The 57,671-nt window shown below is 45.2% G+C and carries 52 protein-coding genes and 1 riboswitch (2 of these 53 cut by a window edge); of the genes, 8 read left to right on the top strand and 44 right to left on the bottom strand.

The window, feature by feature from the left end:
• Together MHB71_RS07435 and MHB71_RS07430 are read left to right on the top strand one after the other, a co-directional pair.
• Nucleotides 1–14, top strand: partial view of a M20 family metallopeptidase gene (locus MHB71_RS07435; RefSeq protein ID WP_340029192.1) — the 3' end only. Its footprint begins 1,162 nt before the window's first position; 14 of the gene's 1,176 nt are visible here — the last part of the coding sequence; its start codon lies off the left edge, out of view; its stop codon occupies nucleotides 12–14.
• Between the two features lie 267 nt (nucleotides 15–281).
• Nucleotides 282–2,048, top strand: a complete 1,767-nt coding sequence (locus MHB71_RS07430; RefSeq protein ID WP_340029191.1) for an alpha-glycosidase — start codon at nucleotides 282–284, stop codon at nucleotides 2,046–2,048.
• 142 nt (nucleotides 2,049–2,190) lie between these two features.
• On the opposite strand, the gene glgA is transcribed toward MHB71_RS07430, so the two are convergent.
• The gene (gene glgA / locus MHB71_RS07425) at nucleotides 2,191–3,633 is read right to left on the bottom strand and encodes a glycogen synthase GlgA (protein WP_340029190.1); all 1,443 of its coding nucleotides are present in this window, start codon (nucleotides 3,631–3,633) and stop codon (nucleotides 2,191–2,193) included.
• The gene (gene glgB / locus MHB71_RS07420; protein WP_100527401.1) at nucleotides 3,630–5,636 is read right to left on the bottom strand and encodes a 1,4-alpha-glucan branching protein GlgB; all 2,007 of its coding nucleotides are present in this window, start codon (nucleotides 5,634–5,636) and stop codon (nucleotides 3,630–3,632) included. Before glgB ends, glgA begins: the two co-directional genes overlap by 4 nt.
• A 193-nt stretch (nucleotides 5,637–5,829) precedes the next feature.
• On the opposite strand from glgB, the gene MHB71_RS07415 reads away from it, so the two are divergent.
• Entirely contained in the window at nucleotides 5,830–7,056 is a 1,227-nt protein-coding gene (locus MHB71_RS07415) for a glucose-1-phosphate adenylyltransferase (RefSeq protein WP_100527400.1), read from the top strand.
• 115 nt (nucleotides 7,057–7,171) lie between these two features.
• Here MHB71_RS07415 and MHB71_RS07410 read toward each other — a convergent pair whose 3' ends face one another.
• From MHB71_RS07410 to MHB71_RS07390, 5 genes are all read right to left on the bottom strand, one after another.
• Nucleotides 7,172–8,680: a HAMP domain-containing sensor histidine kinase gene (locus MHB71_RS07410; protein WP_340029189.1), complete on the bottom strand. Its 1,509-nt coding sequence runs from the start codon at nucleotides 8,678–8,680 to the stop codon at nucleotides 7,172–7,174.
• The gene (locus MHB71_RS07405; protein ID WP_017688086.1) at nucleotides 8,677–9,375 is read right to left on the bottom strand and encodes a response regulator transcription factor; all 699 of its coding nucleotides are present in this window, start codon (nucleotides 9,373–9,375) and stop codon (nucleotides 8,677–8,679) included. Before MHB71_RS07405 ends, MHB71_RS07410 begins: the two co-directional genes overlap by 4 nt.
• Nucleotides 9,368–10,687, bottom strand: coding sequence for a hypothetical protein (locus MHB71_RS07400; protein WP_143781232.1), 1,320 nt, complete (start codon nucleotides 10,685–10,687; stop codon nucleotides 9,368–9,370). Before MHB71_RS07400 ends, MHB71_RS07405 begins: the two co-directional genes overlap by 8 nt.
• Before the next feature lie 22 nt (nucleotides 10,688–10,709).
• Nucleotides 10,710–11,435, bottom strand: a complete 726-nt coding sequence (locus MHB71_RS07395) for an ATP-binding cassette domain-containing protein (RefSeq protein ID WP_036613671.1) — start codon at nucleotides 11,433–11,435, stop codon at nucleotides 10,710–10,712.
• An 83-nt stretch (nucleotides 11,436–11,518) separates the two neighbouring features.
• A complete protein-coding gene (locus tag MHB71_RS07390; protein WP_340029188.1) occupies nucleotides 11,519–12,709 on the bottom strand; it encodes an MFS transporter in 1,191 nt (396 codons plus the stop codon).
• A 380-nt stretch (nucleotides 12,710–13,089) separates the two neighbouring features.
• On the opposite strand from MHB71_RS07390, the gene MHB71_RS07385 reads away from it, so the two are divergent.
• Both MHB71_RS07385 and MHB71_RS07380 read left to right on the top strand, forming a co-directional pair.
• Nucleotides 13,090–14,010, top strand: coding sequence for a helix-turn-helix domain-containing protein (locus tag MHB71_RS07385; protein ID WP_340029187.1), 921 nt, complete (start codon nucleotides 13,090–13,092; stop codon nucleotides 14,008–14,010).
• Nucleotides 14,011–14,059: 49 nt separating this feature from the next.
• Complete coding sequence (locus MHB71_RS07380) at nucleotides 14,060–14,824, top strand: HAD family hydrolase (RefSeq protein WP_036613669.1); 765 nt, start codon at nucleotides 14,060–14,062, stop codon at nucleotides 14,822–14,824.
• 35 nt (nucleotides 14,825–14,859) lie between these two features.
• On the opposite strand, the gene MHB71_RS07375 is transcribed toward MHB71_RS07380, so the two are convergent.
• The 9 genes from MHB71_RS07375 to pdhA all read right to left on the bottom strand — a co-directional run bounded on the left by MHB71_RS07375 (nucleotide 14,860) and on the right by pdhA (nucleotide 26,997).
• Nucleotides 14,860–17,199 (bottom strand): DNA topoisomerase 3, encoded by a 2,340-nt coding sequence (locus tag MHB71_RS07375; RefSeq protein ID WP_340029186.1) that lies wholly within the window; start codon nucleotides 17,197–17,199, stop codon nucleotides 14,860–14,862.
• A gap of 125 nt (nucleotides 17,200–17,324) precedes the next feature.
• Nucleotides 17,325–17,816: a Fur family transcriptional regulator gene (locus MHB71_RS07370; RefSeq protein ID WP_036613667.1), complete on the bottom strand. Its 492-nt coding sequence runs from the start codon at nucleotides 17,814–17,816 to the stop codon at nucleotides 17,325–17,327.
• A gap of 230 nt (nucleotides 17,817–18,046) precedes the next feature.
• Nucleotides 18,047–19,534 carry a glutamate synthase subunit beta gene (locus MHB71_RS07365; RefSeq protein ID WP_036673826.1) on the bottom strand — a complete coding sequence of 496 codons (1,488 nt, stop codon included), beginning with the start codon at nucleotides 19,532–19,534 and terminating at the stop codon, nucleotides 18,047–18,049.
• A gap of 617 nt (nucleotides 19,535–20,151) precedes the next feature.
• Nucleotides 20,152–20,640 carry a dihydrofolate reductase gene (locus MHB71_RS07360; RefSeq protein ID WP_076250241.1) on the bottom strand — a complete coding sequence of 163 codons (489 nt, stop codon included), beginning with the start codon at nucleotides 20,638–20,640 and terminating at the stop codon, nucleotides 20,152–20,154.
• A 50-nt stretch (nucleotides 20,641–20,690) separates the two neighbouring features.
• Nucleotides 20,691–21,485, bottom strand: coding sequence for a thymidylate synthase (gene thyA / locus MHB71_RS07355; protein WP_036613661.1), 795 nt, complete (start codon nucleotides 21,483–21,485; stop codon nucleotides 20,691–20,693).
• Between the two features lie 447 nt (nucleotides 21,486–21,932).
• On the bottom strand, nucleotides 21,933–23,348 hold the full coding sequence (gene lpdA, locus MHB71_RS07350) for a dihydrolipoyl dehydrogenase (protein ID WP_036613658.1): 1,416 nt from the start codon (nucleotides 23,346–23,348) through the stop codon (nucleotides 21,933–21,935).
• Between the two features lie 3 nt (nucleotides 23,349–23,351).
• On the bottom strand, nucleotides 23,352–24,674 hold the full coding sequence (locus MHB71_RS07345) for a dihydrolipoamide acetyltransferase family protein (protein ID WP_091029377.1): 1,323 nt from the start codon (nucleotides 24,672–24,674) through the stop codon (nucleotides 23,352–23,354).
• 176 nt (nucleotides 24,675–24,850) lie between these two features.
• On the bottom strand, nucleotides 24,851–25,828 hold the full coding sequence (locus MHB71_RS07340; RefSeq protein ID WP_076210115.1) for an alpha-ketoacid dehydrogenase subunit beta: 978 nt from the start codon (nucleotides 25,826–25,828) through the stop codon (nucleotides 24,851–24,853).
• Nucleotides 25,829–25,929: 101 nt separating this feature from the next.
• The gene (gene pdhA, locus MHB71_RS07335) at nucleotides 25,930–26,997 is read right to left on the bottom strand and encodes a pyruvate dehydrogenase (acetyl-transferring) E1 component subunit alpha (RefSeq protein ID WP_017688072.1); all 1,068 of its coding nucleotides are present in this window, start codon (nucleotides 26,995–26,997) and stop codon (nucleotides 25,930–25,932) included.
• A gap of 256 nt (nucleotides 26,998–27,253) precedes the next feature.
• On the opposite strand from pdhA, the gene MHB71_RS07330 reads away from it, so the two are divergent.
• A complete protein-coding gene (locus MHB71_RS07330; RefSeq protein ID WP_074095466.1) occupies nucleotides 27,254–27,988 on the top strand; it encodes an alpha/beta hydrolase-fold protein in 735 nt (244 codons plus the stop codon).
• 165 nt (nucleotides 27,989–28,153) lie between these two features.
• Here the strand turns inward: MHB71_RS07330 and MHB71_RS07325 are convergent, their stop codons facing one another.
• Together MHB71_RS07325 and MHB71_RS07320 are read right to left on the bottom strand one after the other, a co-directional pair.
• Complete coding sequence (locus tag MHB71_RS07325; RefSeq protein WP_339193715.1) at nucleotides 28,154–28,624, bottom strand: low molecular weight protein-tyrosine-phosphatase; 471 nt, start codon at nucleotides 28,622–28,624, stop codon at nucleotides 28,154–28,156.
• Nucleotide 28,625: 1 nt separating this feature from the next.
• Nucleotides 28,626–29,327, bottom strand: a complete 702-nt coding sequence (locus MHB71_RS07320; RefSeq protein ID WP_036613646.1) for a trimeric intracellular cation channel family protein — start codon at nucleotides 29,325–29,327, stop codon at nucleotides 28,626–28,628.
• A gap of 182 nt (nucleotides 29,328–29,509) precedes the next feature.
• Here MHB71_RS07320 and MHB71_RS07315 point away from each other — a divergent pair, with 182 nt between their 5' ends.
• Both MHB71_RS07315 and MHB71_RS07310 read left to right on the top strand, forming a co-directional pair.
• Nucleotides 29,510–30,151: a thiamine diphosphokinase gene (locus MHB71_RS07315; RefSeq protein WP_340029185.1), complete on the top strand. Its 642-nt coding sequence runs from the start codon at nucleotides 29,510–29,512 to the stop codon at nucleotides 30,149–30,151.
• A gap of 296 nt (nucleotides 30,152–30,447) precedes the next feature.
• Nucleotides 30,448–30,948, top strand: a complete 501-nt coding sequence (locus MHB71_RS07310) for a C40 family peptidase (protein WP_076250238.1) — start codon at nucleotides 30,448–30,450, stop codon at nucleotides 30,946–30,948.
• A 109-nt stretch (nucleotides 30,949–31,057) separates the two neighbouring features.
• On the opposite strand, the gene MHB71_RS07305 is transcribed toward MHB71_RS07310, so the two are convergent.
• The 26 genes from MHB71_RS07305 to metH all read right to left on the bottom strand — a co-directional run.
• Nucleotides 31,058–31,762, bottom strand: a complete 705-nt coding sequence (locus MHB71_RS07305) for a response regulator transcription factor (RefSeq protein WP_340029184.1) — start codon at nucleotides 31,760–31,762, stop codon at nucleotides 31,058–31,060.
• A 119-nt stretch (nucleotides 31,763–31,881) separates the two neighbouring features.
• Nucleotides 31,882–32,931, bottom strand: a complete 1,050-nt coding sequence (locus MHB71_RS07300; protein WP_340029183.1) for a ThiF family adenylyltransferase — start codon at nucleotides 32,929–32,931, stop codon at nucleotides 31,882–31,884.
• Nucleotides 32,928–33,695 carry a thiazole synthase gene (locus MHB71_RS07295; protein ID WP_340030135.1) on the bottom strand — a complete coding sequence of 256 codons (768 nt, stop codon included), beginning with the start codon at nucleotides 33,693–33,695 and terminating at the stop codon, nucleotides 32,928–32,930. The genes MHB71_RS07300 and MHB71_RS07295 overlap by 4 nt, the downstream gene beginning before the upstream one ends.
• Before the next feature lie 2 nt (nucleotides 33,696–33,697).
• Nucleotides 33,698–33,901, bottom strand: a complete 204-nt coding sequence (thiS, locus tag MHB71_RS07290) for a sulfur carrier protein ThiS (protein ID WP_036613636.1) — start codon at nucleotides 33,899–33,901, stop codon at nucleotides 33,698–33,700.
• Nucleotides 33,898–35,070 (bottom strand): glycine oxidase ThiO, encoded by a 1,173-nt coding sequence (gene thiO / locus MHB71_RS07285; protein ID WP_340029182.1) that lies wholly within the window; start codon nucleotides 35,068–35,070, stop codon nucleotides 33,898–33,900. Before thiO ends, thiS begins: the two co-directional genes overlap by 4 nt.
• 17 nt (nucleotides 35,071–35,087) lie before the next feature.
• Nucleotides 35,088–35,753 carry a thiamine phosphate synthase gene (locus MHB71_RS07280; RefSeq protein ID WP_340029181.1) on the bottom strand — a complete coding sequence of 222 codons (666 nt, stop codon included), beginning with the start codon at nucleotides 35,751–35,753 and terminating at the stop codon, nucleotides 35,088–35,090.
• Nucleotides 35,754–35,979: 226 nt separating this feature from the next.
• A riboswitch (TPP riboswitch) is annotated at nucleotides 35,980–36,089 on the bottom strand.
• A gap of 75 nt (nucleotides 36,090–36,164) precedes the next feature.
• Nucleotides 36,165–37,715, bottom strand: a complete 1,551-nt coding sequence (locus tag MHB71_RS07275) for an ABC-F family ATP-binding cassette domain-containing protein (RefSeq protein ID WP_036613631.1) — start codon at nucleotides 37,713–37,715, stop codon at nucleotides 36,165–36,167.
• Between the two features lie 138 nt (nucleotides 37,716–37,853).
• On the bottom strand, nucleotides 37,854–38,837 hold the full coding sequence (locus tag MHB71_RS07270; RefSeq protein ID WP_340017684.1) for a hypothetical protein: 984 nt from the start codon (nucleotides 38,835–38,837) through the stop codon (nucleotides 37,854–37,856).
• Complete coding sequence (locus tag MHB71_RS07265; RefSeq protein WP_340029180.1) at nucleotides 38,824–39,375, bottom strand: hypothetical protein; 552 nt, start codon at nucleotides 39,373–39,375, stop codon at nucleotides 38,824–38,826. Before MHB71_RS07265 ends, MHB71_RS07270 begins: the two co-directional genes overlap by 14 nt.
• Nucleotides 39,372–39,770: a hypothetical protein gene (locus tag MHB71_RS07260; RefSeq protein ID WP_340029179.1), complete on the bottom strand. Its 399-nt coding sequence runs from the start codon at nucleotides 39,768–39,770 to the stop codon at nucleotides 39,372–39,374. Before MHB71_RS07260 ends, MHB71_RS07265 begins: the two co-directional genes overlap by 4 nt.
• 16 nt (nucleotides 39,771–39,786) lie before the next feature.
• Nucleotides 39,787–40,272 (bottom strand): hypothetical protein, encoded by a 486-nt coding sequence (locus MHB71_RS07255; RefSeq protein WP_062834890.1) that lies wholly within the window; start codon nucleotides 40,270–40,272, stop codon nucleotides 39,787–39,789.
• Between the two features lie 62 nt (nucleotides 40,273–40,334).
• Nucleotides 40,335–42,401 (bottom strand): hypothetical protein, encoded by a 2,067-nt coding sequence (locus MHB71_RS07250; protein WP_340029178.1) that lies wholly within the window; start codon nucleotides 42,399–42,401, stop codon nucleotides 40,335–40,337.
• Nucleotides 42,391–44,217: an ATPase, T2SS/T4P/T4SS family gene (locus tag MHB71_RS07245; protein ID WP_340029177.1), complete on the bottom strand. Its 1,827-nt coding sequence runs from the start codon at nucleotides 44,215–44,217 to the stop codon at nucleotides 42,391–42,393. Before MHB71_RS07245 ends, MHB71_RS07250 begins: the two co-directional genes overlap by 11 nt.
• Before the next feature lie 7 nt (nucleotides 44,218–44,224).
• Entirely contained in the window at nucleotides 44,225–45,055 is an 831-nt protein-coding gene (locus tag MHB71_RS07240; protein ID WP_340029176.1) for a hypothetical protein, read from the bottom strand.
• A complete protein-coding gene (locus MHB71_RS07235; protein ID WP_017688052.1) occupies nucleotides 45,052–45,765 on the bottom strand; it encodes a hypothetical protein in 714 nt (237 codons plus the stop codon). Before MHB71_RS07235 ends, MHB71_RS07240 begins: the two co-directional genes overlap by 4 nt.
• 75 nt (nucleotides 45,766–45,840) lie before the next feature.
• On the bottom strand, nucleotides 45,841–46,860 hold the full coding sequence (locus tag MHB71_RS07230; protein ID WP_340029175.1) for an SAF domain-containing protein: 1,020 nt from the start codon (nucleotides 46,858–46,860) through the stop codon (nucleotides 45,841–45,843).
• Nucleotides 46,861–46,884: 24 nt separating this feature from the next.
• Nucleotides 46,885–48,363 carry a serine/threonine protein kinase gene (locus MHB71_RS07225; protein WP_036673853.1) on the bottom strand — a complete coding sequence of 493 codons (1,479 nt, stop codon included), beginning with the start codon at nucleotides 48,361–48,363 and terminating at the stop codon, nucleotides 46,885–46,887.
• Nucleotides 48,364–48,589: 226 nt separating this feature from the next.
• Entirely contained in the window at nucleotides 48,590–49,639 is a 1,050-nt protein-coding gene (locus MHB71_RS07220; RefSeq protein ID WP_036673854.1) for an SAM-dependent methyltransferase, read from the bottom strand.
• A 6-nt stretch (nucleotides 49,640–49,645) separates the two neighbouring features.
• The gene (locus MHB71_RS07215) at nucleotides 49,646–50,419 is read right to left on the bottom strand and encodes an ATP-binding cassette domain-containing protein (protein WP_036674009.1); all 774 of its coding nucleotides are present in this window, start codon (nucleotides 50,417–50,419) and stop codon (nucleotides 49,646–49,648) included.
• A 2-nt stretch (nucleotides 50,420–50,421) separates the two neighbouring features.
• Nucleotides 50,422–50,739, bottom strand: coding sequence for a thioredoxin family protein (locus MHB71_RS07210; RefSeq protein ID WP_340029174.1), 318 nt, complete (start codon nucleotides 50,737–50,739; stop codon nucleotides 50,422–50,424).
• Complete coding sequence (locus MHB71_RS07205; RefSeq protein WP_017688046.1) at nucleotides 50,739–51,077, bottom strand: cyclic-phosphate processing receiver domain-containing protein; 339 nt, start codon at nucleotides 51,075–51,077, stop codon at nucleotides 50,739–50,741. Before MHB71_RS07205 ends, MHB71_RS07210 begins: the two co-directional genes overlap by 1 nt.
• Before the next feature lie 19 nt (nucleotides 51,078–51,096).
• Complete coding sequence (locus MHB71_RS07200) at nucleotides 51,097–51,945, bottom strand: deoxyribonuclease IV (RefSeq protein ID WP_340030134.1); 849 nt, start codon at nucleotides 51,943–51,945, stop codon at nucleotides 51,097–51,099.
• Nucleotides 51,935–52,756 (bottom strand): DNA-formamidopyrimidine glycosylase family protein, encoded by an 822-nt coding sequence (locus MHB71_RS07195; protein ID WP_100527375.1) that lies wholly within the window; start codon nucleotides 52,754–52,756, stop codon nucleotides 51,935–51,937. The genes MHB71_RS07200 and MHB71_RS07195 overlap by 11 nt, the downstream gene beginning before the upstream one ends.
• Nucleotides 52,757–52,762: 6 nt before the next feature.
• Nucleotides 52,763–53,572 carry a TIGR01457 family HAD-type hydrolase gene (locus MHB71_RS07190; protein ID WP_047843396.1) on the bottom strand — a complete coding sequence of 270 codons (810 nt, stop codon included), beginning with the start codon at nucleotides 53,570–53,572 and terminating at the stop codon, nucleotides 52,763–52,765.
• Between the two features lie 356 nt (nucleotides 53,573–53,928).
• A complete protein-coding gene (rnz, locus tag MHB71_RS07185; RefSeq protein ID WP_340029173.1) occupies nucleotides 53,929–54,867 on the bottom strand; it encodes a ribonuclease Z in 939 nt (312 codons plus the stop codon).
• A 77-nt stretch (nucleotides 54,868–54,944) separates the two neighbouring features.
• Nucleotides 54,945–57,671 carry the 3' portion of a methionine synthase gene (metH, locus tag MHB71_RS07180; protein WP_253509140.1) on the bottom strand. It continues 714 nt past the right edge of the window, so 2,727 of the gene's 3,441 nt are visible here — the last part of the coding sequence; its start codon lies off the right edge, out of view — the gene reads right to left on this strand; its stop codon occupies nucleotides 54,945–54,947.

Genomic DNA, 57,671 nt, shown 5'->3' with positions numbered 1-57,671 from the left:
AAGCTATTCGCTAAAATTCACTTTCAACATGTTATATAGGGGTGCCCTGAACAATCTTGAATTCCAAGCTGTTCAGGGCACCCTTTTTTCTAAATTAGCTGTAAGTATATTCAGCACAAAGCTGGAAATGCTGTGAAAGAAACCTTTGAAAACGATGAAAATAATACATTTTATTACAGTAAATGCGATTCATTTGCTGGCTAACTTGGTTAATTATAACTATAAGCGCGTGTTCTAAAGACTGGTTTTCATAACTTATCCTATATTCAGGAGGTGCTGTCATGCTGCTCGAAGCCATGTATCATGTTCCTCGTGACAAGTGGGCTTATGCCTATAATTCGTCTACCATACATCTGCGCGTACGAACCAAACGTAATGATGTGCAATACGTGACTGCACTGACCGGAGATAAGTACGATTGGAATGGAACATACAAGGAAATTCAATTGGAGAAGGCTGCTTCGGATAACATGTTTGATTATTGGGAGGCGGCCGTCAAGCCACAATTCAAACGTCTCACTTATATATTTCGGATAACTGCCGGTTCAGAAGATGTTTTTCTTGCGGATAACGGAATTCATTATGAGACCCCCTATCCAACTGGAGGATATTATGAGTTCTCGTATATACATGAAATTGATGTGTTTAAGGTGCCCGAGTGGGCCAAAGAAGCCGTCTTTTATCAGATCATGACGGAACGGTTTGCTAATGGAGACCCCAAGCTGAATCCAATAGAAACGCATGACTGGGGTGGCAAACCTGAGTTAGACAATTATTTTGGTGGAGATCTGCAAGGTGTGCTGGATCATCTGTATGACTTAACTGAACTTGGCGTGAACGCCATTTACTTTACCCCGTTATTCCAGGCCAATTCCTACCACAAATACGACACAATTGATTATAAAAAAGTCGACCCCCATTTCGGTGATAATGCCCTGCTTAAACAATTGACAGAAGAATGTCATCGCCTGGGTATACGTGTCATGCTTGACGCGGTGTTTAACCATTGCAGCGAAGACTTCCCTCCTTTTCAAGACGTTCTCCAGAATGGGAAAAACTCTAAGTATGCCGATTGGTTCCACATCAATGAATATCCGGTTCAGATCAAGGATGGTATACCAACCTACGATACATTTGGTTTCTATGGCAACATGCCCAAGTTCAATACAGCCAACCCTGAGGTTAAGGCATATCTACTGGATGTAGCTGAGTACTGGATCAAGGAAATTAAGCTGGATGGGTGGCGTCTGGATGTAGCAAATGAGGTGGACAACCACTTCTGGCGTGATTTTCGCAAGGTCGTTAAGGCAGCGAACCCTGAAGCCTATATTGTTGGTGAAGTATGGAGCGACTCCTTGACCTGGCTTATGGGAGATCAATTCGATTCCGTCATGAATTATCCATTTGCCGACAAAGTGCTTCAGTTCTTCTGTGGTTCAATGGATGGTTATAACTTTGCCAACGAGATGGGTTCACTGATTATGCGCTATCCGCAACAAACCAACGAAGTGATCTTTAATATGCTGTGCAGCCACGATACCCCACGACTGCTCACCCGGTTAGGAGAAGACAAACGACGATTAAAATTGTCGGTAGTATTTCTTTTCACCTATATCGGTACACCTTGTATCTTCTACGGCGACGAAGTTGGGATTAGTGGTGATGCTGACCCGGATTGTCGAAAATGTATGGAATGGGACCCGGCCAAGCAAGACAGAGAATTGTATGATTTCTATCGTCTGATGATTGATTTACGCAAAAGTAATGAAGCCCTGCGCAAAGGACGCTTCCGATTCCTCAAGGCTGATCACAATGATCCCTGTATCGTCTACGAGCGTGTGGATGACAACCTTCACTTTACCGTATGGATGAACAATACACCTCAAGATCGAACGCTTTCTCATCCCATGGAAACAAAAGACTGGAAAGATGCATTAACTGAAGAGCCTGTGTTTCCAGCCGATGGAATGATGAACATTAAGCTTGACCCCTATGGGTATCGCATTTTGTACAGACAGCTTGATCCGGCAACTATCCAACACAACTGAGGTTTAAATTCTAAACAGTCATATAAAAGAAAAGAAAAACACTTCCACCGTCTCAGATGATACTTCATTCTGAACTTTGGAAGTGTTTTTTTGGATGAGAAAAAGCCACAGCATCATATGCTGTGACTCATTCAAGACTACATCAATTTACAGGGTCAAGTGTGATCCGACGATAAATATCCATATATTCTTCAGCTGAGACATTCCAGCTGTATTCTCCGCCCATTGCATTTTTCACAATTTTCTTCCAGTGTTCTGGCTGTTTGTAGATCTCCTCAGCACGCCGAATGGTACTCATCATGTCATGTGCGTTAAAGCTTGTGAATGAGAAACCATTCCCTTCTCCAGTAAACTCATTGTATGCCTGCACAGTGTCGTTCAGACCGCCTGTTTCCCTTACGAGAGGCACACTACCGTACCGCAGAGCCAGTAACTGACTAATACCACACGGTTCGAATCTGGACGGCATCAGGAAGATATCACTGCCTGCATAAAACCGACGGGATAATCCGTCGTTGAACTTGATCTGTGCAGACATTTTAAGTGGATAACGATTCGCGGCTTCACGGAACCAATGTTCATAGGACTGCTCCCCTGTTCCAAGTACAGCGAATTGAATATCATCATAATACAACAATTCATCCAGGATACGGCAGACCAAGTCAAGTCCTTTGGAATCCACAAGCCTTGTGACCATGACCATAAGAGGTACATCAGGACGAACAGGAAGTCCAAGTTCCTTTTGCAGCTCAATTTTGTTTTCCGTTTTCTTGGACAGACTTGTTCTGTATTTCACCGGGATCTTGGTGTCTGTAGCCGGGTTGTAGCTCTTGGTATCAATGCCATTTACAATCCCGCTGAATCGATCTCCAAGTGAACTAAGCAGTCCGTCCAGACCGTATCCGTAATAAGATGTTTTCACTTCCTGTGCGTAAGTTGGACTAACGGTTGTTACATGGTCAGCGTAGACAATTCCAGCCTTCAGGAAGTTGACATTACCGTAATACTCGGCTCCATCCACGGTGAAATATCGATCGTCCAGCTCAAGGATATCACTGAATAACTGATGCGGGAATACCCCTTGATACAACAAGTTATGTATGGTGAATACCGTACGAATATCACTGTAGAATGGATCGTGTCTGTAGTGTGCTTCAAGCACCAAAGGAATCATTCCTGCATGCCAGTCATGACTGTGCAACACGTCAGGCTTGAACTCAATCTGTGGCAACACTTCGAGAACTGCACGGTTGAAGAAGGCGAAACGCTCGCCATCATCCATATAACCGTACACTCCATCACGCCCAAAATAATACTCATTATCCACAAAATAAACTGGAATTCCATCATGAACCAGCATTTCTATTCCACAATAGGGTCTGCGCCAGCCAAGAGGCACATCCGTTGTAATTACGGGCTGTAACGCGTCTTTATACTCATCGGGAATCCCCTTGTACTTAGGCATAATCACCCGCACATCTGCCCCGCTCTTCTTCAATGCAAACGGGAGAGCACCGATTACGTCAGCAAGGCCTCCTGTTTTGATAAATGGATGTACTTCAGCAGCAGCAAATAGAATATTCATGCCTTTGTCCTCCTCTTCGGTTTGAGCGTGTTGCTTTCATTTTTATTCTTCGTTTTTGAACTGACGGAAGTTATACTCGCAGGTGATTCATCCGTTTTCCGACGTGTGTTCTTTTTTAGAATCACGATGCTAAGCGGAGGTAATACCAATTCGAGACTATGCGGATGCCCATGAAAAGGAATCTTTTCGGTAGGCAGTTGCATATCATTAGTAATGCCTGAACCGCCGTAAACGGAATGGTCACTGTTCAGAACTTCGGTATACATACCGGGACGCATGACACCAATCCGGTAACGCTCCCGCTTGACCGGCTGAAAGTTAATGAGCACAAGGAGTGTATCCGCAGGTTTTTTTCCTTTGCGTACGTATGAAATGACACTCTGGTCCTGATCATCCGGAGTGATCCATTCATAACCGTCCAAGGAATGATCAAGCTCCCACAAAGCTTTTTCGCTCAAGTACAGGTTAGACAGCTCACGCTCAAACTTATGCAAATTGCGGTGACTGTCATAATCCAGCAAGAACCAATCCAGTTGATCCTCATCTTTCCATTCGATGAACTGGCCAAAGTCTCCACCCATAAACAACAGCTTTTTCCCTGGGAAAGTCATAAAATAGCCCAGAAAAGCACGCATGCCGGCAAATTTCTGCTCATAGGTTCCTGGCATCTTGTCGAGGAGTGACTTTTTGCCATGAACAACCTCGTCATGTGACAGAGGTAGCACATAATTTTCAGCAAAGGAGTATACGACCGGGAAAGTCAGCAAATGATGTTTGGAAGGACGCTCATGAAAATCAGATTCCATGTAATCAAGCGTATCGTTCATCCAGCCCATGTTCCATTTGTAGTTGAAACCCAGACCACCTTCATCTACAGGTAAAGTCACCATTGGCCATGCACTGGATTCTTCAGCCATCATCAATGCATAAGGGAAATATTTGAACACTGTCTCATTCAGCTGCTGCAAAAAGGCCACAGCTTCCTTGTTCTCAAGACCACCTTCATCATTGGTACGATATTGTCCTGGCTGCTTCTCAAAATCAAGCCGAAGCATACTCGTAACCGCATCAACACGGAGTCCGTCAAAATGATACATCTCCATCCAATATAAAGCATTGGAGATCAGAAATGAACGAATCTCAGGTTTCGAATAGTCAAAGCTAAGTGTGCCCCAGCCTGGCTTCTCTGCTAACATCGGATCTGCATACTCATACAAAGGCGTACCATCAAACATACGCAACCCATGAGCGTCTTTGGCAAAATGTGCAGGTACCCAATCCAGCAATACGCCAATCCCTGCCTGATGTAGTGTATCCACTAGATACATCAGATCTTTTGGATGCCCATAACGACTGGTTGGCGCATAAAACCCTGTGTTTTGGTAGCCCCACGAAAGGTCATATGGATGCTCACTGAGGGGCATCATTTCAACATGTGTATATTTCATTTCTAATAAGTAAGGAACAAGCAAATCAGCCATCTCGCGATAACTATAGAGGCTTCCGTCTTCTTTGCGCTTCCAGGTTCCCATGTGCATTTCGTAAATATGTAGAGGTTTGTTATACATGGCACGTTGTTTGCGTCTCCAGGCTCCATCATTCCATTTATACCCTTCGATTGAACTGGTGACAGAGGCTGTCTGAGGTCGAACCTCTGCTTGAAACGCATATGGGTCCGCTTTGAGCAATTCTGTTCCATCTTCCGTTAATATACGGAACTTGTATAAAGTTCCTTCGCTAATTTCCGGAAAAAAACGACTCCAAAATCCTGATTCGGGTATCTTATATAAAGGTTCCTTTTCGCCTTTCCATTCATTGCGGTCCAGAGCCAGTCCTACTTCTACGGCATTTGGTGCCCACACGGTAAAGCGATACCCCCGAAGGCCATCGCAAGTCTCAGGCTGCGCGCCCAACATTCGATAACTGTGATGAAGGTTACCTTCATGAAATAAATAAATATGCTCCGGCAATATGTCCGGGTGTGCTAACGGTTGAATGGCCAAGAGATCACCTTCTTCTCAAGAAAATAGATATAACAGTAACCATTACCCCAGTCTAGCCAAGTTGAAAAGAAAAATGCGGTGGTTTAGAAAATGTTGTCTTTTTTCTGAATTTTTACAGTAACAATCGTTTCATCTGCTCTACTTTGCGTTAATGATGTACTACAATGCACAATATTTTGGGAGGGAAACGATTATGTTTAATAAAGATTGCATCGCTATGCTGTTGGCGGGAGGAGAAGGGAAGCGATTAGCCCCTTTAACCTCGAGTATCGCAAAACCCGCTGTACCGTTTGGCGGGCACTACCGGATCATCGATTTTCCTCTCAGTAACTGCGTAAACTCAGGGATCGATACTGTAGGAGTATTGACGCAGTACCAAGCGGAATCTTTACACGATCACATCGGTGGAGGAGAACCATGGGGACATGGCAACTCAAGTGAGGCAGGAATCTCCTTGCTTCCATCTTATCATACAGGAAATGACGAATACTTGGGAACGGCGGATGCTATTTATAAAAATATCGACTATATTGATCAACAAAACCCCGAAAATGTTCTAATTTTGTCGGGTGACCATATTTATCATATGAATTATCGCGATATGTTGGAGGCTCATCAAGCCAATAATGCCGCAGCAACGATTTCAGTTATGGAAGTTCCATGGGATGAAGCACATCGCTTTGGGATCATGGCTGCCGATGCTGATTTGCGTGTAACCGAGTTTGCCGAGAAACCGGCTGAACCAAAAAGTAATCTGGCTTCAATGGGCATTTACATGTTCAAATGGGATTATCTGAAACGCCATCTCTTGCAAGATGCCGCTAACCCTGAATCCAGTCATGACTTCGGTAAAGATGTGATTCCTCAAATGTTGAACGAAAATAATCCCCTCTTTGTCTATAACTTTAATGGTTATTGGAAAGACGTAGGTACGGTTAAGAGCCTTTGGGATGCACATATGGATCTGTTACACAACGAGGAAGACTGGAGTCTGCAAAAAGAAAACTGGCCGATGTTTACTCGCGACTGGCGCTCCAAACCAAGTGCTTACAAAGCAAGACATACAAAGATCGAACATGTTACTTCCATGATTCACGATTCTTGTGCAATCGAAGGTCGTTCGGAACGTTCCGTTATCTTCTGCGGTGCAGAAGTGGGTAAAGGCTCTGAAGTTAAAGACAGTGTTGTTATGCCTAACGCACGCATAGGCCGTGGGGTTCACATCGAACGTGCCATCATCGGTGAAGGTGCAATAATCAAGGACGGTGCAATCGTTAAAGGTACAGCAGATGAAATTGTGGTCGTTGGACCTAACGAGATCGTCTCTGCCAAACCGGCTGTCCGTACGCAACCTGTTCGTATGTTGAAAGAAGTATATGAGAAAAGTGGACGCCTGCGCACTGGCGAACTTTCTTCATAAGAATATGCAAAAAAGGTGAGCCTTGGATGGCTCACCTTTTTTTTGTGTTGATATGGAAGTTATAAAGCGTACATGCTCGATCATCAGGTAGAAAAATCGCTTATCTTTTAAAACCTTAAGACTTTTCTAGATCTGACTTTGTATCGCTAGCATCACTAGCTGTTCGCTCATCTGTGACTTCAGCATCACCAGACGCGGTTACAGATTCTTCTGGACCCATCTCCTCAGACACAGCCGGTAATGTAACCGTAACGGTTGTCCCCGATCCGAGTTCACTTTGCATCGTGATCGTTCCCTCATGCAGTTCTACCAGTTCTTGCGTAATCGCAAGACCCAGCCCCGTTCCCCCATTTTGATGATTCACCTGGAAGAAACGGTCCCGTACTTTAATTAAATGTTCTTCACTAATTCCGATACCGGTGTCCTGAACAGCTGCAATGATCTGACCATTCTCCTCTTTGACCGACAAGAAGATCCAGGAATTCTCATGTGAAAATTTGATCGCATTATCCACAACATTCAGGAAGACTTGTTTCAGTCTGTTACCGTCTCCATGGACATTATAAGCACGAGTCTCGTCCGTTTCCAACTTGAGATGGACCTGTTTTTGTTCCGCTTTGGCCCAGACATTCAACATCGTTTCCTGTACAATTTCACGAATGTTGACGGTTCCTTTGACCAGCTTCATCTGATTCTGCTGCAATTTGGAGAAATCCAGCATCTCTTCAACAAGTCCAATCAGTCGTTCGGTTTCCTTGGAGATAATACCCATACCGATACGGGTTTCTTCCGGATCATAACCGCCTGAATCCAGTGTCTCGCTCCAGCCTTTGATACTGGTCAAAGGTGTTCTTAATTCATGTGAGATCGAAGAGATAAAATCATCTTTGATCTGATTACTGCGCACGATTTCATGTGCCATGAAGTTAAGTGTTGATGCCAATTCGCCCAGTTCGTGCTTATAATTCCCCTTAACCCTGACATCCAGCCGTCCTCTAGCCATTTGGGCAGATACTGCGGTGATGTTGTTAATTGGACGTACAATGGAATTTGCCATACCAATACTGATGATCAACACTATAGCAAGCACGCCAACACCGACGGCAGCGGCGAGTAGTCCCATATTCAACAGCTTTGAATTCACATCTTCAAGTGATGTCAGATATCGAATAACATAAGTATTTTCGCCGCCCAGATCAAACTTGTGTGAAACGGCCATGACGGATTCTCCAGTACCCGGTTGTCTTCCAATCCAGCGTCCCATATCCCCATTCAGAGCCTGCATAATATCACTGGTTTGCAGCACAGCACGGTCAGATTCAAAAGCAGTCGAACTCGCCAATACGCGCCCGTTCAGATCCAAAATTTCCAATTCAGTATTGGACAATGCCAAGTTCACAAGGAGTCTAGACAGATTATTGCCATCCTCCGTAGTATTCTCACGAGCGATCGGCTCGAAAAAGTCCTTTGAATTAGAAATGTGGGTACTAATCGTATTGTAGATACTCTCATAATAATACCTTTGAACTGCCAACATAAATACGAATTCGACCAACAGCAGAGCGAGAAAAACTACAAAGAAATAATGTAGTACGATCTGCCGAGTAATGCCTTTTTTAATCATTGCTCCCGGCCCTTCCATTTGTACCCGTGACCCCATACTGTCTGCAGGTATTCGGGCTCGGAAGGATTGTTCTCAATTTTCTGACGCAGACGACGAATGTTGACATCCACAATTTTGGGATCACCCATGTACTCTTTTCCCCATACGTGATCTAACAAAACATCGCGGCTGAGCGGTGTATTTTCTTTTTCCAGGAAAAACTGAATCAAGGAAAACTCCGTTGGAGTCAACTCAATGGCTTCATTCTGTTTTTTGAATTGCTTGGAGATCAGGTCCAGTGAAAATGGCCCGGACTGGAACGTAACCTTTGCCGCAGTTTCCCGATGCACGTTCACGCGGCGTAACAATGACTGAATACGTGCAATTAACTCTGTTGGGCTGAAAGGCTTGCTGACGTGATCATCTGCACCAACGGAGAGTGCGTACACTTTATCCTGTTCCTGAACTTTCGCGGTCAGAAAGATGATGCCCAGACGTTCATTGGTTTCACGGATCCGTCGACACACCTCGAATCCATCAATACCTGGTACCATGACATCCAGCAGAGCCAGATCAATATCCGGTACTGTCTGCAGTATGCGAAGCGCTTCATGACCGTCACCCGCTTCAAGCACTTCGAATCCGTTTCTCTTTAAATTAATCACTATAAAACTGCGGATGGATTCTTCATCCTCAAGAATAAGTACTTTACTCATTAAGTTCTCCCTTTCTATTCAGCTGAGAAGTATTACTCAGTGCATCTTTACCCGCCTCTGATTGTGCTACCCGTGAAGCAATAACCCGATCTTTGGTACGCGTAATTTCCTTCCAGCTTTTACCCTTCTCCTGTTCCCACTTGGAAAGGGTGAAATATTTGATCTCTGCTACGGTTTCGTCCGTATCAATCATTTTAAATCGAATATATTTTTCCTTCTCCGATTTGGTGTCAATAGTAATCTTACCGTACCACTCTGGCTTGAGATTTAGATGGAATAAATCAGCATCATCTCGGAATTGGAATGAGACAAATTTCTTGCTATCTTTGCCATCCCACTGATAATAGGTGTAAAACCACAACCGAGAGTCAAATACGTAATGCTCCCAACCTTTTGGAGTCTCTTTGAGCCCAAACTCAATAATACCATCATTATCAACATCACCGCTTAAAATTTTGTCATCTCTATACGTTTGATCCGGTGATTTGAAAGCATTGACTAACTTGTTATCTTTAACATACATAATTTGCGAGAAGGAACTCCGATCATCCAGCTCGGCATCCAGTACAATGCCCATCTGTCCTTTGGCAATCTCTCCGCCCAGAGCATTATAAACTTCTTTAACGGTATAATCGGTCTGCACCCGATCAACTTCCTTGAAGCTGCCATCTTCGTACTGGTATAACGCAATCGTTGCAAAACCGCTGTTGTTCAGCGAAATGATAACAAAATCACTTTTACCATCTCCGCTCAAATCCAGCGTGTTCCCCTGCGCATCATCAATGATATATTGATTATACGGAACTCCACCCAAGACCTGCTCCAGTGCCCCGCCCTTGTAGGAATATGCAGTCAGGGCTTTCTGCTCCTGCAGGCTTACACCAAGAATAATATCCGGATTTCCGTCATTCGTAATATCCAATACTTTAAAGGATTGCAACTCATTTCCCGGCACATCAAATGTAAGTTTTTTAACCCATGTGCCTCCCTGCTCTTCCAAAATCATGCCATGGATTCGCACATTCTCATTTGGTGTCTCATAAAAAACAATCGCTTCCCGAGTTCCATCCCCATTCAGGTCTTCCACCCGAATCATGCTGGTATTATTCATATCCTTGGGACGAATCAATGTACTCTCTGGCGGCAGTTTAACCTGAACCACGTTGTACAGTTTCTCCTTATCGGTGGACATCATTGGTTTTCTCATCAAACCCTTGGGGTCACTTATAACTGTGCATCCGCTTAGAACAGAACCAAGCATAATCGCCATAGTTCCTGCTGCTACAAAGCGTCCCCACCGTGAATTAAACAATCTCATCACTCTTTTCAATAGTTTAAATCTGGTTTTTTTCTTGCTGTGTCAGTCTTCGTCCACGAATATCAAAAGCAATCTTACCTTCTGCCAATCCCCAGATCCGTGTGGCATGTTTCTCAGCAAGCTCAATAGGCAGTACTGCAATGACTGTTGCACGTTCTTCTTCACATAATTTTCGCAGCGTTTCCAGCACCGAATCTGCTGTGTGAGGGTCAAGACCAATCACTGGTTCATCCGCCAAAACGACTTTGGCACCATGAGCAAGTGCTCTTGCAATAGCAACACGCTGCTTCTCGCCACCACTGAGCTTCTCTGCTATTTGATGTGCTTTATCAAGTAATCCCAATCCTTCGAGATAATCCATAGCACCCATATAATCATCGGAACGTACCATACCGGTTACCATTCTCCATACGGGAGTCTGACCCGATCGTCCGATTAATACATTTTTAAGAGCCGTACGTCTGGGAAATAATTCTGGATTCTGTTCCAAGTATGCCCATTCCCGTTTGATTTTCCGTTTTCCAGACCAGCCTTCTTTCAAAATCTCGGCGCCATCCACCGTAAACCGGCCTGAATCCCATTTTTCCATCATGGCCAAACATTTAAGCAACATGCTTTTACCGCTACCGCTTGAGCCAACTACAGCTATCATTTCACCCTGTTGCATATCAAATCGAATATCCCGTAGAACGGGAACGCGGTCCACGCCAACGGATTTACTCAAGTTCTCTACTCTGATCATCGCGATGTCTCCTCTTGTCCATGTTTTTCCCTACCACTAGTGTACTCGGAAATGGACATCAATTTCCATGCGAACACCAGCTTCTATTTTAACACAGATTCGAACTCAGGTTTACGACGAAATAATATACCTGCCAAGCCGAAAAGAAGGTACAGGATTCCGAGCAAGGTGAACATGCTTCCGGGTGAAATCCAGTTGATCATCTGACCACCCAGATTCGGCCCAATAATACTTCCAATCGTGAAATGAAAAGACGCCACGACGTTGGCTGCAGGCAGCAACACTTTAGGCAGAATATCTGCGGCATAGGCCAGGCCCAGTGAGAAAAAGGAGCCGACCAGGCCGCCTGCGATTGTTAACAATACAAGCGTCCACCAGAAATGCGTACCTGCCACTGGAACCAGCATGAAGATGATTCCCCCGCTGATGCCCGCAAACATCAATATCTTCTTCCGCCCATATCGGTCACTCAACATTCCGAGAGGTAATTGAAGGAACAAACCTCCAATCCCGATAAAAGGAAGCAACGACGAAATCTGATTGGTATCGAATCCAATACGTAGCCCATAAACGGGGAAGTTACTATTCATACCCGCTTCCATATATCCGTATAAGAGTGCTGGTAAAAGTGCATACCAGGCCCATGCCAGACTACGACGGAAGCGACGTTCAGGCAGTTGGCCATGCTCTGCTTTTTCCGGTTTTGTATCCGGAAGCTTCATTAATACCAGTATAAGCACTGCTGCTATACAGATGAACAAGACCCAGAAAGGGACAGCATCACCGAAGCCAAGCAGCTTAATTCCCAGCGGTCCAATACTGAAGCCCAGCCCGTAGGACATGCCATATAGTGATATGTAGCGTCCACGCTTTTCAGGTGCAGTAACAAGTAGCACCCAGAGCTGAGCCGCATAATGAAGTGCGCTATCTCCTATTCCAACGATCAGACGCAATATGAACCATATTTTAATATCTGGAAAATACGGAAATAGTATTAAAGGGACCATGACTAATATCAGGCCACCTACAATCAACTTTTTGAAACCGAATGCACCCAGTAGTCTCTCCGCAACGAGAGTCATGGCAAAAGAGCCAATGTACAACGCGGCGGCGTTTAATCCGTTTAAACCTGGTGAAACCCCTTTTTGCTCCAAAAAAATCGAAAGCACAGGTAGCAAAAGCCCCTGACTTATTCCCGCCACCACAATAACCGTAATCAAAATGAGATAGTTGGCTGTCGAGTGTGATAGTTTGGGACGAGTAATCGATGACACGAATTCATTCCTCCTGCGAGCACACAAAGAAAAATCGCCATCGCTGACGACTTTTGTATGGTATACATATGGTTTTAAACTGCTATTCTTGAATCAGGGCTTTGCCCCGGACTTGAACATTATAGTGGACAACGCCCTGCAAAACAAGCCATAATAGAGGTTGTTCAAAAAGTTCACTTTTGATTACGAATCATGCCTAGTGGCATCATCAGCTTCGAAGATGAATTTCAGCCGAAATGTCCGTTGCTCACGTAGTTTTCCTACGCTCCGCTACTCCATTTCCATCTTCTTGGTACTGAAAACCAGACTTTTTGAACACGCACTAATCGTACTTAAGTCGCTGCGTACATTTAGATGTGACGGGAGGATTCTGCAACATTATGGCTTATCATGTGAAAATTGATGTTTCACCGATATATGAAATGCTTAACAGCTTTCTGGTTTATGTCACGAAAAAATGGATTCAGCATCTGGATATTGGTCCTGAATGGATTCTGGAAGTGGAAGGCAAACTAAGTTCCAATGTACGAGCTGCGCTCGCACCTGCTGCCACTTGGCCTTTTGATGATTTTGATGTTTTGTTTGCATGGGCAGCCTATCAAAATGATACATCGGAGAATCGAGATTTCCTCGACATGCTTGCCGGAATGACAGTGGAAGACCTGTTTGCACGTGTGTCTCCTCTTCTGCCCGCTCTTACAATAGAAGAATCTACGCGCATTCGGAACAGTTATGTCCCATTATTGCGACTATGGGATGAACACTACTGTCAGAATATGAGCGAAGATCAGCGTGTGTGGCTGGAAGAAGATGCCGAAGAAAAACGCATTTTGCTTGATAAAATGGGCTCTGAACTGCTTATTGAATATGCTACAGCGGGCGTTCTTGTTGAACCGATGCCTGGACTGAACGAAGTCATCCTCTTCCCAACGGTGCACAATCGTCCTATTAATATGTACTGCTTCTATGAGGGTATGATGATCATGCAGTATCCCGTAGATGCACCTGAAGAGAACGAAGACCAGCCACCAACATGTCTTTTACGTTTCACCCATGCGCTGGCTGATCCCGAAAGACTTCGCCTGCTTCGTTACGTATCGGATGAACCCAAATCCCTCGCTGAGATGTGTGAAGAATTGGGTAAAGACGAAGACACGGTCAAAGACCAGGTTATGGCGCTACGCATCGCAGGTCTGCTACGGACCCATCTGCTCGGAAGTAACCGTAAAGAGAAATACAGTATTCGGCCGGATGGCGTATCTGAATTAAATATGTTCCTGGAATCCTATATTCGCATTTAATTTAGTTGAACCATTGTGGATTTACTGGCTACAAGGAGTGAGTTAGATCATGAAAATAATGAAACAACATATTTTGTTTGACCTTGATGATACACTCGTATATTGCAACAAGTACTTCAACCTGATTTTGGGAGAATTCTTTGAGAATATGCAAGAGTGGTTTGATGGACATTCTCTGACAACACAAGAGATTCGGGAAAAACAGCTGGAGATCGATGTAACCGGAGTGAACAAGCTTGGTTTTGCGAGTCATCATTTCCCGCAATCCCTGATTGATACCTACCGTTATTTCTCCGGCAAGTTCGCCAGATTAACCTCTCCCAGAGAAGAGTCTTATCTGAGTAAATTGGGTATGAGTGTGTACGATCAGGAGGTTGAACCCTACCCTCATATGGTTGAAACGCTTGAGAATCTCAAAGGTGCTGGACATTCCCTCTACTTATATACGGGCGGCGAAACCGTGATCCAGCAGCGCAAGATTGATCAGATGAAACTCTCGGCTTATTTTGATGATCGGATCTATATCCGACAACACAAAAACGTCGAGGCACTGGAAGGCATTCTGTCTAACGGTCCGTTTGATCGTCGTGCAACTTGGATGATTGGCAACTCACTACGCACAGATATTATGCCTGCTGTAAAAGCCGGAATTCACAGCATTTATATCAAACAACCGAATGAATGGCAATACAATATCGTAGAACTTCAGCCTAATCCGGAAACGTCGATGTATACCATCACTGCACTGGAAGAGGTCCCTAAAGTCATACACGAAAATATACAGCAGCAGCAACAGAAAAGGACCCTTGGTTAAGGGTCCTTTTGCTGTATGTTAACTGTTAACTAAGATCAAGCATCCTGCTTCTCGCCAGATAATTTGCCTGTTACTACGTCCTGCAAAATAATACGCGCTTTCACCGTACTCCCGTCTTTTCGTTTGAAAGACAGCACTTGTGTACTGCCCTTCTCAATCAGCGATTTTAACATCGTACTGGTGATTTTTTTGCCCGCATACTCTTTCCAGACCACAAACGAACAGCCTTCCTTGAAACGTGAGCATCCATAACCCTTCTTGCCCTCTATAATCTGACCCGAGCAGCCGGGAGAAGGGCAAGGTGCCAGTAACTCTCTCACTCCAGATGAGCTCGCACTTGAGGACGGCGCCTTGGTGGTCGTGCTTTTCCCACTGCCAACTCTCGATGAAGATGCCGTAGCCTGACGAGACGTTTTTACAGTTGAACCGCCACTAGCCATCTTGGCAGATGTCCTTGTATTCCCGGCCTGCGTTCTGGCTCCCTTGCCTTTTCCCCTACCTCCACGCGAATCTTCCCCAAAAGCATCTGCTGGTGCCGGGGCTTGTACACGCACTTTCTCAATGATGGACAAGGTGAATTTCTTAACGTTCTCCATGAACTTGTCCTGACCCGCCTCACCTTTGGAAATCTGATATAACCTTCTTTCCCATTGCCCGGTCATCTCAGGTGAAGTTAACAGATCTACACCCGCGCGACGAATCAACTCAATAGCCGTTCTGCCTTTGAGCGTTAACTGCATTTTCTTCCCTTGCAGCGTAATGTAACCTACGTTTTTGAGACGCTCAATTGTAGCCGCACGTGTAGCCGGAGTACCCAGACCACTATCTTTCATCGCATCTCGCAGCTCTTCATTCTCGATCTGCTTGCCTGCACTCTCCATCGCTTTCAGCAATGTTCCCTCGGTATAACTTTTGGGAGGCTGGGTCGCCTTCTCCTTGAACTCACTCTTCGTACATTGAACAGGCAATTCAGGTTGTACAGCAAAAGCCTTGTCCGTCCACTCTTCAGCTTCCTCTTCCTCATTGCCGTTTTTCTTGGTCTTTTTCTTGCCTGCAGCCCCCTGTTCCTGATCTCCAGAACCGAGAACCACTTTCCATCCGAGGGACAACAGCTCTTTGACAGATGTCTTAAACTGATGTTTCTCCACTTCGGTGAGCACGGTATGTTGCTTATACTCCGCCGGAGGATAAAAGTGAGACAAGAAACGTCTTACAATCAAATCATAGATGTTCTGCTCATCCTTGGATAAGGTACCTGGTCGCTTCAAAGTAGGTAGGATCGCATGGTGATCCTCAACCCTACTCGGATTACATACCCCTTTATTATTCTTATGAACAAGCTCTGGCTTGGCCCCTTGCGCAAGCTCACTATAGGTACCATTTTTAAGCAGGTTTAGTGTTTTGTGCATACCTTCAATATTCTGTTCTGTAACATAGTTGGAGTTTGTCCGCGGATACGAAATTACCTTGTGTTTTTCGTACAAGGCCTGTGCAATATCCAGTGTTTTTTTGGCTCCATATCCAAACTTGGCATTGGCTTCACGCTGTAAAAGGGTCAGGTCATACAAACGATACGGATACTCCTTCGTCTGCTTTGCTTCGTATTTGGTAATCTGCCCTGTCTTGCCCTTCACACTGGCTGCAATGGCCTCTGCTGCCTCCGCATCGGTCAACTTATCTCCCTGACGCAGTCCCCGGTACTCAACACCTTCCTGCCGAAACCAGGCGGCTACTTCATAAAAGGTCTGTGACTGGAACGCTTCAATCTCGATTTCACGATCGTAGATTAGCGCGAGTACCGGCGTCTGCACACGGCCTACAGACAACAATGCATTATGGCGGGTTGTAAACGCCCGTGAGGCATTCATCCCGATCAGCCAATCGGCTTCACTTCTGGCGCGAGCAGCATGGGTCAGATTTTCAAATTCAGAGGCATCCTTCAGACCATCAAAACCACGTCTAATGCTCTCTGCCGTCAAATCCGATATCCATAAACGCTTTACAGGCTGACGCAGCTTCAATTGCTGTTGTATGAGGGCGAAAATGTACTGACCTTCTCTCCCTGCATCGCAAGCATTAACGATCGCTGAAGCCCGTTTTGCCAGTTCTCCAATCATTTTAAGCTGATCTTTAGTCCTCGGATTGGGTACAATCTTGAACTGATCGGGTATGATCGGGAGGTCCGCTATATTCCAGCGTTTGTACTTTGTATCATAGGCATCCGGTTCAGCCAGTCCAAGCAAATGCCCTATCGCCCAAGTGATGATGTAATGTTCACCCTCCAGATACGTGCGATTGTTCTTGGCCTTTGGTTCTATGACGGCGGCAATGGTTCGACCCATGTCGGGTTTTTCCGCTATAACCAGTGTCTTCATCCGTCCATCTCTCCTCCTTCACCGTCCGCATGACGGCAAAAAGGGGCATTCCGCCGACGGAAGCCCCTTGCTTCTGAAACTCATTATATCAGATTTTGGATTCGGGAGCACCTTCCCGAAATGAATTATCCTGCTGCCTGTTCCTTTAATACATGCTTTTGTCTGCACTCTTTGCATACTCCTTGGAAATCCAGACGATGATCCGTAACAGCAAAGCCATACTGACGCTCGATTTGTTGTTCCAAACGAAGCAGACCATCTTCCATAATCTCTTCCACTTTACCACATTCTGTACAGATCAAATGATGGTGGTGATGGGAACCGTCTGTACTTCGCAGATCAAAGCGCGCAGCGCCGTCACCAAAGTTAATCTTTTCAACGACCTGAAGGTCACTCAGCAGTTCGAGAGTGCGGTATACGGTAGCCAATCCAATCTCAGGGAACTGCTCCTTAACCAGCAGAAATACTTCCTCTGCGCTAAAATGATCCTTTTCATGTTCAAGCAATACACGTACAGTAACTTCCCGTTGTTGTGTTAACTTATATCCTTTTTCAACCAATTGATTTTTAATGTGAAAGATCTGTTCTGAAATGGACTTGTCCCGGTTACTTGCCATAGCAGGTCGCACCTCCGATTTATATTCATTGAAATTTACTTTTATCGTACAGATTCATGGTTTCAGTTAATCCTTATTTATAATCATTATAATATAATAATAAATCTTTATCACTTAAAAAGCAATGATATTGCTCACACTTACATGAAATATGTAGTCAAATTGGTTAAAATAACAGCAAACAACCCTCGCTGATCGCGAAGGTTGTCATTGATATCTTATTCTATACTTTACACCAGAACCGAAGCACCCATCAAGTATTTGTCCACTTCACGAGCAGCCTCACGGCCTTCATTAATCGCCCATACAACCAAGCTTTGACCACGACGCATGTCACCTGCTGCAAATACTTTATCCACATTGGTGTTGTATTTGCCGTAACGTGCCTTAACGTTTGTGCGACGATCTGTTGCAAGTCCCAGTTGCTCTACCAACGTTTGTTCCGGTCCATCAAAACCAATGGCAATCATGGCCATCTGAGCCGGGAATACACGCTCTGTACCTGGAATCGGCTGATAAATCTTGCGACCAGTCTCATCCACAATACGCTCGATCTGTACTGTATGCAATTCTTTGAGGTTCCCCTCATCATCTCCGACAAATTTCGTTGTCATGATGGAGAACTCACGCGGATCTTGACCAAACAACGCTTTGGCTTCCTCTTGCGCATAATCAAGTGTGTATACGTTCGGGAATTGTGGCCAAGGATTATTAATGCGATCACGCTCCATAGGCGCTTGTGTATGCGTACCGAATTGAGTGATCGTACGACAACCATGGCGCAGCGATGTAGCCACACAGTCAGATCCTGTATCACCGCCACCAATGACGATAATATCTTTATCTTTAGCGGACAGATATTGACCATCTTCCAGATTGGAGTCCAGATAACTCTTAATACTGCCATTCAGGAAATCCATTGCGTAATGAACGCCTTTTAAGTCGCTGCCTTCAATATTGAATTCACGCGGCTTCGTTGCACCACCGCACAATACAACAGCGTCATATTCATCCACCAGTTGTTGTGCTGCTATATCTTTACCAATCTCGGTGTTCGTAATGAATTGAATGCCTTCTGCTTCGAGCAGATCAACACGACGTTGAACTACGTTTTTATCCAATTTCATCGTTGGGATACCGTACATCAGCAATCCGCCGACACGATCCGAACGCTCATATACGGTTACCGAGTGTCCTGCTTTATTTAACTGAGCGGCAGTAGCTAATCCCGCTGGACCTGAACCTACCACAGCTACACGTTTACCCGTACGTTTTTCAGGAGGTTGGGGAACGACCCATCCTTCTTCGAAACCTTTTTCAATAATTGCTTCTTCAATCGTTTTGATGGTTACAGGCTGACCAATTAAGCCAACTGTACATGATCCTTCGCAAGGAGCTGGACAGACGCGACCTGTAAACTCTGGGAAATTATTCGTTTTGTGAAGGCGCTCAAGTGCTTCTCTCCACAATCCGCGATATACAAGATTATTCCATTCTGGAATCAGGTTATGCACGGGGCAACCTGACGTGCCACCAATCATATCTATACCTGTATGGCAATACGGGGTACCACAATCCATGCATCGTGCACCTTGTGTTCTGAGCTCTTCTTCAGCCATGTGTTTATGAAACTCTTCCCAATCCTTAATCCGCTCCGCTGGCTCACGATCTGTTGGCAGTTGACGTTTGTATTCCATAAATCCAGTAGGTGTAGACATCTTACGTTTTCCCCCATCCGTTCTTGTCTTAATCCCTTCATGTGCATGGTTCTATATGAAATGGATTACTCATTACTTGAGTTTTTGTCTATTGTATCACAAAATCTTCTCGAAGATATTTCAATTATAGTAGCATTTACTGTGCTGAATATTAAATGGATTATCCGCATAATTATTTGTATTTTATACATCATATCTTTCAAGTCTACCCATGGTCAATACCCTTATTTTGGTGTTAAATGTGGTTTTGAACTGCGAAATCTGGCTTGTGTTAAAGAAATAAAAGGTCGAAACGTTAAGTGAATGTCAGATAATTTGTCATCAAATTCAACATATTTTGCTATAAATCGTTCTCAATTCCGAATATCAGACCTGTTTTAGGGCTTCACAACGTTAAAACCTCAAAACTTTTACACTTTTTTACTGTTTAATGCTTGGCCGTATGTATAATATACATAAATTCCAATTACTTATGTCATATTAATGTTATATGTATTCCAGTTTAAACAAGTGACTCATTTTTTTTATAAAGAAAAGACGCTGTTCACGAATATTTCGTAATCAGCGCCCTCTCATCATACAAATACGACCGAAGTCAGGAATTTCTTATGCCATATTTACCGTTTACGTTCGTAAAATTCGAATGTATACGCATGAACATTTTTCTCATCCTGTTCGCCTTCAATCTGTTCAATCAGTTCCCATTCGGACCAATCCACTTCAGGGAAAAACGTATCTCCCTCAAAATTCTCATGAATTTTGGTCACCACAAGACGATCTGCAAGTGGCAGGAACTCACGATACACTTGGGAACCCCCAATTACGCACAGTTCCTCACCTTTGGTTACACTCAGACCCTCCTCAATCGTATGTACGACTTCAGCCTGTTCCACCTTGTAGTTCAGATCTCTTGTCACTACGATATTACGCCGCTGAGGAAGCGGCTTACCGCCAAAAGATTCCCACGTGTTACGCCCCATGATAATTGTTTTGTTCAGCGTACGTTGTTTGAAAAAGGCCATATCCTTGGGTAAACGCCATGGAATCGAATTATTTAATCCGATCACACCGTTCTCCCCCATTGCCCATACCAATTCAATACTCAAGGGTAATACACTCCTTCAATCCAAGTCTCTTGTCGAGATTGAACACATAATTAGACTGCAATTGGAGCTTTAATGCCCGGATGATGCTGATAGTTCTCAAACTCGAAATCTTCAAACTTATAATCAAAAATAGAATCCGGTTTACGTTTGATTACCAGCTTAGGTAAAGCATAAGGTTCACGCTCCAACTGCGTTTTGACCTGGTCGACATGGTTAGAGTAGATGTGAACATCCCCTCCAGACCAGATGAAATCACCCACCTCAAGATCACATTGCTGAGCGATCATATGAGTCAAGAGCGCATAACTCGCGATGTTAAACGGCAACCCGAGGAACGTATCCACAGAACGCATCGTAAGCATACATGATAATTTACCCTCTGCAACGTAAAACTGAAACGCAAAATGACAAGGTGGAAGCTTCATATTGTTGATCTCAGCCACATTCCATGCGCTGACAAGGTGACGACGTGAATCCGGATTATTTTTAATCGAATCAATGACTGCGGCGATCTGATCAATTTTTTCTCCGTTCGGCGCTTCCCATGTGCGCCACTGCGAGCCGTATACCGGACCGAGATCCCCATTTTCGTCCGCCCAATCGTCCCAGATCTTCACACCGTTTTCTTTCAGATAAGATATATTGGTATCGCCACTCAAAAACCACAACAGTTCATGAATAACCGATTTGAGATGAATTCGTTTGGTTGTTACCAGTGGAAACCCTTCGGAGAGATCATAACGGAGCTGTCTGCCAAATACAGATTGTGTTCCTGTTCCTGTACGGTCTCCTTTATGCACGCCGTTGTTCAGAATATCCTGCAATAAATCGAGATAGTTTTTCATGTTGATATCCCCTCACTAAAGAATATTTACACTTACCACTCCGATGACAGAACAACCTTCCGATCGCTGTTATCCCCAGATTTTTTTGATTTCCTTTTCAAAAGGTAAAATCCGGGGATAAAGGCGAACACTCCGCTTCTTCAGGTTCTTTCTGTCCTCTACGTTCTCGTGTAAAAGATTAGTTTAACTTCAATACTAATTACATAGATCGTGATTGGCTTTAAGCCACATCACGACTGATCATTACTACAGTGTACCACAATTGCGTTGTTGGATAAAATCAATTCAGGGAAACTTTTGAGCGTGTAACTTTTCATCACATCATACACACTAGCATCTTGAATTTCTCAGCTTTTGCTCAGAAAAAAAGAGACGAATAACGCGTTAACGTCATTCGTCTCTTCTGATATACGTATAATGCCGGACGGATCCGAAGCTTAGATGATCTTAACGGGAGATGATGTGGATCGGGTGACCCATAACCAATTCCGCAGCTTCCATCACGATTTCGCCCAAAGTTGGGTGAGCGTGAATTGTGAGAGCCAGATCTTCCAATGTAGCGCCCATCTCAATTGCCAAACCAAGCTCAGCAATCAGGTTGGAAGCTTCCAGACCTACGATTTGGCAACCCAATACAAGGCCGCTTTCTTCGTCAGCTACGATTTTCACGAAGCCTTCAGCGTGGTTCAAAGATACAGCACGGCCGTTACCCGCATAAGGGAACTTGCCTGCTTTTACTTTGTAACCTTTTTCTTTAGCTTCTTTTTCAGTGTAACCTACGCTGGAACACTCTGGATCTGTGAACACAACAGCTGGCATACATTTGTAGTCAACTACAGATGGTTGTCCTGCGATTGCTTCAGCAGCCACTTTACCTTCATAAGAAGCTTTGTGCGCCAGAGCCAAGCCAGATACGATGTCACCGATAGCAAAGATGTGAGGAATGCTGGTACGACCTTGGTGGTCAACTTTGACAAATCCACGCTCGTCAACGTCAACACCAATCATGTCGAGACCCAGTTCTCCATCTGTGTTTGGACGACGTCCAACAGTTACCAGCAGGTAATCTGCAGTTACTTCTTTGGACTCACCATTTACAGAGTACTTAACAGTTACATCTTTATCCGTTTGCTCAGCACTTTCAGCTTTTGCACCCGTTACGATTTCGATGCCTGTTTTCTTCATGTTTTTAGCCACGAGGCTAGTCATGTCTTTATCGAAACCTGGCAGTACTGTATCCAAACCTTCGATGATTGTTACTTTTGCACCGAATTTGGAGTACATTTGACCAAGCTCAGCACCGATATATCCGCCACCGATAACGATCATGCTTTTTGGTACTTCAGGCAAGTTCAGAGCTTCTGTCGAAGACAGAATGCGTCCGCCAAACGGGAAAGGTTTCAGTTCGATTGGACGGGAACCTGTTGCAATAATTGCATTTTTAAATTTGTAACGTGGAGACTCGTGGTCATTGAATACACGAGCTTCGTTTTCGTTGATGAACATGCACTCACCGTTGAAAACTTCAACTTTATTGCCTTTGAGCAAACCAGCTACGCCGCCAGTCATTTTCTTAACAACGCCGTTTTTGAACTCTTGAGTTTTGCTGAAGTCCACTTTTACGTTCTCAGCAGAGATACCAAAAGCTTCACCGTGAAGTGCAGACTCATATTGGTGTGCAGCAGAGATCAGGGCTTTGGATGGAATACATCCACGGTTCAAACAAACACCGCCCAGTTCGGATTTGTCTACGATCAATACGCTTTGGCCCAGTTGAGCAGCGCGGATGGCAGCTACATAGCCGCCAGGACCCGCACCAATTACTAATGTGTCGATATTGAGAGAAGCGTCGCCTACTACCATATCTTACACCTCCATAACAAGCAGCTCAGGGTTAGCGAGCAGCTGTTTAATGTAATTCATAAAGTTTTGTGCTGTTGCGCCATCGATGATACGGTGGTCAAAGCTCAGGGAAAGAGCCATTACAGGTGCTGCAACTACTTCGCCGTTTTTGATCACTGCTTTTTCGCTGATGCGTCCTGTTCCGAGAATAGCAACTTCAGGGAAGTTGATGATTGGAGTGAAGAACATACCGCCAGCAGAACCGATGTTACTGATGGAGATTGTGCTTCCTCTCATTTCATTCGCGCTCAATTTGCCCTCACGACCACGAGCAGCCAGATCACGGATAGAATCAGCGATCATCCAGATGGATTTACGATCAGCATCTTTGATAACAGGAACGATCAAGCCGTTGTCTGTATCTGTAGCGATACCGATGTTGTAGTATTTTTTGTAAACAATTTCGTTAGCTTCTTCATCAATCATAGCGTTCAGAGCCGGGAATTGGCGGGAAGCCGCAACCAGTGCTTTAACGATGAATGGCAGATAAGTAACTTTTGTTCCTTTTTTCTCTGCAATTGGTTTCATGCGAGTACGGAAAGCAACCAATTCAGTTACGTCCACTTCGTCCATGATTGTAACGTGAGGTGCTGTGTAAGCCGATTTAACCATCGCATTAGAGATTGCTTTACGGATACCTTTGAATGGTACGCGCTCTTCTTCAAGGTATTGATCAGCTGCAGCCGCTGCTGGTGCTGCGGATTTTTTCTCTTCTTGAGCCGGAGCTTCGGAAGATGCCGCTGCGGAAGAACCGCCACCGTTTTTGAAGGATTCAACATCTTCTTTGGTTACTTTACCGTTGTTGCCAGTGCCGTTAACCTGTGCGATGTCTACACCTTGTTCGCGAGCAAATTTACGCACGCTTGGTGTTGCCAGAACGTCTTTGGCAGGTACTGCCGGAACGCTGTTGTTGCCGCCTTCTTTAGCTGCATCCGAGCTGGAAGCTGCTGCAGAAGAACCGCTTGTGTCAGCTCCGCCTTGAGCTGCATCTTTCTCTTGCTCGCCTTGATCACCAGCAGGAGCGTCGTCTTGCTCAGGAAGTTCGCCTTCTGCATCGATGATCGCTACAACTTCACCAACGTGGCAGACTTGACCGTCTTTAGCGAATACTTCTGTAACTGTTCCGTTAACCGGACAAGGTACTTCTACAACCGCTTTGTCGTTCTGTACTTCCATGATGATGTCGTCGTCAGTTACTTTGTCACCGACTTTGATGTGCATCTTGATGATTTCGCCTTCGTGCAGACCTTCGCCCAATTCAGGGAATTTATATTCAAATTTAGCCAACTGAAAAACCTCCTTGATTATGTGCTCAATCCTGAAAACAACCCTTAACTCCAAGAAACAACTGTTACTGCTAATGCAAATAACTGTTACTCAAGGGGCTAATGGCTGTTTACAGTGCAGCTTGCGCTGCGGTGTGAATCACCATACTGCGCCTTGCGGCATGTCAGATGATTAAATTAGAAATTTACGACTTTGTTAACCGCAGCAACGATACGCGCCGGGTTAGGCAGCCATGTATCTTCGATTTGTGCAAATGGATATACAGTGTCCGGACCAGCTACACGCAGAACCGGTGCTTCCAAGTGCAGGATTGCTTTTTCATTGATTTGGGCAATGACTTCAGCTGCAACACCTGCGCTCTTTTGAGCTTCCTGTACAACAATTGCACGGTTTGTTTTCTTAACGGAAGCAACGATAGTATCGATGTCGATCGGGCTAACCGTACGAAGGTCGATAACTTCAACTTTGATTCCTTGTTTTTCGAGTTCATCTGCTGCTTTCACAGAAGTGTGAACCATCATACCGTAAGTAATGATTGTTACATCAGAACCTTCACGAACAACGTTCGCTTTACCCAACTCAACAACGTAATCTTCTTCAGGCACTTCTGCACGGAAAGCATGGTACAAGTTCAAGTGCTCCATGAAGAATACAGGATCGTTATCGCGAATAGAAGCGATCATCAGTCCTTTTGCATCGTAAGGGTTAGAAGGAACAACGACTTTGATACCTGGTGTTTGCGTGAGCAGACCTTCCAGGGAATCTGTATGCAATTCTGCCGCTTTTACACCGCCACCGAATGGTGTACGGAATACGATTGGAGAATTGTATTTTCCACCGGAGCGGAAACGCATACGAGCAGCTTGCACTACCATTTGGTCAAGGGCTTCGAAGATAAAACCAACGAATTGGATCTCAGCAACCGGACGGAAGCCTTGTACACCCAGACCTACAGCCAGACCACCAATAGCGGACTCAGCCAGTGGTGTATCAAATACACGCTCTTCGCCAAACTCTTTTTGCAGACCTTCCGTTACACGGAAAACGCCGCCTACATTACCTACGTCTTCACCGAAAAGCAGAACGTTAGGATCACGTTTCAACTCCACGCGAAGCGCATCACGGATTGCTTCTTTCATGTTCATTTGTGCCATTTGCTTCATTTCCTCCTTAAACATTGACAGTTCACATTTGAATTCGTACATGTATACCGGGACATTAAAGTCACGGATGTTTATGCTTTATCGGAAAAAACTTATTGGAAATCAGCTTTTTGCTCTTCCAAGTGCTTAGGCGTTTGTTCGAACATGCTGTCGATCAAGCCTGAAATCGTCATTTTCTCGGTTTTTTCCGCTTTTTTGATCTCTTCATTTACTTTAGCTTTTGCTTCTTCTTTCACACGTGCTGTATCTTCTTCAGTCCAAAGACCTTTTTTCTCCAGATATTTAGCGAAACGTGCGATAGGATCTTTAGCAGACCATTCTGCCTCTTCTTCTTTTGTACGATACTTGGAAGCATCATCCGAAAGGGAGTGAGGACGGAAACGGTATGTTACTGCTTCGATCAATGTTGCGCCTTCTCCGTTACGTCCGCGCTCAGCAGCTTCCTGAACAGCTTTGATAACAGCGAAGATGTCCATACCGTCAACTTTAACACCTTTGATACCTGCTGCTACCGCTTTGTGAGCGATGGACAGAGCTGCTGTTTGTTTAGCAAAAGGAGTTGTGATGGCATAACCATTGTTTTGTACGAAGAAGATAACAGGCAGTTTGTATACACCAGCGTAGTTCAGACCTTCATAGAAGTCACCTTCAGAAGAACCGCCATCACCTGTGTACGTGATAACAACTTGTTTTTGTTTCTTCAATTTGTAACCCATAGCGATACCCATTGCATGCAGAATTTGTGCACCAATGATGATTTGTGGCATCAATACATTAACGCCATCTGGAATTTGTCCACCATGTTGGTGTCCACGGGAGTACAAGAATGCTTGATAAAGAGGAAGTCCGTGCCATACGAGTTGCGGAATGTCACGATAGCCAGGACATACAAAGTCTTCTTTTTCAATTGCAAATTCACTACCAACCATTGTCGCTTCTTGACCAGATACTGGAGCATAGAAACCAAGACGACCTTGACGGCCCAGGTTTACTGCACGGTCATCCCAAGTACGGGTAAATACCATGCGGTACATAATTTCTTTTAATTGATCATCGGAAAGTGTAGGCATCATGTCTTTGTTAACAATTTCGCCGTCAGGAGACAGCACGGACAGAGCTTCTACATCCTCTGTATACACTTCATAAGGAACCTTGCTCATTTTTTTCTTCACCTCAACAAAAAATTTGAATATCAAGTTCCGCTGTTATAATATTATTATACACCTGTTTCACTCCATACGTCAAAGAAATCCGTAATTTTTTTATGTTTCCTGCCGGATTGTATGTATAACAGGGGCTTAATATTGGTATAACAGCATAATACATGATTGCGTGTTTGACCTAACCCCGCACAAGGGTAATCTTACCGTATTGCGCGGTCGAATGCAAAAAATTAACCGAGAAAGGTGACGTTTTATGACGGATTCCCGCTATTTGAAACGCACGATTGTGAAGGAAGAGATTGAAAGTCGCTATCTCGGAGAGAAGCGAACGCTCCGTATTTACCTTCCTCCGGGCTATAACGAATTGCTTAGCTACCCTGTCGTATATTGTCAGGATGGCGAAGAATTTTTTAATTTCGGACGAATTGCTACAACAGCTAACCAAATTATTCTGGACGAAGGAGCCGAACCTTTCATTATTGTAGGGGTTCAGGTCGATGTGTCTGTGAGAACGCAGGAATATGCCCCATTTGGAGATCGGTTCAAGGCATATACCGCTTGCTTCGCTGAAGAGATTATTCCCTATATAGAAGAGAAATATCCTGTGCGTCCATCTCCGCAGGAACGCATTCTTGCCGGAGACTCGCTCGGTGGCAGTGTTTCGCTTCATCTTGCTCTGTTATATCCGGATCTGTTCACACGTGTGATCAGCATGTCTGGCGCCTTCTACTCTGCTTCACAGGAAATCTATGCCGCAGCTGAAGATCTGTCTTGGCTCTCGATCTGGATGATCGTTGGTTTGCAGGAGACTGATTTCGAGGCAGACACGGGCACGTATGATTTCGTTCAATTAAACAGGGATACTCGAGAATTGTTGGAAAAACGTGGTGCCCTCGTCTCCTACCAGGAGAAAGACGGAAAACACCAATGGGGTTTTTGGCAGAAGGAATTGCCCGAAGCATTACTTTATTTTCTCCAGGAAAGATAAAAGGACCACTTTAACAGGCGGCTGAAATGCCGCTATTGTTTTTCATTTTAATGATACCGCTTACAATTGTAACCTGAAAAAGAAGCAGGATATCCTGCTTGCTTTAAGTGCTCTAATCCTGCTTCTTTGTCGAATTACAAATTAAGCATGAATTTCGTTTGCTTTTTAGGCTAAGGAATGTTCCGCTTCAATCTTACTCAACAGAACATCGCAGCCTGCGTTAACCAGCTCGTACACCTCTTCAAAATTGCCTGTGTAATATGGGTCAGGTACTTCTCTGAGTTTTTCCTCGGGAAGCATGTCCATGAACTTGATGATGTCCGCCTCAGCTCCGCCTGGAACGTTGCGCACATTATCTGCATTGGAATTATCCATACACACAATGTAATCAAATTGAGTAAAGTCTTCGCTGGCGAACTGTCTTGCTGCCATGTTGGCATAAGAAATCTGGTACGAATCCAGCAATTTTCGAGTCCCTTCATGCGGAGGTTTACCAACATGCCAGTCCCCTGTACCCGCTGAGTCCACACGAATCTGGTGTTCAAGCCCCTTCTCCAGGACTTTGTGACGCAAAACGGCTTCAGCCATTGGTGATCTACATATATTGCCCAGACATACAAACAAAACATTAATCATATTAATCCCCCTTGCTTAACGTACCTTGAAGTACCGACGATGTTGGCTGTGTCACAATGTTCTCCGGCTGAGGACTGACGTTTCCGGTCTCAGATGGTACGAGCGAACGACGTGGCAGTTTCCATTTATAATGTACAGAACACATCCGGAAGAACACAACGGCCGCAAAACAAAATAATAATCCAGCATTCGTTGTTAACCAGCCCATACCTATAACAAAACCGGCTGTCATTGCCCATACAGCATAGATTTCGTCACGCAATACAAGCGGTTTACGTCCAGCAAGCACATCACGAATAACGCCTCCACCAATACCGGTCATTACTGCTGCAACGATAACTGCGCTAATAGGATGTCCCATGTTCGCCGCGTAGAGCGCCCCTTGAATTGCAAATGCTGCGAGTCCGATTGCATCAAACAGCGCCTCTGTTCGCTTCCAGTGACTAATCCACTTGAGAGGTAATATAAACGCAATCGCTACTGATACTAGGGCTAACATAATAAGTGATCCCTGACTCCACAGTGTCGTTACAGGTATACCTATAAGTACATTCCGGATAATCCCGCCTCCGAATGCCGTGACAAGTCCAAGCACTAGAACACCCAGAATGTCATACTCCTCTTCCATTGCCACGAAGGCACCGGACATTGCAAATGCGATAGTGCCTATAATGCTGAATACTTCAAAAATGTGTAAGTCCAACCTGTTCAAACCTCACTTTTCAAGTCATCTCCATGTCGCTCTACCCATTGTATCCGCGAGCACTGAAATTGTGCAACCACATTTTGTGGATTATACTGGTTTGGTGAATATATTTGTACAGGTTCCAACATTATATTTGAACAATGGACTATTTTTCTCTGAATTAGGAAGGATGAAATAAAATGACGGCGAAACGGATTATTATTTTTACAGGCGGAAACTTATCTGTAGAATTACTTCAGGAAATACGAGAAGATGATATGATCATCGCGGCCGATCGCGGTGCATTATTTTTAATTGAACACGGAATTCAGCCACACATTGCAGTAGGAGACTTCGACTCCATTAATGAAGAGGAACGTATCATTGTAAGTAACAATAGCATTCGGTTCATTACATGTGACCCTGTTCATAAAGATCTTACTGATACAGAAATGGCTTTTGAGACAGCGCTAGATTACGAACCTTCTCACATCTTAATGTTAGGTGCTACAGGTACACGTATGGATCACACACTCGCTAATGTACATATCATGGTTCGCGCGATGCAGCATCATATCTCCTGTGCCATTCAGGACAAGCACAATTACATGACACTGACCACATCCAAAGCTGTGGTTGAGCACCGTGACTATAAATATGTTTCTCTGCTCCCCTTGACTCATGAAGTTGCAGGAATAACTCTAGATGGTTTTATGTATCCACTAGATCAAGCCACTATTCGCATGGGACAATCCTTGGGTGTAAGCAACAAGCTCTTAGGCTCCTCCGGTACAGTCACTATCGATAGCGGCTTATTACTGATTATTCAGAGCAAAGATTGAATCTACTCGTATGCTTCATAGTTATTTATTACGTTTTTGTAACCAGTGATTCAATCAAGAAAATAGGTTCACACATAACAAAGACCCTTGATATTCAAGGGTCTTTGTTGTTTCATCATTATCCTCCATACGTCAATGATTAATTTTTTGACATTTTTAATCATATTTTAATAAACATACCCAAACCATTGCGGCGCAAGGGATTACACTTCCCTATCCAATTTCTAGGCTGTTACAAAGCTGTTATACTCGCTCTAGCAACTTAACGAAAACGAATTTTGGAGGTACTAACTAACATGAAAACAAACATCTTTGTCCAAAAGGCCGTAACCGTCGGGTTGTGCGCTACACTAGGTTTTGGAGCTGTATTAATGACTAACGCACCTGTTGCACAGGCAGCAACTGCTTCTGTATCCACAGGTCAACAGATTGTTAACTATGGTAAACAATTCACTGGAACTCCATATAAATTTGGTGCTTCAACCTCAACAACCAAAGTTTTTGACTGCTCTTCTTTTATGAAATATATTTTCAAAAAGTATGGTGTAGACTTGCCGCGCACTTCCGTGAACCAATCCAAAGAAGGTAAAGCTGTGTCTAAAGCTAATCTCCGTGTCGGAGATCTGGTATTCTTCTCCAGCGGTAGCCGTTCTACCGGTTCCAATGTCACTCACGTAGGCGTTTATGCGGGAAATGGTAAGATTCTGCATACGTACGGATCTCCAGGCGTAACCCTCTCTGATCTGGACTCTGGTACTTGGAAGAGAACGTATGTTAAAGCTCGTCGTGTACTTTAGATTCACATCATAGCTAATGAGTAAGGACCGGGGGTATTATCCGGTCTTTTATTTTTACCCTCTTTTTGCCACACTTTAAACTGGTGATTCATGGAACTAACCTAGTAATCTAATTTTTATCATGCAACATATAACCGATCCCACGCACAGTATGAATCAGTTTCACACTTCTTCCCTTATCCACCTTAACCCTCAGATGTTTGATATACACATCCACAACGTTGGTATCCATCGCATACTCATATCCCCATACTTCCCGCAAAATATCACTCCGGGTACATGCTTCATTCACATGCAGGGCCAGAAATTCCAGCAATTCGTACTCTTTTGGTGTTAATGTCAGGTATTCACCCGCACGATTTACCCGTCTTGAACGCAAATTCACTTTAAGATCATGAACTACAATTACTTCTTCGCCCTCTGGTGTTGCATTCGCAAAAACACGCAATAAGTTTCGTATTCTGGCAAGCATTACGGTCATGTGGATAGGTTCCTCCATCACGTCATTAGCTCCATAATCCAGCCATTCCACGATGAACTCAGGAGATGCATTTGAAGTAATAACCAGTAGAGGTATAACCTGACCTTTATCTAACCATCGTTTTAATTCTAATTTCTGAGCCTGGCCACAATGTTTCCTCCCCTCTTCCCGGTCTACCAGGATGATCAGGTTAATATGCAACAACGAAGGCTCGACGGATTGGTTTAGTTCGGACCACCCCATTCGTTGCACCTCATACCCTTCGCTACATAAAACATCCTGCATAAGGCTGACCTGCTCTCCTGCTCCAATCAGCAAAATGGCTGTTTTCACTCTTTTTCACCCGGCCTGTCTCTATCCCCACTGCTCGCAGCAATGGTTGGTACAGATAGCATGCCGTAAAATGAAAAAGTCCATTCCCTCAAGGGAACAGACTTTGCTTCTTTCTTGCTTTAACCAAAGTAGCGATGGACGAGCGTACGTGCTTCAGCTGTGTCTTTTGTTCCGTGTACGAGGACACGTCCATCTTGGAAAATGACCATTCTATGGACTCCTGTTGTAAAAGAAACCAGAAACGGATTGGATTCCACTTTTCCTTCTTGAAGTCTATCCAGACGTTCCGCTGTATGTTGAAGATCCAGATTCATGCGCCTTGCAGGTCGGATCTGAACGGTGTCCCTGCCACACAACACATCTGTTTTCTCCAGATTGGACGCAGAAAGATATGGATACGTTGCCGAAGTACCGCAGGAAGGACAGTCTTTCTTTTTCGCACCATCCACATTAATGGATATGTATTCGTTCCTCCACACGTCAAATGACAATAACTTACGTCTCAATGCATTTGCATTGCCACTAAGTAACTTCATCGCTTCTGCGGTCTGATTCGCCGTTACCATCTGTACGGCTTGAGGTATGATGCCAGACGTATCACAAGTATCTCCACCCAGAGGGACTTCACCCAGCAAACAATTTAAACATGGCGTATCTCCAGGCATAAATGTATAGGTAATACCGTAACTACCTACGCATCCACCATAAATCCAGGGAATACGGTGCTTCTGTGCCATATCATTAATGAGTAGCCGAGTATCAAAATTATCCGTTGCATCCATGATCAAGTCTGTATGCTGAACGAGTTCTTCCAACTCATCTACTCTGACGTCCAACACTTTCCCTTCCACATGAACCGTGGAATTAATGGCAGATAAACGTTTTTCCGCCGCCATTGCCTTCGGTATCCGCTCCATCGCGTCCTGTTCTACATATAATTGCTGCCGCTGCAGGTTACTCCACTCCACATAATCACGATCCACAATCGTTAAGTGTCCGACTCCTGAACGAACTAACGTTTCTGCAATTCCTGTTCCGAGTGCGCCAGCGCCTACAATTAAAACTCTGCTGCCCTTTAATCTGGCCTGGCCTTCCTTGCCAAGTGGCGCGTACCGTTCCTGTCTGGAATAACGATCGGCCCGCTCGGAAGATGTTAATTGATCTGTCATGTATGAACCATTCCTTCCACCGGACTACTGGCTGCTGCATAACGCTTTACGGGAATCATGCCTGCCTCATATGCCAATCTACCCGCTTCTACCCCCAATCGCATCGCTTTAGCCATGCTCACTGGATCCCCTGATCCGGATACGGCTGTATTTAACAATACGCCATCGGCACCAAGTTCCATCGCATAAGCAGCATCTTTTGGGGAGCGCAATCCTGCATCCACAATTACAGGTACAACGGCCTGCTCAATGATGATCTCAAGGTTATAGGGATTGATGATACCTCTACCAGCTCCGATGGGAGAAGCGCCAGGCATTACAGCATGTACGCCAAGTAATTGTAGCCTTTTGGCCAGAATGACATCATCCGAAATATAAGGCAATACCGTGAAGCCCTTTTCCAGCAAAATTTCGCAAGCCTTGTACGTTTCAATCGGATCTGGGAGCAACGTCATTCCATCTCCGATGACTTCGACTTTTATCATATCACAAAGTCCTGAAGCCCGCGCAAGCTCGGCAATCCGCACCGCCTCTTCCGCAGTGAAAGCCCCTGCCGTATTCGGAAGAAGTGTGTATTTATCCAGATCCAACGTATCCAGGAAATGCTTCTGGTTACGCTCTTCCAGATTCAGACGACGAACAGCAAAGGTCAAAACTTCCGTTTCAGATGCTTCCACAGCCTGACTTTGCACTTCCAGATCCGAAAACTTACCTGTTCCAAGCAACAATCTGGACTCAAACGTATATTTACCAATGTTCAACATCATCAACCGCCTCCTACAAAATGTACAATCTCAATTCGATCGCCTTCTCTTAATGCCGTCGTTTCATGATACTCACGGGTTAAAATATGCTTGTTCAGCTCTACAACTACAGTCTTGACTTGCAAATCAAAAGATTGGAGTAATTTATCCACACGATTCAATCTGTCTTCAATCTCCATCCGTTGACCATTAACGATGATATTCACTGCACCACTCCCTTTCTGTTCAATCGCTCAGGGCTCAGCGCCTCAATTCCGAGTTCTTCTGAGCTTTTGCCAGCGAGCAACTCAGCGATAAGCCTGCCTGTTATCGCACTAAGCAAGATACCGTTGCGGTAATGTCCAAAGGCGGCAAACAACCCGGGTATACTCTTGCAAGCACCTATATAAGGCAGTCCATCGGGAGTTGCCGGTCTTACGCCTGCCCACGCTCGTATAAATTGTGCTTCCTTCATCCCAGGCACCCAGTGGGTAGCCGCTGTTAGCAGCTTCTGAACACCCTGTACAGAAACGTTCAAATCCGTTCTGCCTGGCAGACTGGTTGCCCCAAGCCAAACCTCTCCATTGGCTTTGGGAATAATATAGATATCCTCTGCATACACCGTTCTATCAGGTCTGTACCCTGCATGTTCATCTGAGAACTGAACGGCGGCTATTTCACCTTTTACCGACCACACAGGCAAGCTCAGATTCACATGTCTCATCAACTCTTCACTCTGTAATCCAGCCGCTATAATGACATGTTTGCATTTCATCTCACCGATCGATGTGGTGATCCCCTGCACGCCGTGTTCGTTTGCTTGCACACGTATATCCTGTATGTCCTCCATAACCCGTGCTCCCAATGCTTGAGCGGATTCAGCATATGCCTTCGTTAGATGGACAGGAAGAATCTCACTCTCGTAAGGTCTGTAGTAGGCTCCATACGTATCTCTGTTAAGCCATGATGCCTCCTGTTGCACAACGGAACGGTCCCACCACACCTCATCAGCAGAAGCAGACAACGCAAACTTCCGATTGTCCTTATAACTACTTAATTCACTGTATGAACGAAAAGGAGTTAGGAATCCCTGGCGTTGCAGACCAGTCTCTACCTCACTGAGTGTAGCCATTAGCACCTGTTGCTCGATAAGTAACTGCCTGCTCTGCCTGGCAAGCTTAGCCATCAAAGGATGAGCAAAATCCTCACTGTCTGCTGCCAGCATCCCAGCCGCTGCGCAAGAAGTCCCTCCTGCAATCGCCGAACGCTCCAGTAACAGCACATCCTGTCCACGGGAAGCAAGCTCATACGCAATGGCACATCCAACAACGCCTCCGCCTACAATAATCGTTTCTGCATGAATCTTATCCGGTCTATCAATAATGATCTTTTTCATCCTCACATCTCCTTGATTCAGCGACTCAGACTTTCTGTAGCAACAACGATAGCCTGCCTTAACGATGCAGCTGCCCGATCCGGGGAATCGCTCGCCCATACATTCGAGATCACAGCGACTCCCTGTGCGCCTGCAGAGCGAATAGCGTGAATGTTTCCCGGTTCGATGCCCCCAATCGCCATGACAGGAATGGAGACACCATAGCACACTTCAGCCAGAGCATATAATCCTCTTGGTTCAAGATCAGGCTTACTGTTGGTTGAGTAGACATGCCCGAAGAAAAGGTAATCGGCTCCCCGTTCTTCAGCGATTTTTGCCTCATCGATTGAATGAACAGATACACCCAGACGAAGTCGCTGGACATTGCTTATAACAGCAGGGTTGTAGTTACGTATAGCCTCTTGCCCCCAATGTACACCGCCATAGATGTCATTCTGTGGTGGCAGTTCTGAACCATTGATAACGATGCGACAAGACGGAACGCCAACACCACGCAGACTTTCAGCCCAACCGATCTTTTGTTGCCACGAGAGTTGTTTCTCTCGTATATGGATGTAGTCCACCCATGGCCAAACGTCCTTTGCAGCTTTTACAAAAGATGCTTGATTCCCTACACCCGTAGATACAACATGCAATTCAAATGATTCGTGAACATGTTCATGAGAACTTACCGTACTGTTCATCCCCTTCCATGTGTGAATGCTATGAAAACACAAAAAAGCCACTCCCGTAGGGGAGTGGCTGCGTATTAATTATAGGACCAGATGACTGACTGATACATACAGTTCATTTCGTGCAATAAAGCTATAGACCTTATAGCCATAACGTTATACACGCAACTGCATGTTTCAATTCGTTAAGCAGACGGTTGAAATCCTTCCGAATTGCCGTTTGCTCACGTCATTCACTGAAACGCGCTCGCCACTTCCCTACGCTGGTATGATCCAGATCAGGTGCAAAGGGTCCGGAATCGCATTCTTCCATCTCAGCCACATCGTGTGGCCCCCCTAGTGTTCATATGAAGTTGTAGCCTATGTTACCATAGAAGGATTTTTTTGTCACCGTTCATTTCTATTAAGCGTTGCTTGAATTGTCTAGTTTTTCTCAGACCATTCTTCAACATTCCATGTTTTGGTAACCCAACCCTCGTAGAAATCAGGTTCATGAGATACCAGCAACACCGTTCCCTTGAATTCTTGCAAGGCACGCTGTAACTCAGCTTTAGCTGTGACATCCAAATGGTTCGTCGGCTCATCGAATAAAATCCAGTTGCTTTCACGCATCAAGAGTTTGCATAAACGAACCTTGGCTTGCTCTCCACCACTCAGCATGTTAAGCGGACGGGTAATGTGCTCATTTTTCAACCCGCAACGAGCGAGATGACCCCGGACCTCATTCTGGGTCAAATGTGAAAACTCATTCCAGACATCCTCAATCGGCGTGATATTTCCAGCACGAACTTCCTGCTCAAAATAGGCCGTTTCGAGATAATCTCCCAAAAAGGTCTTTCCACTGAGTGGAGATATTTTGCCCAAGATGGTTTTCAGCAGCGTCGATTTACCCACACCATTACAACCTACGATGGCAATTTTCTCACCACGTTCAATTGTCATTGTCATCTTAGGCAGCAAAGGATACGTATATCCAATTTCAAAATCAATGCCCTCAAAGACCGTTTTGCTACTCGCACGGGCATCCTTGAATTTGAACGTTGGTTTGGCCGCTTCATCTGGACGATCAATACGTTCAATTCTGTCCAGCTGTTTCTCCCGGCTCTTCGCTCGACCTGAAGTTGAAGCACGCGCCTTGTTACGCTGAATGAAATCTTCCTGCTTCTTGATGTACTCTTGCTGCTTCTCGTACGCATCAATATGCTGGGCTTTATTCATATCAGCCATCTCGAGGAACTTGTTATAGTTCGCTGCATATCTCGTTAATTTGGCAAATTCCAAATGATAAATGACATTTACGACTTCATTCATGAATTCCGTGTCATGGGAGATTAAGAGGAACGCATGAGGGTAGTCCTTCAGGTAACGTGACAACCATTCAATGTGCTCTACATCCAGGTAGTTGGTCGGCTCATCCAGCAAAAGGGCTGTAGGCTTCTCAAGCAGAAGCTTGGCAAGAAGCACCTTTGTACGTTGTCCACCACTTAGAGCTGCGACATCCCGATCAAGACCAATTGCGGACAAACCAAGTCCATTGGCCATCTCTTCCACTTTTACGTCAATCAGATAAAAGTCGCCCTGTTCCAGTTGTTCCTGAATATCGCCCATCTCTTCCAGCAACTGCTCTAGCTTATCTGGATCTGCATCTGCCATCTGGTCCGTTATATTCATCATTTCTTTTTCTAATTCAAGCAACGGAAGGAAAGCATCTTTAAGAACGTCACGAATGGTTTTGCCTGGGGTAAGCTTCGTGTGCTGATCCAGATATCCGTAACGGACCTTAGGTGTCCATTCCACTTTTCCACTATCTTTAAGCAATTTACCGGTAAGGATGTTCATTAATGTGGATTTACCCACACCATTGGCACCAACAAGTCCTACACGCTCTCCGGCAAGTAAACGAAACGATACATTTTTAAATAACGTGCGATCTCCAAAATTGTGACTTACGTTCTCTACTGACAATAAACTCATAAGATGAGGTTGCTCCTATCTATTAGACATTACTTTTATTATTGTTCCGAAACCCTATTCTAGCACAGGTCCCGTCTTTTCTGAAAGTAATGTAAACAGTTCAGGAACCTCTTACATGATTTTGTCATACAGGCTACCCTAACGATTAGAGCATTTATATTCGAAATAGCCTTGTGCAGCTGCTTGTCTTGCGTCTGTAAACACCTCTTCAGCACGGTAACCATTACCACATGTGGAGGGATAGTAGTACTTGATACCCGTTAAAGGATCTACCCCACCTACGATGGCCGTTTTCTTCACAAGTCTGCCTCCACCGATCGCATAATTGTTGATCTTTTGGTCACCCACACCTATACCTTGGATAAAGGCCATAATCCCTGTATCGTTAATGGAGTTGTACCAATCTTCCTGCGCAATCAGGGGCATCGTAAACGTATAGGAAATACCGTTCTTTCTGGCAAACTCATTATGGCGGTTAATCACATCAGCCAGATCATCCTGCACAGTAGTCACAATCCGGCTTTGTCTAACTTGCTCAAATACGCTGGTATTCTGAAGTAAAGGAATCTGAGAGCTAGCAGCGAGTTCTTTTTGGAATCCCTCAATCCATTTCCCTGCATTTGCGTCGTAGGCATATACGTAGTCGTCCAGTGTAAAGTTAATACTGTTACCATTAGAATCTGAATATGTATAAGGTTTCTTGGGACTCCATACTCGCTTGAAAGAATCTTCAAGGTTACCTGTCAACTCTGTTTCTGTGGACAACATATAAAAGCCGTCATAATCCAGAATAAGTACGGCAGGAATGTAATTAAACATGTTCCGAATAGCTGCGGGATCATCCTGAATCCCCATATTCAAAGCCATCGTCTGCGTAAATGTCAACAAGGCAAGTTCCTTATCGGCTTTAACAAACTTGGTTGAATCATAACCTGCTTCATCATTTTGTTTCTCATTCTGATGCATCACTGCACCTGCATCCATGACTGCAGTTTGAAGTACAGATCTGTATCGTTGGCCAAGATATTGAGCCTCCTCGGCATCTTGGGTATGGAGTGAGATGATCCAGAAGAGCGGGAAAAAGATCAGCACAAATACAATGGATAGCTCAGTAATCTTCATTGAGGACCATACCTCCGTATGTTACAAATACTGCTGAAGCCTGAGCCGTACCACTCAACCATTCACGAATGAGCATGGAAGGTGTACGATTTGTATTTTGGAGTGTCACGGTGAAAAAATCCCCTGTCGTCAACGTATATCTTCGGCCAGGATCATCAACCGGTATCACACCTGAGGATGGGAATAGTCTTTCTCGAATCTGAGCCGAATAATATCCATCCTGCACCACTTCATAGGTCCCGTTAAAACTGTTATTGTCCATCGGGTCTATATAGTGAGGTACATATTTCTTATGTAAATGTTCCATCGACACCTCATACACATTGCCCGTCTGGGCCAGTTGCTCCTCAAAATCAGCCAACATTCGAGGTGAAATATACCCTTTCGTTCGGACAGCATCAACAAAACGTGTTACATTCTGAACAGCCGTCATACGTGCTATATCATCCTGCCGATCGGCTGTTTCAGCAGCTGGGTACACATAGAGCAGAAGGACTGCGAGCAATACGGCAAGCAGCTTGGATGCGGCATTAATCAATTCACACTCGCCTCCTTCCAAAAAACAATCTTGAGCAGTTCTCCAGTTTCATTTCGTATAAACTCTGGTCTGTAGGTGGCATCGAGCTGGACAGGAATCGTCGCTGTTTTGCTGACAAGTGGATCGATCACATACGAAGTCCCATCTACCACCACAGGAATGCCTGTGCCTGTCATCTGTCTTACGGTATGCAACACTTCCGCACCAGTATACTGATACGGATTGGTGGTATGCAGTGTTGTTGTCAGCCGACCTTCCATGCCTGTTGTTGTCTGTACTCTGTCATTTAAGGCCGCTGATAAAATCTTAACATTCTGTTGCCCGTACAGGCAGGCTGTCACAAACAGGACAACCGCCGTACAAAACAACATAAGATGCTGGGTATTCTGGGACATGTTAAACCAACTCCTGTCAGGATTGCTGGAAGATCAGCCCTCTTACCACGTTGGAACGGTCTTTTACGATAATGGCTTTGAATTTACCACTTGGATTGACATATTGATTGTCTTTTTCACTCATGGTCTGGTTAATAATCCCCACTTTATCGTCGGGTGCAATAACCGAGCCGTAGTCCGCATTATTGAGATCCTGTGAAATGTTTAATTGATTGCCGTACCATTGACCCGCTTTATTTTTACCTGTAATAACTTGAATACCGAATTGATCCTTGTCCGCATATTTACGCAGCGCATTCGTTACCTGTGATCCACTGATGGTTGTTCCGTCATATACCGTAAATGCAGCCTGGGACAACTCGGTTTGGATATCAGCAAAATTGTTCTGGGCCGTCTTGGTTGCCTCCTGAGCCGAAATAAACAACAGAACTACAATTGTGATCAAAGCGATTGTTAAGAATATCCCTGCTGCCACCTTTAAAGCGCTTGATGCATTGTTCATGATAAATCCTCCCAAGTTATAAGTTATTAAACTATTTCAGACTGTCACACAGATGAATTGTGCTACAGTTTCTGAATTTGCTCATAATAAATGCTCATCTGTAAGAAGCTCATACCGACCAATGGAATGACCAGATACAAAAAGATAAGGGCGTACATAGGTGTAAATCCGATGGTTCTGCCCCATGATGCTTTGACATCTATCATTTTGCTGTACTCCTGCTTGCGTTGTTCAAAATAAAATGCCATCATGCTCTCGAGATCATCGAAGGCTTCACGTATTGAGATTTTGCCAAGGGCAAGCTGTAATTTATCAACCAGTCGCTGGAACTCGGGCAAGCCCGCCTCTTCCTTTAATTGTTCAAGTGCAAGCTCTGGTCCATGTTCAAAATGCAACAAACATTTTTGCAGCGGGCGCTTGAAAATGACGGCAAATCGATTAAGCCACTCCAATATCTCCTCGACTGACATCCGGTCCATCTCACGCAAAATGGAAATCACTGTCTGGAATTGATAGATTTCATGTCGCATATCCAACCTTCGCATTTTCCGCTGAAATAACATGAGCCATACGGGCATGTAGTACCCCGCTGCACCCATGAGAATGGCTATAATCATTTCCCACCAGCGTACATATTGTTTGTTATATACCTCAAGTTTCTGCATAATGCGCGTGATGGTCTCATTCTGGGTATCATGGTCTAACTGAACTGGAGATAACTGCTGTAACGCTTTGGAGACTTCTTCGTATGTAGCTCCTCGGTTCATTTCTACACTTTCCAGCACGGATTGATCCAACGCTGTTTTTTCCTCAGCTTTCCTGAGATCCGCTTCAGCCATTGCACCAAACATTCGATCATCGCGGATTGGATCATACAAGATGTGGTTACGTTCAACCTGGTGCAACAGCAAGATGCAACCCATTGTAAGGACCAAACAACCTGCGAATAACATCACTCGACGAATGGCAAGCCATTCGTATTTCAACTCTGAACTGCTCTCCCTCATGAGCCGTATCGTTTGACTGTACTGTGCACTGCCAGGTTTCGCTGCAAACAACATCGCCAATTTTCGTATGAAGGTCTGCCTGTACAGAAACTGATCCAACCATGAATGCTTATGCCCTGCACGGTAACGTGTCTCATCGTATTGCTGGAGCCTTTGCAGAAGCAGATAAGCAAGGATGATGATGACATAGATCGATATTTTGGTAACAAAACCAATTTTGCTGCGATAAAATTCATCCATCGTTGGAAAACTGACTCTGGCCCAGCGTTCTATTGGAGCGGTGAACAATACCGGAGCTAGCGCGATGATATTAAGTCCTTTGAGCAGGTAATCCAATTTATCACGCCGTAAAATCTCCAGATGGATCTCCTGAGTCAGGTTACCAAGTCCATTAAGATAAATAGAGCCTTGTGCCCTGTCCTTATCCCCGAACTCCATGACCATATAGGAAACGCCGGCGAATCCTTTGAGAAAACGGTTGGGAGCCACTTCATAATAACGCTCAAGTGCTTCATTCGGATCTGGAGAAGTCAGAGCTTCGTAGATCAGTCTTACCTGTTCCGCGGCTTCTCCTGTACCCGCCTCAGCAGCTTCATAGAGCGCTTCCTCAACCATGCCATGCTGATGATACCGATGCCTTACATCTGCAAAGAGATCTAACATCTGCACCAGCAACCTTTTTTCCATACGACTGAGGCACATATCCAATACCAAGCTATTTAGCACCACAGCACAGAGTACGGAAAGTATTACAAAAGCGATACCCGGCTGCAGAAGAAACAGAATGACACTTATGCCTCCATAACCTCCAAGAATAATCAGAACCACTGTCATCGTCAGCCTGCGAAGTGAAGGCTCATCCCCAACATGGCGGAATGAAATGCGTTTCTGCACCTGGAGAATATAAGCTGATAGCAGTGGCACTTTCATTCCAAGACGGTAGGACTGCAACAAGATTGATCCTAGTCCCTTGAATCCCTTCCCGGTAGGAGCAGAAATCACACCGGATTGACTTGTTGAACCACCTCCTCTGTGACGTAACATACTTAAAACCAGAAGTGTAATCAGCAAACCCCCTGCACAAATACTTAATACGAGGAGCAAAATCCATTTAATTGTCATGCGGATCACCCCAGTGTTGCTTCATAAACTGTTCAAATCTCTCAGCATCCTGTAATGTCATCTGGTCTCGCATATCCACCATGCTTCCAGAGGAGATTGGAGCTGTTGCAACATACGCTCCATCTCTGTACTCCACAACATTATGAAATGTAAAACCTGCCCTCTCTTCCACGCTATCACCTTGATTCGCACGAGGAAGACACTCCGTAATTCGTTCGATATATCTTCGTCCCTCAGCATCTTTCTTCATATGAACATCGAAGTTGATTACACTCACAACCTGCTCCTCAGCAATATGCTCATGCTGGAACATACCTGTCTTGAGCAAGGAATTTCGGAGGGAGAAGACCAGATCACGAAACGTTTTGGCATGGTGGGTAAACAGGGTGAACAGACTGGCAACCTGAGACATTTGAATCATCCAAGCGGCCACCTCATCACTCGCAACCTCACCCAGAATATTGACGGTACCATCCGTTTTTTTCTGCAAATCAAGCCCTTGTTGACCTGAAATGTGTTCCGTCTCTCGGAAGCTCAAAATATTACGTCTGCTATAGATCCGTCTTAATTGAAGTTCAAACGCCATCTCCTGCACCCGAAGGGTGTACGATGCATAGATGTGTTTGACCATAGCCATAAGCAACGTCGTTTTACCAGAACCTTGTGCACCGGTTACAGCTGTAATCCGGCTTCCTTTCATCAGGTATTGAAGCAATGTGATTGGCAGATCTGCGTTGTTACCCGTAATCAACTGTTCAAGTGAGGCATTCGGAATATCGAACTTCCGGACGAAGAACGCCCATGATTCTGCAAAAGGAGGACGAACCACAACGACACGGGAGCCGTCTTTCATCTCGTTCACCTTGTATCCACTTGCTTCCGACAACTGTCCGGGGTAATTGTATTTGTATATATTCTGGCATACCCTTTTCAGTTCACGAATACTGCCGAAGGACAGAAAGGATAGATGAATGGACTTACCTTTATAGAAAATCCAGACACTTTCCATGCCGCTAAGCGGTTCTTCATGTGCATTATCCTCCAGTCCTTGATCCAGCAAATCATTCCATGATGCCGGTTTTCGAAGTCCCATATTATGAACAGCATCAAGCATACCGCTGACACCACCACTAACACCGTCAATACGTTGGTCCCTTATCTCATCAACAACCGAGAATCCTTTATAATGTTGGTAGATACGTTGCACGATGATATCCGTCTTTTCTCTGAATCCAAGCTCTCGATATTCGCACTCGAACACATACTGAATATCCTCCTCAGAAATATAATAACTTCCTCCATCGTCCGTACCTTCCTCCATTCTCAGTCTGCCAAGATCGTAGGTATCAATCATTCGGGAGAGTGCATCCACACCGAATTGCTGTCGGTACAGATAAAATACAATTTCGAATCGGTCCTGGATCGTCAGCAAATCTGGTTCTGCAAACAAAATAACTCCATCTACATTTGATTTGTTCAGCCCTATGCTTCGGGTCAGGAGATCCCCTATCAGATTTTTGACATACGTTTTGTCGCTGATACTGCCTGAGACACAGCCCTTCAGTGCTTTTCTCATCTCGGCACGCTGATTAATTCTTCGACGATATTCTTCTTCATGCAGACCCGCATCCGCGAGCTGACTATGACTAAGCTCATGAAGTGAGTTCTTCACCTTCTCAATCAACATGTCAATCGTGAATGATTCCTGTTCAGGAACACGAGCACTCTTTGCACGAAGAAACGTTCTATACTTGAACCAGATATAAGTCAGGCACAGAATCAAAATCAAACTTATCCATATGGTATTCCAGAGCATCGGAGGTTCAGGCTCCCCTTTCCAGCCTCTTCAGAACTGTGCGCATACCTGCACCGTCCATAATCAGGCGAGCGAGTTCGCTCATGCTTGCAGCAAAACTCCCTTTACGAATATCCTTATCCTCAGTCAAACTTTCCAACTGCAAGTATCTAGCGACATCTCGCCGATTCATTGCATCCAGGTATCCGGTTGTGTACGGTATCGCAGATATCGTGCCTTTATATCTGAACTGTCGCTTAATATTGGAAAGCGTTGCACGGGAATGCAAATCGTATTTGTTAATGACGACATGTATATTCTTATTGTTCATTCGTTCTGGCAGGATCTCTTCAAAGAACAACTCCAGATTTCGCATATTTTGATCGAGATTAATTACAACATAGTCCGCCAGCTGCAGCTTGAGCTGTGAATCAACACCAGCATGATCTGCATCCAGAAGAACCAGATCGTAATACTCGTTAGCTACATTTAGCAGCTTTTTCACTGTCTCACCATGTTCCTGCGGGGAACGTTCCATCTCATCAATTCTTCCGGTTAGGAAATCAAGTCTTTCCTTCAGAAGTGGCTTGGTATAATCCCTGAGATTGTGCTTATTCAGACTGCCGCTCGAATGCAGCCGTTCAATCGCATCCCAGCCACCCTCTTCAAAGGAGAACATAAAATCCGCTGAATCCGTATCTTTGGATGGTAGAGCAGCTTCTGTGCCAGTTCCTGCAAGGCCTGCATTAACAAGTAACACTCTTGTCCTGTAGTGAAGTGCCATCGCATAAGCACTAATTAATGTGCTTGAAGTGCAACCTGTTCCTGCAAAAGGGCTCCAAAAGGTAATGGTGCTCATGCTCTCATCCTCTCTGCTTCTTTCATCGCACGGCGACTGCGAACACTTTCCCAACCTGTTAACTGCTCGACCACGCGACACAACGATTTTTTGTAATTTCGTGACAGAGGTCCAAGATGAACTCGGCGATGATGCTCATTCTCAAGCTTAACCGCAGCTGTTAACTCATCCCACGGAAGCACTAAGGATTCTCCTGTCCACACAAACGGACTGCCCTCCAGATACGCCCACAGATAACGAGCTTCAAGCTTGCAGTCAACCCCGTTAATTAAGAGCCGCTGAAATGACAGCTCACCAGGTAATGACTGTTCTTCAAGCAACCGCTTCAACCATCCCTTGCCACGTTCCAGATTGTAACGCTCATAATCACTCACCCAGACTCTTACATCAGCGGTTAGCCAGAGATTACGTGATGCAAAATGCGAGGTCTCCATGTCATATAACACATAGTCATAACTGTCCAATCGCTCTCCATTTACTTCAAGATGATTCTCTACAGCTGCTGAAGTGACAAAATGACAAGCGATATCAAATCCTTCAAATTCCGTAATTCGCAAAGACTGCTGACTGTCACCTACACCGTACCCATACTTCTGCTGTAAGGTTCCATCTACGAGTAGGACCTTGTTGCCTGTTGAAGCCAATATCTTGCAAAGATATAACATCAGATCATTCTTCTCACATAAACCCGCAAAGATCCATGTATGCATAGATGTTACAACTCCTTTCTTTTTCTTAAACTCCCTGTTATCTGAATTATTCTAAATTAAACCTCGGATTTCGCTCTATTCTCCACTCGTTAGCAAGCTCTGCTGTTCTGTTTGTGAAGCATCAGCAGGATCATTTACGCTTCCAAAATTAGCTCCTGCTCCGTTTCCTGAACCATCATTCCACATCACTCCATCCGACGTTGCCGGATTATTTGATGATGGACGACTGTTATATGTAACTGAGGATTGTGCCACATCCTGTTCAACCCCTTTTGACGGTGCTGTCATGGAGGCGGCCAGTGAACTTTCAAGCGAACTTCGCACCTGTCTGGATAACTCCTGTTCGGCTCGTCGAACAATATTCGGATCACTCTCCAGCAGTTTTAACACTTCTGAATTGGCAGGATACGTCGCGATTGCAGGTGTCTGAAACTGTGGTTCTACATAGGTTAAGGCATAGATTGAAGCTTTATGTAAATAGGCATCTACAATTGCACTTGAGAGTGACAGAATTTCTTCCTCCGTCATCGTAATCCATAAGGTAGCTGCATTGAGTCGTTCCACTTTTTTCTTCGATAAGAGAACATAGTCTTGTCCGGTAGGGAATTGGATACGAACATCAATAATATCTCCCTTAACAAGTGAGGACGGCAGTAATACAACTTGCAGCTCTCGATATCTTAAATCAGGCGGAGCCGGTACATCCTCATACACCATCTCGGTGGTAATGGCTGTTCCTTTTTTCAACTCTATTTTGGCCACTTGGCCTTCCATCTGCTTCGTACTGGACCAGAGGTTTCGCGGTGCTTGTGCATCCGGAACAGCAATGAGCTTCAGATCCTCCGGTAATATCGGTTCACCTGCTTCAATATCCCGAATCGTAACCCATCCTTGTGCTCCCGAATCCCATTGTTGCTTTAATTCAGCTTCCTTTTCCTCATATGCCGATAAATAACGGGCTTCTACAGCTGACCTGACCTCCCCCATCGTTTTGACATTGTAAATAACATATCCTCCGAACACCAACCCTACAGCTCCTGCTCCGATAAGTCCGGCATAGATCAGTTGACGGCTTTGTTTTCTTAATTTAGACAAAAGAGGCTCTCCTTTCGTAATCTTCTAATCATGTACTTTCCTTCTTGAAAAGAATGAACGTTTCTTGGGCTGCTGTGCCATCATATGCGTTAAAATATGTGAAAACACTTTATCCATCTGTGCGTCCTTGTCAAAAGGATCAATATGTAACGGCAGACCATATACACTCGATGTATCCAGAGCTTTACGAATGCGCTGAACAGCTTCACTTGCTGCCAGGGGCAGACAATATATCCATTTCTCTCGTGGATACCGATGATGTGATCGAACAAAAGCGCCAATCTCCGCCTGTCTCCATTCGGCACCTGAGCCTATAACAATAGGTAGATCTGCACGCAGGAATTCTTCCAGCCGGTTCTGATCCTGACCACTACCGAGATCCATCACGATGAACTGATAACTCCCCCCAAGCAAAGACAAAATATCCGCTCGCCCGGATTGTTTCCAATAATGCACACCATCGACTGCAAACTGTCTGCCTGCTGGCACCGGTTTACCCGCTTGAGCGATTTGTTGAATCCTTGCAAAGGATTGAGAGCGAGGTGACATTTCAATCACAGCTACTTTGAAGTTTTGCCTTTCGAGATAATGACTGATAGCTATAGCCGTATGGGTAACCCCTACACCAGATGAAGCACCAGTCAGGGCAATAACTCTTGTTCCCCCATTCAAGGTCATCGTTGTATCTCCACCAGGCGTTGTTCCGCCGGGTATTCGGAGCAGTTCCTTCCGCACCTCATCGGCAGATTGGAATCGCTCTTCGGCATTATACCTTAACAGTCTTCTCGCCACAGGGATGTATGTCCGCGGAACATCACTCCGGATAGAGCTTTCTACACCCTGAGTCCATTCCGTATACGCACCACTTGTCATAAGATACAGCAGCAATGCTCCGAGTCCATATAGATCTGAACGCGCATCGGTCTGACCCGAGCCATATTGTTCTGGAGCGGCGAAACCAGCGGTTCCCAACTTAACGGTATCTTCAGCACTTTGCGGTTTGTAACTTCTGGCGATGCCAAAATCAATTAATCTTACTTCATGTTCCGGCGTGATCATGATATTTGATGGTTTCAGATCCCTATAGATCACAGGTGGATTCAGATTATGCAGATAACTCAACACATCCAGCAATTGAAGTACAAGCTCCGTCAACTGCTCCATCGGGATCTTCCCACGACACTGCTTGAAATACTCACTGAGCGTTAACCCGTCGATGTATTCCATCACCAAGTACGTGTACCCGTCTTCATCCGGGACAAAAAAATCAACAATTTGCGGCAATCTTGGATGACGAAGTGATGTCAGAAGAGCGGCTTCCGTCTCCATACTGCCTTCATATGGCATAATCGTTACACTCTCTTTAATTGCCCATATCTTGCCCGGCAACTTCAGATCCTCCGCCTCGTATACATGGCTCATTCCGCCTGTTCCCAGAATGGATACGATACGATATCTACCTCCCAGCAGGCTTCCGCGTTCCAGCCTGGCCGGATGTCTCATACCAATTCCTCCTTCAATACACAACAAAAAAGGGAAAGCTTCACCGAAGAAGAACAGACCGGATATCCGGTTTTGTTCGCTTCGGGATGCTTTCCCTCAGGTTTGTTATGGTTAATATTGGTATCATTATAGTACAGGCAGGAACAGATTGTAAAGCACAAAATTTGATGAGCTTATCGAATCAATTTCATAATACCTTAAGCTGCTTTAATCAAGGCTATATCTCTTAATATTTGACCATATAAAGTGTAATCTCTTCCCGGTTGTGAAACAGCTGCTTGGAACGTTGAATTTGCATACGTGAACGCTCAAACGTATCGATGACATCTTTAATCATTGCCAACGGTTTTTTATGCAATAACTTCACGGTAACGATCGCTGTTCCTCCGGGTTGCAGGCTATATAGAAGATCCGATACAAGTCGGCTCATCAGCTTCGGACTCCAACTCATATCACATACGAGCAGGTCGAATTCTCCTTCGCGGAAGCGCACATCCCCTGCATTCTTTTTCAAGAAGGTCAGTTTGGGTGATGCCAGCAGCGTTGCATCCATCTTCGCCGGATCTACCGCCGTTACTTCAAGCCCGCGTTCAAGCAGGAACGAGGTCCATCCACCTGGTGCAGCCCCGATATCAAGTGCTTTATGAAATGAAGTAAAGTCAATGCCAAACGTTTGCTCGGCTTCAAGCAATTTGAACTTAGCACGCGAGATCTGCCCATCTTCTTTTTGAAAACGTACGGCCCCCCCGCTCCAGTCTGACAGGTTCTGTTCAGGTCTGGATACGCCAGCATACAACATATCATTCGCAGCAAATACGGAAATGACATATTCAGCATCACGTACAACCCATTCACTGCCTAACTCATCCAGCTTTTCAGTTAACAGTTGCTTCAATGAGGCTGCATTTTCTTGCCAAAAGGCCCCTTCTGTCTTCCGTACCTGTAGCACGACAGAGGCACCGTTCAATTCCTTATGATTCAACACAAATGCAATCAATTTCTCAATAGACTGCTCCGAATCTTCTGTATTCTCCTGAAACTGAACAGGTTGAATATGACGTAAAAACGTTGGATACTCTGCCCACAGCTTATCTGCAACTTCTTCCTCAGCTACAGGCAGACCCGCAAGCAGTATTTCTCCTGGTACGAGTACCGTGCTCTTCACCGCACCAAACGTACGGCGCAACTCTTCCTGAGCATAAGGGGCAAAGCCATGATTGGCTGTGCAGATAAAACGGGAGAAGTTGCCTTCTTCCCAAGACGATTGTGTACTCAAATTGTGTTACCCTCCAGAACGTACGCGTATCCACGGACGACCATTATCCCACTGGATATCGACCGGAACATCGTACGTATGCTTAATTGTATCTTGTGTCAAAACTTCATGTTTGGGGCCAGCTGCCGCAATACGTCCATCGCGGATCAAGGCCACATGTGTAAATAAAGGTACGATCTCTTCAACATGATGTGTTACATACACAACTGTAATGTTACGCTGGCGCAGACGATCAATCTCAGCCAGCATTTTCTCACGTTCATATAAATCTAGGCCGGCACAAGGCTCGTCCATAATCAGCAATTTTGGCTCGGCCATTAATGAACGAGCGAGCATGACTTTTTTGCGCTCCCCTTGGGATAACGTTCCAAGCGGGTTGTTAGCCAGGTTGGCAAAACCCATGTCATCCAGCAAACTCATTGCCTTTGCTTTTACTTCATCCGGAATTGTCTGATAAAAACGCAAAAAAGCATAAGCTCCTGTAGCGACGACCTCCCATACCGGATCTCTGGGTGTGAGTTTCTCAATCAACGTTTGGCTGATATAACCGATTTCCTTACGTACTTCCCTGACGTCACATTGTCCATACAAATTACCGAGTACTTCAATACGTCCCTGGCTTGGAAACATATATCCGTTCATCATTTCCAACAACGTTGTTTTGCCAGAACCATTCCGACCCAGAACAACCCAATGTTCGCCTTGTTCAATGCGCAAATGTACATTATCCAAAATCTGATTATCTTCTCGTCTAAGTGAGACATGTTCCATCGAGATTATACTCATTTCAGCACCGCCTTCCGGATCTCCGAGAGCAGATGCTCCACAGAGTTCATCCGATAAACCATTTTTGGAACATCTTGCTGGCCGTCAAACAGCATCACTGCTGGTACACTTGAAATTTTAAATTGTTGTACAAGTTCAGGAATGTCATGGATGTTCATTTCGGATAAAATACCTTCTGGCAGCATATGCTCTACTACCTCCAACATACGACGGGCTGCCGCACATGTCCCACATAAAGGGGTATATATAAATACAGCCTGTGGCATGCCTTCCCATACACTGCGCATTAACATTTTGGATGTAATTGGCTTCATTAACTTTCTTCTCCCGCGGCAACACGCAGCATGACCTCACCCGTCATTGGTCCATTATGAATGGTTACCGAATCCGGTTTATTGCTATATAACATCTCGTACATCTGGCGTTTCCCAAACATACTGGACGTATGCAAATAAATCTCGCGCGGAAATAAACCTTCTCGTACAATAGATGCCGCGACCTCACCGCCATTGGGCGAATCTGGACCAAGCTCATAATCCAGAGACAAAATGTCCACGTCACCTTCTCTTAGCAGCATCAGGCACTCTTCTGCATTCGTTGCCAGAACAAATCCTTTCGGACATGCCCGATAGTCATCCAAAAAAACATGCATACAATCGCTCCTCTCCCCATTATAACCAGGAACGCATGAGCGCTATATCATCACGGTGCGTTCCATCTTCGCCCGTTTCTGTCTCGAGCACAACAACCGCATTTTGGAACTCAGGCGCCTTTAACAATGCTTTCATTGATTCATTGCCGATATATCCCTGTCCGATCCTCGCATGTCTATCCTTACACAAACCAGACGCATATTTGGAATCATTAAAATGGACAGCAGCAACATTATCCCAATATCCGAGCATCCTGCCCTTATCGAGCATCGCCGCTTCGTTGCCTGACGACCACAAACCTGAAGCAAAAGCATGGCATGTGTCAAAACAAAAAGCAATATGCTCCGGATAACGGCTTAATTTGCGAATCTGTATCATTTCTTCCATTGTCGTGCCCATCGGGCCATGATCACCTGCCTGATTTTCAATCAGCACCTTTGAGTGTCCATTCCAATTCTCCAAGGCGGTATCCAGACAATGAATGAGGTTCTGATAACCCTCCAGCGGATCGTTTGTTTTGATATGTCCAAAATGGACCACCGTCCCAACAGAACCGCAAGCATTCGAAATTTCAAGATCATTGCGAATAGAAGCTATTGTAGCATGAAAGCCCGCCTCTCCACGGGTCATGCCCAACGCCGGATTCGTGGGATAGGGTGAATGTGCAATCGAAGCAAGTCCCTGCTGTTCACACCAATCCCTGCACTGCTCAGCATCCTTGAGGTCCAGACTTTTCAGGCTGAGACTACGCGGGTTCTTCGGAAAATACTGAAACGCCGTTGCCCCCATCTCATACGCTCTCTTGGCAGCCTGAAGAAATCCGCCTCTGGTGCTGACATGTGCCCCGATTCCGGTTTTAGGCTTCATGCTGGCATTTCGGACAGAAGAATGCCTTCTTGCCCGTAATTTCCACTCGTTCAATCGTTCCCCCGCAGCGCGGACAAGTCTCGCCTTCCCGATCGTATACGCGACATTGCTCGTCAAAACTTCCTGTCTTCGTATCCCCTTGCATCAGCGGCATTTCCATATAACCGCCCTCAGAAGCTGCTTCACGCAACACGGACTGCATCGAATGGAACAAGCGCTCCGTCAACTCTGGTGAAGTCGCGATATTCTGCGTTTTGGAGCTTGGTCTCAGACCGGCAGCAAAAGCAATCTCATCCGAATAACAATTGCCGATCCCTGCAATGATATGCTGGTTTACCAATGTTGTCTTGAGCGTACCCCGGCGACCTTTCAACAGGGAAGCAAAACGTTCCACGTTCATCCGTCGATCCAAAGGTTCAGGTCCAAGATCAGACATCGCCTCTTCGGTTTCTTTCGAAGTAAGCAGATGTAAATAACCCAAGCGCAGTCCGATAAAGAATAAAATGTGATCGCCAAACTGAATTTCCACTTGTGTGGAACGATCAGGACGTTCTTGTTCCGTGCCCCAGAAAATCATACCGCCCAACATGAGGTGCAGCACCAGGCGTTTGCCATTAGCCAAGTGGAAAATCAGATGCTTCGCTCGGCGCTCAACAAATATGATGCGATTACCTGTAAGTTCATTGATAAACAGATCAGGCTCCGTATTTATCGTTTTATCGCGGTTAATTACAACACCTGTAATCAGTAGATCAAGTATTTTCTCGGACAGCAAGGTCCGGTAATTTTCCATTTCCGGTAGTTCCGGCATCGTACATTACCCCTTTTTGGAAGCTTGGTCTGCCTCTTGCGACAGCCACTCCATCAATTTATGCAAATCTTCAAACACATGATCAGGTCGAGCCTTCGCTGCTTGAATGTGTCCATCCATATTATCCCGTGTTGTCACACCGGTAAGGACCAACAGCGTCTCACATCCTGCTGCCACTCCAGCAGCAATATCGGTTCGCATATTATCTCCGATCACTGCCACTTCATGAGACGCCAGGTTTAGCCGGCTAATGGCTGACTTCATTATAACACTCGATGGTTTGCCTATGACTGTAGGATGAACTCCGGTCGCGGCTTCAATTGCTGCTCCAATAGTCCCCGCCCCAGGTGTCAGTCCATCATCGGAAGGAAGCTGCAGATCCGGGTTGGTCATGATGAATTTTGATCCCGCATTAATCCACCTTAGCGCCTTGGTCAGTTTATGATAGGAAAATTCACGATCAATCCCCTGTATCACGTAATCTGGTGCATCTTCCGTTAGCTGTAGTCCTGCTTTTTCTATGGCTTCCAGCAGTCCTGCTTCTCCAATACATGCCACTTTTGCACCCGGGGACTCTTCAGCAACATATTCAGCAGCCGCCACAGCAGAAGTACATACTTGAGACGCGTCGGCAGGTATGCCCATCCCGTTCAGATGATCTGCCACACCTTGTGGTGTACGGGAAGAATTATTTGTTACGAATAAATACGGCTTTCCTAGCTCTTGCAGTGTTCGAATAAGCTGATCGGCTCCTTCGATACGATGTCTGCCATGATAGAGCGTACCATCCAAGTCAATCAGATAGGCCTTAATCACACACAGCACTTCCTTTCTTCATTCCATTAACGTTTCATGTCCTTAATCAATTACCTCGAACTTGACCGCGAACCTATGTATTCAGGCAAAAAATAATGGCTTGCTGACATATGCACACAACAAGTCGAACCGGATCGAACACCGACGGTTTAACTCGCGCGTCTTCTGTACAAGCTTGTCATTTCCTGCGCTTTCCCGGAAAATAATTTGAATCATTTCCCTCTTCATATTGCCCATCCTACACGCTTTCTGACCAGATTGCAAAAGGGACCGCGGGAGTTCCTCTCCCTCAGTCCCGTGCAATTACCCGGATCTTTATATGACGTGTTTAACCGTGCACTGGTTCGCAATCAGGGTTAAGATTCTTGCTTGCGATGCACGACAGGAATAAGCTGGTGTTCGTTTGCAAGTCTGGTATTCGGGAATACGGACTGCGCCTCTTCCAAAAGTGGCTGAAGTTGATCCTCATCCTTATAGCGTGAACTGAAGTGAGTCATGATTAGTTGCCCTACATTGGCTGCTCTAGCCGCTTCTGCCGCTTGTTTAGAAGTACTATGATAGTACTCATGCGCTGTATCGGCCAGATCATGCATGAATGTAGCTTCATGTACAAGTACATCTGCATTGATGGAAAGTGGCTGTACGTTGTCACATGGACGTGTATCACCCAATATGGTGATCACCATGCCTCGTTTTGGCGCTCCCAATACATCTTCTGGACGAAGCGAATCACCGTTATCCAGCATAATGGTTTCTCCACGTTTCAGTCGGCCGAACAATGGGCCTGGTTTCAAACCGTATTCCGCCAGTTTGGCTGGGTCTAGGCTTCCTGGACGATCTTTTTCGGTAATCCGGTATCCATAACTGTCAATCCGATGCTCAAGCAAAGCAGCTTCCACGATAAAACTGTCATCCTCGAACAGGACGCCGCCCGTATGTTCCACGATATTCAAATCATAGTTAACCCGGGATTGGCTCAGCTCCATTGTTGTACTGATCATTCGTTCCGTACCTGGCGGACCATATACGGTTAATGGTGTGGTGCCACCTTGATAGGCTCTGCTCGAAAGCAGTCCTGGAAGTCCAAATACGTGATCACCATGCAGATGTGTAATGAATATTTTCTCCAATTTGCTCAGTTTAAGCGGAGAACTTAAAATCTGGTGCTGCGTTCCTTCCCCGCAGTCAAACAACCACAAAGCTCTGCGCTCATCCAACATGCGTAGCCCAATGGAAGTTACATTCCGTTGAAGCGTAGGTACACCAGCATTAGTTCCCAGGAAATATAGTTCCATTCTGGATCGCACCTCTTTCTGTTGCCAGCAAAAAACCTCCGACAATGCGGAGGGCTTTGCCTGACACTCTACTGAATTTATGCCTTCTCTACATTAAAATACTTAGCTTGCGGATGGCTGAATACCATCGCTGATACGGAAGCTTCAGGTTCCATCATGAAACCTTCCGTCAATTCCACACCGATATCCTCAGGTTGTAGTAACTTGAACAGCGGCCCTTGGTCTTCCAGATCCGGACAAGCCGGATATCCAAAAGATACTCTTATCCCTTGATAGCGTGCACCATGACGTTGCTTCATGGTCATCTGGGCAGAGTCCGGGAATCCCCAGATATCTCTCATCATATGATGCACACGCTCAGCTAATCCCTCTGCTACTTCGAGCGCTACGGATTGCAGAGCATGCGAGCGAAGATAATCCCCTTGATCTTTCCACGCCGTGGATAGTTCACGCACACCGTGTCCGGCAGTAACTACCATGAAACCAACGTAATCCATCTGACCGGATTCAACAGGTTTCAGGAAGTCGGACAGGCATAGGAACGGCTCGACTTTTTGACGTGGGAACGTAAATGTATGCAAAATATTACTGGTGTCCTTTGGATCATAGATAATGACGCTGTTACCACTGGACTGAGCCGGGAAGAAACGATACATGGCATGCGCCTGAATAATCCCGTCACGAACAGCCTCTTGCATGATATCATCCACGACTGCTTTCAGGTCGGTAGCCTTCTTATCACCTGAAGCAAGCAGTTGTTCTACTGAACCGCGCAACCCCAGATGATGTCCAAGCAACATCTGCATGTTCACGTATGGCAGGATATGTGATAAAGGATAGTTACGCATCGTATGCCGATCCAGATCAGGTGGAACAAGAACCGGATGATCTACAGCAATATCCGAACGCTCCACTCGCGTAAGCTCTGGAAGAGCCTGAACAGCTACAGCACCTGAAGCATCAGCTTCTTTCTCAGCTTCCATCTCCAGTTGCATCACTTCACGTGAAACAGGATTCATCAATTTGTTCGCCAGATCCAGACCATCCATCGCATCTTTGGCATATACAACCATTCCGTTATATTCAGGACGGATACGATTTTTGGTGAATTTGCGTGTTAGCGCCGCTCCGCCAACCATAATAGGCACATCAATACCTGCTGTTCGCAAATCCTGAGCGGTAAGAATCATCTGTTGCGCTGATTTTACCAATAGACCCGAAAGACCGATCGCATCGACTTTTTCTTCTCGGTATGCCTCAATGATACGTTCTGGTGGTACTTTTATACCCAAATTAATGATCCGGTAACCGTTATTGGAAAGGATGATCTCAACCAGGTTCTTACCGATGTCATGCACATCACCCTTGACCGTGGCCAGAATGATCTTGCCTTTAACCGAAGTTTCGTTCTTCTCCATGAATTGCTCCAGATATGCTACAGAAGCCTTCATAACCTCCGCACTCTGCAACACCTCAGCTACAATTAACTCATTGTTGTTAAAGAGACGACCTACTTCCTCCATCCCCCGCATCAGTGGACCGTTAATCACTTGAAGTGCTGTGTATTTGGCAAGTGCCTGTTCGAGATCTGGCAGCAATCCTTCTTTACTTCCTTCTACTACATATGAAGCGAGACGCTCTTCTAATGAAAGGTTCGAGATTTTTTCCTTCTTCTCAACCTTCTTGTTACGGAACGCCGCTACAAACGCCGCCAGAGTGTCATCATTCGTGTTATATAAAAGCTCTTCGGAGAGTCTGCGTTCTTCTTCAGGAATGGAGGCATAACGCTCCAGTTTCTCTGTGTTCACGATCGCATAGTCAAGACCTGCTTTGGTACATTCATATAAGAATACTGAGTTCAGCACCTCACGGCCCGCTTCAGGCAGTCCAAATGAAATGTTACTGATCCCGAGGATCGTATGACATTCTGGCATCGCTTCCTTAATCACTCTTATACCTTCAATGGTTTCTTTGGCTGAACCGATGTACTGTTCATCTCCCGTACCTACCGGGAACACCAACGTATCGAAAATGAGGTCTTCTGGTTTGAGACCATATTTGTTCACCAGCAAATCGTAAGAGCGCTTGGCTACGTCAAGCTTGTCTTCCCGACTAATCGCCTGACCCCGTTCGTCAATCGTTCCGACAACAACTGCACCACCATATTTATGAAGTAACGGTGTGATCAGCTCAAATTTCTCTTCGCCATCCTCAAGGTTAATGGAGTTAATTATCGCTTTACCTTGTGAGTACTGGAGGGCCAGATCAATTACTGAAGCATCAGTTGTATCGATCATGAGAGGAACCTTCACTTTTTTTACAACCAATTCAAGGAACTTCACCATGTCTTCAGACTCTTCGCGGTCCGGATCTTGTACACACACGTCAACAATGTGCGCTCCATTTTTCACTTGAGCACGAGCAATTTCCGAGGCTTCTTCATATTTACCTTCTACAATGAGGCGTTTGAATTTCCGTGATCCCAGCACGTTTGTACGCTCACCAACCATATATGGACGATTGTCCTGTTCAATATAGATTGGTTCTATACCAGACAATGCCGGTGGATGTGTTCCGTTCATTTCTCTTGGGGGGTACTGGGCAAGTGTATCGCGCATAGCCCGAATATGTGCAGGGGTTGTCCCGCAACATCCACCAGCAATATTCAACCAGCCCTGTTCGGCAAAAGCACCAATCTTCTGAGCAAGCGAGTCTGGTGACTCATGGTAATTACCATTCTCATCCGGAAGACCCGCGTTCGGGTAACAACTAACGGCAACCGATGCCATTCCGGAAAGCGAGCG

Source organism: Paenibacillus sp. FSL H7-0940, from assembly GCF_037979415.1.
Taxonomy (GTDB): Bacteria; Bacillota; Bacilli; order Paenibacillales; family Paenibacillaceae; genus Paenibacillus; species Paenibacillus amylolyticus.
The sequence above is the reverse complement of the archived record's forward strand: the minus strand, read 5'-3'. Positions and strand labels throughout refer to the sequence as shown.

Coding starts and splice junctions, on each gene's coding strand:
- MHB71_RS07430 (WP_340029191.1), top strand. CDS start 282: ATGCTGCTCGAAGCCATGTATCATGTTCCTCGTGACAAGTGGGCTTAT.
- glgA (WP_340029190.1), bottom strand. CDS start 3,633: ATGAATATTCTATTTGCTGCTGCTGAAGTACATCCATTTATCAAAACA.
- MHB71_RS07415 (WP_100527400.1), top strand. CDS start 5,830: ATGTTTAATAAAGATTGCATCGCTATGCTGTTGGCGGGAGGAGAAGGG.
- MHB71_RS07410 (WP_340029189.1), bottom strand. CDS start 8,680: ATGATTAAAAAAGGCATTACTCGGCAGATCGTACTACATTATTTCTTT.
- MHB71_RS07405 (WP_017688086.1), bottom strand. CDS start 9,375: ATGAGTAAAGTACTTATTCTTGAGGATGAAGAATCCATCCGCAGTTTT.
- MHB71_RS07395 (WP_036613671.1), bottom strand. CDS start 11,435: ATGATCAGAGTAGAGAACTTGAGTAAATCCGTTGGCGTGGACCGCGTT.
- MHB71_RS07385 (WP_340029187.1), top strand. CDS start 13,090: ATGGCTTATCATGTGAAAATTGATGTTTCACCGATATATGAAATGCTT.
- MHB71_RS07380 (WP_036613669.1), top strand. CDS start 14,060: ATGAAAATAATGAAACAACATATTTTGTTTGACCTTGATGATACACTC.
- MHB71_RS07375 (WP_340029186.1), bottom strand. CDS start 17,199: ATGAAGACACTGGTTATAGCGGAAAAACCCGACATGGGTCGAACCATT.
- MHB71_RS07370 (WP_036613667.1), bottom strand. CDS start 17,816: ATGGCAAGTAACCGGGACAAGTCCATTTCAGAACAGATCTTTCACATT.
- MHB71_RS07365 (WP_036673826.1), bottom strand. CDS start 19,534: ATGTCTACACCTACTGGATTTATGGAATACAAACGTCAACTGCCAACA.
- thyA (WP_036613661.1), bottom strand. CDS start 21,485: ATGAAAAACTATCTCGATTTATTGCAGGATATTCTGAACAACGGCGTG.
- lpdA (WP_036613658.1), bottom strand. CDS start 23,348: ATGGTAGTAGGCGACGCTTCTCTCAATATCGACACATTAGTAATTGGT.
- MHB71_RS07340 (WP_076210115.1), bottom strand. CDS start 25,828: ATGGCACAAATGAACATGAAAGAAGCAATCCGTGATGCGCTTCGCGTG.
- pdhA (WP_017688072.1), bottom strand. CDS start 26,997: ATGAGCAAGGTTCCTTATGAAGTGTATACAGAGGATGTAGAAGCTCTG.
- MHB71_RS07330 (WP_074095466.1), top strand. CDS start 27,254: ATGACGGATTCCCGCTATTTGAAACGCACGATTGTGAAGGAAGAGATT.
- MHB71_RS07325 (WP_339193715.1), bottom strand. CDS start 28,624: ATGATTAATGTTTTGTTTGTATGTCTGGGCAATATATGTAGATCACCA.
- MHB71_RS07315 (WP_340029185.1), top strand. CDS start 29,510: ATGACGGCGAAACGGATTATTATTTTTACAGGCGGAAACTTATCTGTA.
- MHB71_RS07310 (WP_076250238.1), top strand. CDS start 30,448: ATGAAAACAAACATCTTTGTCCAAAAGGCCGTAACCGTCGGGTTGTGC.
- MHB71_RS07300 (WP_340029183.1), bottom strand. CDS start 32,931: ATGACAGATCAATTAACATCTTCCGAGCGGGCCGATCGTTATTCCAGA.
- MHB71_RS07295 (WP_340030135.1), bottom strand. CDS start 33,695: ATGTTGAACATTGGTAAATATACGTTTGAGTCCAGATTGTTGCTTGGA.
- thiO (WP_340029182.1), bottom strand. CDS start 35,070: ATGAAAAAGATCATTATTGATAGACCGGATAAGATTCATGCAGAAACG.
- MHB71_RS07280 (WP_340029181.1), bottom strand. CDS start 35,753: ATGAACAGTACGGTAAGTTCTCATGAACATGTTCACGAATCATTTGAA.
- MHB71_RS07275 (WP_036613631.1), bottom strand. CDS start 37,715: ATGAGTTTATTGTCAGTAGAGAACGTAAGTCACAATTTTGGAGATCGC.
- MHB71_RS07270 (WP_340017684.1), bottom strand. CDS start 38,837: ATGAAGATTACTGAGCTATCCATTGTATTTGTGCTGATCTTTTTCCCG.
- MHB71_RS07260 (WP_340029179.1), bottom strand. CDS start 39,770: ATGTCCCAGAATACCCAGCATCTTATGTTGTTTTGTACGGCGGTTGTC.
- MHB71_RS07255 (WP_062834890.1), bottom strand. CDS start 40,272: ATGAACAATGCATCAAGCGCTTTAAAGGTGGCAGCAGGGATATTCTTA.
- MHB71_RS07250 (WP_340029178.1), bottom strand. CDS start 42,401: ATGACAATTAAATGGATTTTGCTCCTCGTATTAAGTATTTGTGCAGGG.
- MHB71_RS07245 (WP_340029177.1), bottom strand. CDS start 44,217: ATGCTCTGGAATACCATATGGATAAGTTTGATTTTGATTCTGTGCCTG.
- MHB71_RS07240 (WP_340029176.1), bottom strand. CDS start 45,055: ATGAGCACCATTACCTTTTGGAGCCCTTTTGCAGGAACAGGTTGCACT.
- MHB71_RS07235 (WP_017688052.1), bottom strand. CDS start 45,765: ATGCATACATGGATCTTTGCGGGTTTATGTGAGAAGAATGATCTGATG.
- MHB71_RS07225 (WP_036673853.1), bottom strand. CDS start 48,363: ATGAGACATCCGGCCAGGCTGGAACGCGGAAGCCTGCTGGGAGGTAGA.
- MHB71_RS07210 (WP_340029174.1), bottom strand. CDS start 50,739: ATGAAGCCAATTACATCCAAAATGTTAATGCGCAGTGTATGGGAAGGC.
- MHB71_RS07205 (WP_017688046.1), bottom strand. CDS start 51,077: ATGCATGTTTTTTTGGATGACTATCGGGCATGTCCGAAAGGATTTGTT.
- MHB71_RS07200 (WP_340030134.1), bottom strand. CDS start 51,945: ATGAAGCCTAAAACCGGAATCGGGGCACATGTCAGCACCAGAGGCGGA.
- MHB71_RS07195 (WP_100527375.1), bottom strand. CDS start 52,756: ATGCCGGAACTACCGGAAATGGAAAATTACCGGACCTTGCTGTCCGAG.
- rnz (WP_340029173.1), bottom strand. CDS start 54,867: ATGGAACTATATTTCCTGGGAACTAATGCTGGTGTACCTACGCTTCAA.